Annotated in this window: 50 protein-coding genes and 1 pseudogene; 28 read left to right on the top strand and 23 right to left on the bottom strand. The window is 36.5% G+C overall.

Annotated elements, in window-relative coordinates; all coding sequences use genetic code 11:
* Positions 1-415: 415 nt before the first annotated feature.
* The 5 genes from FJR08_RS02910 to FJR08_RS02890 all read left to right on the top strand — a co-directional run bounded on the left by FJR08_RS02910 (position 416) and on the right by FJR08_RS02890 (position 4,707).
* On the top strand, positions 416-691 hold the full coding sequence (locus tag FJR08_RS02910; protein WP_168632094.1) for a hypothetical protein: 276 nt from the start codon (positions 416-418) through the stop codon (positions 689-691).
* Positions 688-1,113 (top strand): PIN domain-containing protein, encoded by a 426-nt coding sequence (locus FJR08_RS02905; protein ID WP_168632093.1) that lies wholly within the window; start codon positions 688-690, stop codon positions 1,111-1,113. The genes FJR08_RS02910 and FJR08_RS02905 overlap by 4 nt, the downstream gene beginning before the upstream one ends.
* Before the next feature lie 35 nt (positions 1,114-1,148).
* Positions 1,149-1,817, top strand: a complete 669-nt coding sequence (locus tag FJR08_RS02900; protein WP_015080251.1) for an N-acetylmannosamine-6-phosphate 2-epimerase — start codon at positions 1,149-1,151, stop codon at positions 1,815-1,817.
* A gap of 375 nt (positions 1,818-2,192) precedes the next feature.
* A complete protein-coding gene (locus FJR08_RS02895; RefSeq protein ID WP_015080250.1) occupies positions 2,193-3,308 on the top strand; it encodes a cysteine synthase family protein in 1,116 nt (371 codons plus the stop codon).
* 97 nt (positions 3,309-3,405) lie between these two features.
* Positions 3,406-4,707 carry a hypothetical protein gene (locus tag FJR08_RS02890; RefSeq protein ID WP_168632092.1) on the top strand — a complete coding sequence of 434 codons (1,302 nt, stop codon included), beginning with the start codon at positions 3,406-3,408 and terminating at the stop codon, positions 4,705-4,707.
* On the opposite strand, the gene rppB is transcribed toward FJR08_RS02890, so the two are convergent.
* From rppB to FJR08_RS02870, 4 genes are all read right to left on the bottom strand, one after another.
* A complete protein-coding gene (rppB, locus tag FJR08_RS02885) occupies positions 4,667-5,986 on the bottom strand; it encodes a two-component system sensor histidine kinase RppB (RefSeq protein WP_168632091.1) in 1,320 nt (439 codons plus the stop codon). The genes FJR08_RS02890 and rppB overlap by 41 nt on opposite strands.
* 112 nt (positions 5,987-6,098) lie before the next feature.
* On the bottom strand, positions 6,099-6,785 hold the full coding sequence (rppA, locus tag FJR08_RS02880) for a two-component system response regulator RppA (protein WP_015080247.1): 687 nt from the start codon (positions 6,783-6,785) through the stop codon (positions 6,099-6,101).
* Between the two features lie 124 nt (positions 6,786-6,909).
* Complete coding sequence (locus FJR08_RS02875; RefSeq protein ID WP_015080246.1) at positions 6,910-7,602, bottom strand: DUF305 domain-containing protein; 693 nt, start codon at positions 7,600-7,602, stop codon at positions 6,910-6,912.
* A 332-nt stretch (positions 7,603-7,934) separates the two neighbouring features.
* A complete protein-coding gene (locus FJR08_RS02870) occupies positions 7,935-8,744 on the bottom strand; it encodes a hypothetical protein (RefSeq protein WP_168632090.1) in 810 nt (269 codons plus the stop codon).
* 187 nt (positions 8,745-8,931) lie between these two features.
* Between FJR08_RS02870 and FJR08_RS02865 the strand changes: the two genes are divergently transcribed.
* The gene (locus FJR08_RS02865; RefSeq protein ID WP_168632089.1) at positions 8,932-9,831 is read left to right on the top strand and encodes a metallophosphoesterase; all 900 of its coding nucleotides are present in this window, start codon (positions 8,932-8,934) and stop codon (positions 9,829-9,831) included.
* Positions 9,832-9,944: 113 nt separating this feature from the next.
* On the opposite strand, the gene rpmB is transcribed toward FJR08_RS02865, so the two are convergent.
* Complete coding sequence (gene rpmB, locus FJR08_RS02860; RefSeq protein ID WP_015080243.1) at positions 9,945-10,181, bottom strand: 50S ribosomal protein L28; 237 nt, start codon at positions 10,179-10,181, stop codon at positions 9,945-9,947.
* 157 nt (positions 10,182-10,338) lie between these two features.
* A complete protein-coding gene (gene htpG / locus FJR08_RS02855; protein WP_168632088.1) occupies positions 10,339-12,306 on the bottom strand; it encodes a molecular chaperone HtpG in 1,968 nt (655 codons plus the stop codon).
* 251 nt (positions 12,307-12,557) lie between these two features.
* Here htpG and FJR08_RS02850 point away from each other — a divergent pair, with 251 nt between their 5' ends.
* The 4 genes from FJR08_RS02850 to FJR08_RS02835 all read left to right on the top strand — a co-directional run bounded on the left by FJR08_RS02850 (position 12,558) and on the right by FJR08_RS02835 (position 17,060).
* Positions 12,558-12,992 (top strand): hypothetical protein, encoded by a 435-nt coding sequence (locus FJR08_RS02850; RefSeq protein ID WP_168632087.1) that lies wholly within the window; start codon positions 12,558-12,560, stop codon positions 12,990-12,992.
* A gap of 123 nt (positions 12,993-13,115) precedes the next feature.
* Positions 13,116-15,431, top strand: a complete 2,316-nt coding sequence (locus FJR08_RS02845) for a tetratricopeptide repeat protein (protein WP_168632086.1) — start codon at positions 13,116-13,118, stop codon at positions 15,429-15,431.
* Between the two features lie 742 nt (positions 15,432-16,173).
* Entirely contained in the window at positions 16,174-16,404 is a 231-nt protein-coding gene (locus FJR08_RS02840; RefSeq protein ID WP_168632085.1) for a DUF4351 domain-containing protein, read from the top strand.
* Positions 16,405-16,697: 293 nt separating this feature from the next.
* Positions 16,698-17,060 carry a hypothetical protein gene (locus tag FJR08_RS02835; RefSeq protein WP_168632084.1) on the top strand — a complete coding sequence of 121 codons (363 nt, stop codon included), beginning with the start codon at positions 16,698-16,700 and terminating at the stop codon, positions 17,058-17,060.
* Positions 17,061-17,216: 156 nt separating this feature from the next.
* Here FJR08_RS02835 and FJR08_RS02830 read toward each other — a convergent pair whose 3' ends face one another.
* The 3 genes from FJR08_RS02830 to gloA all read right to left on the bottom strand — a co-directional run bounded on the left by FJR08_RS02830 (position 17,217) and on the right by gloA (position 20,980).
* A complete protein-coding gene (locus FJR08_RS02830; RefSeq protein ID WP_168632083.1) occupies positions 17,217-17,846 on the bottom strand; it encodes a methyltransferase domain-containing protein in 630 nt (209 codons plus the stop codon).
* Positions 17,847-17,876: 30 nt separating this feature from the next.
* Positions 17,877-20,495 carry an ATP-dependent chaperone ClpB gene (gene clpB / locus FJR08_RS02825; RefSeq protein WP_168632082.1) on the bottom strand — a complete coding sequence of 873 codons (2,619 nt, stop codon included), beginning with the start codon at positions 20,493-20,495 and terminating at the stop codon, positions 17,877-17,879.
* A 92-nt stretch (positions 20,496-20,587) separates the two neighbouring features.
* A complete protein-coding gene (gene gloA / locus FJR08_RS02820; protein WP_168632081.1) occupies positions 20,588-20,980 on the bottom strand; it encodes a lactoylglutathione lyase in 393 nt (130 codons plus the stop codon).
* Between the two features lie 166 nt (positions 20,981-21,146).
* Between gloA and FJR08_RS02815 the strand changes: the two genes are divergently transcribed.
* Together FJR08_RS02815 and FJR08_RS02810 are read left to right on the top strand one after the other, a co-directional pair.
* Complete coding sequence (locus FJR08_RS02815; protein WP_168632080.1) at positions 21,147-21,731, top strand: Uma2 family endonuclease; 585 nt, start codon at positions 21,147-21,149, stop codon at positions 21,729-21,731.
* A 376-nt stretch (positions 21,732-22,107) separates the two neighbouring features.
* On the top strand, positions 22,108-22,287 hold the full coding sequence (locus FJR08_RS02810) for a hypothetical protein (RefSeq protein ID WP_041458002.1): 180 nt from the start codon (positions 22,108-22,110) through the stop codon (positions 22,285-22,287).
* Positions 22,288-22,320: 33 nt separating this feature from the next.
* On the opposite strand, the gene FJR08_RS02805 is transcribed toward FJR08_RS02810, so the two are convergent.
* Entirely contained in the window at positions 22,321-22,605 is a 285-nt protein-coding gene (locus tag FJR08_RS02805) for a type II toxin-antitoxin system RelE/ParE family toxin (RefSeq protein WP_168632079.1), read from the bottom strand.
* The gene (locus FJR08_RS02800) at positions 22,580-22,810 is read right to left on the bottom strand and encodes a hypothetical protein (RefSeq protein ID WP_168632078.1); all 231 of its coding nucleotides are present in this window, start codon (positions 22,808-22,810) and stop codon (positions 22,580-22,582) included. Before FJR08_RS02800 ends, FJR08_RS02805 begins: the two co-directional genes overlap by 26 nt.
* Before the next feature lie 210 nt (positions 22,811-23,020).
* On the opposite strand from FJR08_RS02800, the pseudogene eno (FJR08_RS02795) reads away from it, so the two are divergent.
* The 3 genes and pseudogenes from eno (FJR08_RS02795) to FJR08_RS02785 form a co-directional block, all read left to right on the top strand.
* Positions 23,021-23,463: pseudogene (gene eno / locus FJR08_RS02795) on the top strand (phosphopyruvate hydratase); the annotation flags it as partial.
* Between the two features lie 33 nt (positions 23,464-23,496).
* Positions 23,497-23,916 carry an element excision factor XisH family protein gene (locus tag FJR08_RS02790; RefSeq protein WP_027400758.1) on the top strand — a complete coding sequence of 140 codons (420 nt, stop codon included), beginning with the start codon at positions 23,497-23,499 and terminating at the stop codon, positions 23,914-23,916.
* Positions 23,904-24,239: a XisI protein gene (locus tag FJR08_RS02785; protein ID WP_039201781.1), complete on the top strand. Its 336-nt coding sequence runs from the start codon at positions 23,904-23,906 to the stop codon at positions 24,237-24,239. The genes FJR08_RS02790 and FJR08_RS02785 overlap by 13 nt, the downstream gene beginning before the upstream one ends.
* 61 nt (positions 24,240-24,300) lie before the next feature.
* Here the strand turns inward: FJR08_RS02785 and FJR08_RS02780 are convergent, their stop codons facing one another.
* Together FJR08_RS02780 and FJR08_RS02775 are read right to left on the bottom strand one after the other, a co-directional pair.
* Entirely contained in the window at positions 24,301-26,838 is a 2,538-nt protein-coding gene (locus FJR08_RS02780; protein ID WP_168632077.1) for a nuclease domain-containing protein, read from the bottom strand.
* A gap of 14 nt (positions 26,839-26,852) precedes the next feature.
* Complete coding sequence (locus FJR08_RS02775; protein ID WP_168632076.1) at positions 26,853-28,871, bottom strand: AAA family ATPase; 2,019 nt, start codon at positions 28,869-28,871, stop codon at positions 26,853-26,855.
* Between the two features lie 426 nt (positions 28,872-29,297).
* On the opposite strand from FJR08_RS02775, the gene eno (FJR08_RS02770) reads away from it, so the two are divergent.
* Positions 29,298-30,587, top strand: coding sequence for a phosphopyruvate hydratase (gene eno / locus FJR08_RS02770; protein WP_168632075.1), 1,290 nt, complete (start codon positions 29,298-29,300; stop codon positions 30,585-30,587).
* A gap of 80 nt (positions 30,588-30,667) precedes the next feature.
* Here the strand turns inward: eno (FJR08_RS02770) and argC are convergent, their stop codons facing one another.
* Positions 30,668-31,726, bottom strand: a complete 1,059-nt coding sequence (gene argC, locus FJR08_RS02765) for an N-acetyl-gamma-glutamyl-phosphate reductase (RefSeq protein WP_168632074.1) — start codon at positions 31,724-31,726, stop codon at positions 30,668-30,670.
* A 331-nt stretch (positions 31,727-32,057) separates the two neighbouring features.
* Between argC and ribBA the strand changes: the two genes are divergently transcribed.
* The 3 genes from ribBA (at position 32,058) to FJR08_RS02750 (ending at position 35,876) form a co-directional block, all read left to right on the top strand.
* Complete coding sequence (gene ribBA / locus FJR08_RS02760; RefSeq protein ID WP_168632073.1) at positions 32,058-33,731, top strand: bifunctional 3,4-dihydroxy-2-butanone-4-phosphate synthase/GTP cyclohydrolase II; 1,674 nt, start codon at positions 32,058-32,060, stop codon at positions 33,729-33,731.
* A 197-nt stretch (positions 33,732-33,928) separates the two neighbouring features.
* The gene (locus FJR08_RS02755) at positions 33,929-35,230 is read left to right on the top strand and encodes an ATP/GTP-binding protein (protein ID WP_168632072.1); all 1,302 of its coding nucleotides are present in this window, start codon (positions 33,929-33,931) and stop codon (positions 35,228-35,230) included.
* A 4-nt stretch (positions 35,231-35,234) separates the two neighbouring features.
* On the top strand, positions 35,235-35,876 hold the full coding sequence (locus FJR08_RS02750) for an RloB family protein (protein ID WP_168632071.1): 642 nt from the start codon (positions 35,235-35,237) through the stop codon (positions 35,874-35,876).
* A 136-nt stretch (positions 35,877-36,012) separates the two neighbouring features.
* On the opposite strand, the gene FJR08_RS02745 is transcribed toward FJR08_RS02750, so the two are convergent.
* Together FJR08_RS02745 and FJR08_RS02740 are read right to left on the bottom strand one after the other, a co-directional pair.
* Positions 36,013-36,879: an Rpn family recombination-promoting nuclease/putative transposase gene (locus FJR08_RS02745; RefSeq protein ID WP_168632070.1), complete on the bottom strand. Its 867-nt coding sequence runs from the start codon at positions 36,877-36,879 to the stop codon at positions 36,013-36,015.
* A 105-nt stretch (positions 36,880-36,984) separates the two neighbouring features.
* Complete coding sequence (locus tag FJR08_RS02740; protein ID WP_168632069.1) at positions 36,985-37,842, bottom strand: peptidoglycan recognition family protein; 858 nt, start codon at positions 37,840-37,842, stop codon at positions 36,985-36,987.
* A gap of 453 nt (positions 37,843-38,295) precedes the next feature.
* On the opposite strand from FJR08_RS02740, the gene FJR08_RS02735 reads away from it, so the two are divergent.
* The 5 genes from FJR08_RS02735 (at position 38,296) to FJR08_RS02715 (ending at position 43,325) form a co-directional block, all read left to right on the top strand.
* A complete protein-coding gene (locus FJR08_RS02735; protein ID WP_015080214.1) occupies positions 38,296-38,505 on the top strand; it encodes a DUF2997 domain-containing protein in 210 nt (69 codons plus the stop codon).
* A gap of 38 nt (positions 38,506-38,543) precedes the next feature.
* Complete coding sequence (locus FJR08_RS02730; RefSeq protein ID WP_168632068.1) at positions 38,544-38,930, top strand: DUF1257 domain-containing protein; 387 nt, start codon at positions 38,544-38,546, stop codon at positions 38,928-38,930.
* A complete protein-coding gene (locus FJR08_RS02725) occupies positions 38,930-39,385 on the top strand; it encodes a ferredoxin (protein ID WP_015080212.1) in 456 nt (151 codons plus the stop codon). The genes FJR08_RS02730 and FJR08_RS02725 overlap by 1 nt, the downstream gene beginning before the upstream one ends.
* Before the next feature lie 398 nt (positions 39,386-39,783).
* Entirely contained in the window at positions 39,784-41,511 is a 1,728-nt protein-coding gene (locus FJR08_RS02720) for a DnaJ domain-containing protein (RefSeq protein WP_168632067.1), read from the top strand.
* A gap of 365 nt (positions 41,512-41,876) precedes the next feature.
* Positions 41,877-43,325 carry a glycoside hydrolase 100 family protein gene (locus FJR08_RS02715; RefSeq protein WP_148760207.1) on the top strand — a complete coding sequence of 483 codons (1,449 nt, stop codon included), beginning with the start codon at positions 41,877-41,879 and terminating at the stop codon, positions 43,323-43,325.
* Positions 43,326-43,481: 156 nt separating this feature from the next.
* On the opposite strand, the gene FJR08_RS02710 is transcribed toward FJR08_RS02715, so the two are convergent.
* Positions 43,482-44,240 (bottom strand): TIGR00297 family protein, encoded by a 759-nt coding sequence (locus FJR08_RS02710; protein ID WP_015080210.1) that lies wholly within the window; start codon positions 44,238-44,240, stop codon positions 43,482-43,484.
* A 57-nt stretch (positions 44,241-44,297) separates the two neighbouring features.
* On the opposite strand from FJR08_RS02710, the gene FJR08_RS02705 reads away from it, so the two are divergent.
* Entirely contained in the window at positions 44,298-44,729 is a 432-nt protein-coding gene (locus tag FJR08_RS02705) for a VOC family protein (protein ID WP_015080209.1), read from the top strand.
* Positions 44,730-44,943: 214 nt separating this feature from the next.
* Here the strand turns inward: FJR08_RS02705 and FJR08_RS02700 are convergent, their stop codons facing one another.
* Positions 44,944-45,546 carry a triacylglycerol lipase gene (locus FJR08_RS02700; RefSeq protein WP_015080207.1) on the bottom strand — a complete coding sequence of 201 codons (603 nt, stop codon included), beginning with the start codon at positions 45,544-45,546 and terminating at the stop codon, positions 44,944-44,946.
* Between the two features lie 433 nt (positions 45,547-45,979).
* On the opposite strand from FJR08_RS02700, the gene FJR08_RS02695 reads away from it, so the two are divergent.
* Entirely contained in the window at positions 45,980-46,312 is a 333-nt protein-coding gene (locus FJR08_RS02695; protein WP_015080206.1) for a hypothetical protein, read from the top strand.
* A 90-nt stretch (positions 46,313-46,402) separates the two neighbouring features.
* On the opposite strand, the gene FJR08_RS02690 is transcribed toward FJR08_RS02695, so the two are convergent.
* The 5 genes from FJR08_RS02690 to pcrA all read right to left on the bottom strand — a co-directional run bounded on the left by FJR08_RS02690 (position 46,403) and on the right by pcrA (position 55,300).
* Entirely contained in the window at positions 46,403-46,918 is a 516-nt protein-coding gene (locus FJR08_RS02690; RefSeq protein ID WP_168632066.1) for a Tfp pilus assembly protein FimT/FimU, read from the bottom strand.
* Between the two features lie 159 nt (positions 46,919-47,077).
* The gene (hpsC, locus tag FJR08_RS02685) at positions 47,078-48,073 is read right to left on the bottom strand and encodes a hormogonium polysaccharide secretion pseudopilin HpsC (RefSeq protein ID WP_371415535.1); all 996 of its coding nucleotides are present in this window, start codon (positions 48,071-48,073) and stop codon (positions 47,078-47,080) included.
* 162 nt (positions 48,074-48,235) lie between these two features.
* Entirely contained in the window at positions 48,236-48,859 is a 624-nt protein-coding gene (locus tag FJR08_RS02680; RefSeq protein WP_168632065.1) for a type II secretion system GspH family protein, read from the bottom strand.
* A gap of 24 nt (positions 48,860-48,883) precedes the next feature.
* Entirely contained in the window at positions 48,884-52,321 is a 3,438-nt protein-coding gene (gene hpsA / locus FJR08_RS02675; RefSeq protein WP_168632064.1) for a hormogonium polysaccharide biosynthesis protein HpsA, read from the bottom strand.
* Positions 52,322-52,972: 651 nt separating this feature from the next.
* On the bottom strand, positions 52,973-55,300 hold the full coding sequence (gene pcrA, locus FJR08_RS02670) for a DNA helicase PcrA (RefSeq protein WP_168632063.1): 2,328 nt from the start codon (positions 55,298-55,300) through the stop codon (positions 52,973-52,975).
* A gap of 475 nt (positions 55,301-55,775) precedes the next feature.
* Between pcrA and FJR08_RS02665 the strand changes: the two genes are divergently transcribed.
* Positions 55,776-56,213, top strand: a complete 438-nt coding sequence (locus FJR08_RS02665; RefSeq protein WP_148766741.1) for a CAAD domain-containing protein — start codon at positions 55,776-55,778, stop codon at positions 56,211-56,213.
* Between the two features lie 582 nt (positions 56,214-56,795).
* On the top strand, positions 56,796-57,671 hold an 876-nt coding region (locus FJR08_RS02660; RefSeq protein ID WP_168632062.1), incomplete at its 3' end, for a DUF4347 domain-containing protein.

The following is a 57,671-nucleotide window of genomic DNA, read 5'->3' as shown; positions in this document are numbered from 1 at the left end:
TTTTTCTTCTTTTTCAACATCTCTGGGACTAGCAATGAGAACTCGATAAACTTTAGCTTCTACTGGCATATACAAGAGAGGATGAGATTATTATATAAATAATACACAAAATAGGTATTTACAATGAAATAAAATTTAAATAGTAGGTTTAGAGCTTATGTTCATGTACGACAATACAATTGACATACCACTATGCCAGCATATTTGTACTTTGGTGAAGACTAATTCTTTCTGAGTCGCGCCATTAAAAGAATGCGATCGCACAGTCTAGATCAACAATGGGTAAACTTTAACTATACAGAATACCCCCATAACCTAAAGAAGCCATTGAACAAGAAAGTCAGGTCACAGATGCTATAATTGGATTATTCTGTGAAGAATTAGGAATTAAACCGCCGTTTTAATGGAGGATTTTATGCAAGTTAAAATTGAGTTGCCTGATGAGTTGGGAAAACAACTTTTGGAAATGCCTGATATGCAGCTATTAGTACAGAAAGCTGTGGAAAAAATATTATTAGAAGAGCAAAGCAGACGAGCCACCCATGATTTATTAGTTGAACAGAGAGAATTGTTACACCAAACTAGCAATGATGAAATTTTGCCAATTACGCGATCGCTAGTTGGTATATTGAAAGGTTATCATGTTGATGTAGCAGACTATAAAAAACATTTAGAGGAGAAGTATCTTTGAAAATTGTATTTGATACCAATATTGTTCTTGATATTTTGCTAGAGCGTGAGCCTTTCGTTAGCTTCTCTATTAATTTATTTAATGCTGTTGAGCAGCAAATTATTCAAGGTTATCTTTGTGCGACAACGATAACTACGATTGATTATTTGTTAACTAAATCAATAGGAAAGCAGTCAGCCAAGGTTTCTATTAATCAATTGCTTAATTTATTTGCGATATCGGAGGTTAATGATGTGATATTGAAAGCGGCGATAAATTCAGATTTTCCTGATTTTGAGGATGCTGTTTTATATCATTCAGGCATTTATGCGGGTGTTGATGGTTTTGTAACTCGAAATAGCAAGGATTTTAAAACTGCTAGTTTGCCTATTTATAGTCCAACTGAATTACTCAGCATTATTCAAGAAATAAAGCATTACTGACAGTATTTTATTACAACTTTTAGACAATATCAAACATGACTAATTTACCAAAAGGATTAATCGTTTCCTGTCAAGCGCCTGTAAACTCCCCATTACATGATCCTTATGTAATTTCCGCAATGGCACAAGCAGCAGTGAATAATGGGGCTGTAGCAGTGAGAATTGACACACCTATTCATATCGAAGCGGTGCGGAAAAAAGTCCAAGTTCCCATTATCGGACTTTGGAAACAAATAATCACAGGTTCTGATGTTTATATTACACCACAGTTTCATCATGCTGTGGCCGTAGCTGAAGCAGGTGCTGATATTATTGCCATAGATGCTACTACTAGAAATCGTCCTGGTGATGAAAAGTTAGCAGATATTATTAATTTGATTCATCAGCAATTAAATCAGCCAGTTATGGCAGATGTAGATACCTATGAAGCTGCACAATTAGCTGTGAATGCAGGTGCAGATCTTGTGGGAACTACTCTATTTGGCTATACTGCCCAAACTAAAAATTTCTCTCCTCCTGGTTGGGAATTACTCACCCAAATCATCGAAAATCTTGATACTTTTGTGATTTGTGAAGGAGGTGTTTCTTCACCAGAAATGGCGAGAAAAGCCTTAGATTTGGGGGCTAATGCTGTGGTTGTGGGTGGGGCAATTACCGGAATTGATTTGTTAGTTAAAGCTTATATTTCTACATTAGAAAATTAAACTTACAGCACTTCCCGGTGTTATGAGGTACATATCTAGCGGGCAAGATGCCCGCACTACAAGAGTTTCATGATTCAACTTTGTACCTCATAAGAGCGGAAACTGCTGTATCTGTAAGAGTTTAGCAATGTTCATTGGTGTCAATTTAAGCTCAAATCTTTACCATATCTCGTTCCTAGACTCTGACTAGGAATGCAGTTGATGAGGCTCTGTCTCTAATCTTATTGAAGGCAGAGCCTTCTAGCCCACATTCCCAGCCAGAGACTGGGAACGAGATAACCCTCATTTCTCCGTGACCTCTGTGCCTCTGTGGTTCGTTATTCCCTGGCGTGTCTGATTTCATCTCTATTTCATCTAAGGTTGGCATCCTTAGAGATGAACAGTATTTGGTTATTAATGATGGTTACTTGCTCCCCAGAACTAACCCTGAAAACTAGCTTACCAGCATCACCGCTATTTGCCACGGTGACAGAAGCATTAGGTAAAGTTCCCATTGTCCGATTAAATCGAATTCACCCAAGTTGTGAAGATCATCATTTATATCTCAAACTAGAATCTTGTAATCCTGGTGGGAGTATTAAGGAAAAAAATGCGGCTTATCTGGTGAATGAAGCCGAAAAACAAGGTTTATTGCGCTCAGGTGGGACAATTGTTGAATCTAGTTCTGGTAACTTTGGGATTGGGTTAGCAATTGTAGGCGCAACTAAGGGATACAGGGTGATGATTGTGATTGATGCCAAAACCCCTGTAACAATGCGAAGAATGCTTACTGCTTATGGTGCAGAATTGGTAGAAGTGCCTTTGAGTGAGGCTGATAGTCAGGGTTCAATGCAGGTAGCAAGAATGGCAAAAGCCCAGGAATTAGCTGCAAATATTGCTGGTGCTTGGTATCCCTGTCAACATAAAAATCCTAGTAATACTGATGCCCATGCAATTTGGACAGCGCGGGAAATTGAAGCTGCTTTTGGCGGTGCGCCGGATGCTATAGTGATTGGAGTCAGTACAGCCGGACAGTTAGGCGGTATCAGTCGCTATTTTAAACGGTATTATCCCCAAACAAGAATTATCGGTGTAGATGTGGCAGGATCGGCAATTTTTGGGACTCCCAGACACCCCTATAAGATGACTGGACTGGGTTTATCTTTCGTTCCCCCCAATTTTGACCCGCAAATGTTAGACGCGGCTTATAGCGTGGATGATGGTTTGGCGTTTTCTGTTTGTCATGGTTTGGCTAAACAGGAAGGTATGCTTTTAGGTGCTTCCACTGGTGCAATTGTGGCTGCTGCTTTAGCAGATGCCCGAAGATTTACTAAACCCCAAACTATGTTACTACTTAATCCTGACCGGGGCGATAGGTATTTAGAAACAGTTTACAATGCCGATTGGTTAACAGCACAAAATATCAACATCCTTCAACATTCCCATCTCACCGCAGCAATTACTAATCTTCTACCTGTACCATTGGATATTGTCGGTAGGAGTCAAGAGTGATCAAGATAATTTTCTCACGCAAAGGCGCAAAGGCGCAAAGGGTAAGAGTTTAAAAGTTAGATTTTTGCGCTTTTTGCACACATAGCTTCGTGATGATATGAAATTACAAGAATCTCAATCTAAATCAGTTAGTTTAGGGACGTTATGGCGGGAATTTTTGCCTTTATCCCTCAGTGATGTAACTATGGCCTGTGGTGATCCGATGATGACTACTACATTGGCTCATCTTCCTGATGCTCAAATTAACTTAGCGGCTGTAGGTATTGCTAAATCTTTGGCGATATTTTTTGAAAGTCCAATTATTATGATTTTGCACGCTGCTAATGCTTTAGCGGGTTCTCAAGATTCACGCAAGGCATTGTGGCGATTTACATTATTGGTAGGTGGAGGATTAACTTTTTTATTAAGTTTGTTGGGACTACCGATCATATTTAATTTTGTCGGTGTGAGTCTGTTGGGCATACCCTCGGCAATGTTAGCTACAGTTAGTCAAGTATTATTACTAATGGGCGGTTGGCCATTTGCGATCGCTTGGCGGCGTTATTTTCAAGGACTATTAATTTATCATGGTCAGTCCGGTGCTGTGGCTAAAGCTAGTATTTGCAGGTTATTGACTTTAGCCGTAATCCTCACATTCGGGTTTTTCTACCAAATATCTGGGGGCGTAATTGCTGGCTTAGGGCTTATGGGCGGGGTGATAGTCGAGGCTATCGTTGTGACAATTTTTGCCCGTCGCAGTGGGGCAATTTTACCACCACAAATAGAACAACCTAATTTACCCCGCAATTTAGCACAGGTATGGAAATTCTATCTCCCCCTAGCTAATTCGATGATGGTGGTTTGGGGCGGAAGGGCGATATTAATTAGCATTCTTGCCCGCGCTGAAGATTCGACAATTGCTATTGCTGCTTGGTCTGCGGCTTGGGGACTGGTTCTAGTAATTGCCAATTCTACCCGGATGGTACAGCAAATGGTGATTAAATATCGCCATCAAGTGAGCGATAAGCAATTACTGACTTTTGCTATGAGTGTGGGTGCTGCTTGTTCCAGCCTACTATTATTAATGAGTGTAACACCTATCGGCGATCGCATCGTTCAAAGTTTTATCGGTAATGATCTTACCTTAGCTAAAAGTATTAAACCAGTTCTGTTGATTTGTGCAATTGTGCCATTATTTGTGGCTTTACAAAATGCAATTCAAGGTTTTTTAGTCAGTGAAAATCGGACAGGTCATGTGAATCTATCTACATGGTTGGGAACAGGAACTTTATTAATAATTTCCACTTTTGCTATTAACAAAGGTATGAATGGCGCAATGGCCGCTGCTATTGCCATGATTACATCTATGTTAGTTGAAATTAGCTGTTTACTTTGGAAAAGAGTGGCAAAATTACAGTAAATGTACTGCCATTATTTACATCACTTTGTACTTCTAATTTGCCTTTGTGAGTTTGGACAATTGCTAAAGCGATCGCTAAACCTAATCCAGATCCTCCTGTATGACGAGAACGATCTGCATTAACTCGATAAAAGCGATTAAAAATGTGGGGAATATCTGAAGTAGGAATACCAATACCTGTATCTTTGATAGTAATTAAACCTTGATGATCATTAGTTGTCAGATTAATTTTTACTTCCCCAGATTCAGGAGTGTATTTAATAGCATTACTAACTAAATTCAACAACATTCGATAAATTTGACCTTCATTACCTTGAATATAGAAATAAGATTCAATCGGAATATTACTAGATAATAAAACTTGGGCATTCATGGCTACTGGCATTAATTCTTCTTCCACATCTGCCACTAAATCATTTAAACAAATTTCCTGCCATTTTGCTTCTTGTAAACCACTTTCTACCCTAGACAATAATAACAAATCCTGGGTTAAAGTTACTAATCTTTTGATTTGTCTCTCCAAAGCTTTTTGAGCTTCTTGATTAATTGAATTTGTTTCGACAATTGTTTGTAAAGATGTAATCGGAGTTCTTAATTCATGGGCTGCGTCAGCCGTAAATTTTTGTAATTGTTGATAGGATTTTTCAATTGGTCGCATAGCTAAACCTGCTAACCACCAACCAGCACCACCAATTAAGATCATAGAAAAGGGAACACCCAATCCTAATAACCAATGTAGACTATTCATATAGTCATTTAATCGTTGTATAGATCGCCCTACTTGTAAGTATCCCCACAATTGATTCCCTTTGATTTTTAAGGGCATTAAATGTAAATGATATAGTTCACCATTGCGATTTTGAATATCGTAAGAATGATGAATTTGTAGATTAGGAGGAAACTCATCGGGATTATTACCAATAGCTGCAATTACTTCTCCTGATAGTGTTAAAAACCGGAGATAATATCCTTCTGATAATAAACCCAGTAACTCTGATTCTGATTTAATTGGTAAACAAGATTTTTGTTTAAAACAAATTCCTGGCAAAGATTTCTGAGTTGTAATAGATAATTCTCCAGGAACTTTTAACTCTGTCTTTAATTTATCCTCAAATACCTTGCCAAAAACTTCTAACTCTCGATCAACAGTGCGAGTAAAAGCTTGAATCATCACAATATGAGCAACATAACCACATATTAATAAAGTTGCACCCATCACACCAGCATAGGTAAAGGCTAATTTTAACCGAGAATTATTAAAGATTGAATTATTATTCATCTAATTTGATATTTTGTAAATATAAGATCCCCGACTTCTTTTTTTATCTTGTTAATAAATTATCAATTAATGTCAGAAGTCGGGGATCTCAACCCTGGTAACACACCATCTATTATCCACAAAAACGATAACCAAAACCTCGCATAGTTTCAATGGCTTTAGGAAAACCACATTCTAATAATTTGCGTCTTAGTAATCTCACTTGTGCAGCCACAACATTACTCACTGTATCACTTTCAAAATCCCACAATCTAGCGCGAATTTGTTCATGAGTTAGGATTTGTTGAGGATGCTGCATTAAATATTCTAGTAGTTGAAATTCTTTGGCTGTAAGGATAATTGGTAAAGAAGGTTCTAATCCTAAATTCACAACTGAAAAATTACTATAATCTAACATTAATGAACCTATTTGTAATTGCGGTGGTTGGAAATTTGGTAATCTTCTTTGTAATGCCCTTACCCGTGCCAATAATTCTGCCATCCCAAAAGGTTTAACAAGATAATCATCAGCACCCGCATCTAAACCCGTAACCCGATCATTCATGCTATCTCTAGCTGTTAATAGCATAATTGGTAATTGATTTTTTTGCCCTCTTAATCTTTGACATAATTCCAATCCTGATAACTTGGGTAACATCCAATCTAAAATTGCAATTTCATACCTTTGTGGTACTGTATTCAGATAATCCCAAGCCGTTTGTCCATCTTCAACCCAATCTACTATATAATCACGCTGGGTAAGAGCATGATGAATACTAGTTCCTAAATCATGTTCATCTTCAACTAATAATAACCGCATATATAAAAGTTATATTTAATAATACTAATTATTAGGGTGAATCAGACATGAAACTTTATCAAATTTACCTCAATTATCGAGTCGAAAACACCCTAAAATTTTCGAGTCCGGTTTTCACAATGTTTTACAGAGGCTGGGACTTATACCAATTTTGATACCATTGTTCCATCTGCCTAATTTCCGCTGTTTGACTTTTAATGATAGACTTGGCTAAATTACGGATTTGTGGTTTGGTAGTTTTTTTAGCAATCATCTGCGACATTTGTACAGCCATCCGATGATGAGGAATCATTTGACGGATAAATTCTTGGTCAAAATCTGGTGCATTTTTTAATGTTTCTAAATCCATATTCATGCACTGCATTTTGCAATTCATCGGCATTTTCATCATGTCTGGGTTCATCTGTTGTCCCATATTTCCATGATTTGCCATCATTCCTTGATCAGTCATAGCCATTACAGGTACTTCTTTACCGTACCATTTCTTATACCAGGTTCGCAGTTGTTCAATTTCGCTGGTTTGATCTTTTTTAATAGCAACCGCGAGGTTCTTAATTTCTGGATGTTGTGCGCGAGTGAATGCGATATCAGCCATTTCTACTGCTTGCTGATGGTGTGGAATCATCATTTCGATAAAATGCTGATCTGTTTGCATCATCATCCCTTTTTTGGGGGGATTAGCTTGTTTAGATGAATGATGAGAACTGTGTTCAGAATTGGGACTTTGTGCTTGTGTGTTACTGACGAGTAATAATCCACTCACAGCACTACTACTTACTAACCCAATCAAACCATAAATTAAATTTTTGCTTTTCATAACTTGTTTTTCTTTGAGAATATGAAGATTTAATAGTAAAAGTCATCAAACCTAACTATTGCAAATACTTTCACCCAGTTATGTGTTTAACTGTAATTATAGCTTTTCATGGCAGTATGAAATCAAGATGAAATGTTTTGTGATATTAACATTTCTTAATACAGCAGTTTCCGCTCTTATGAGGTACAAAGTTGAATCATGAAACTCTTGTAGTGCGGGCATACTATGGCTAACGCCACGCTGCGCTATCGACAAGCTCAGTACAAGTCTTGCCCGCTAGATATGTACCTCATAACACCGGGAAGTGCTGTAAAACAAACATCTATCAAATTTCAGCGGTTAAAAATTATCATTTCATTACCCACCACTGGACTCCGGGCAATTATTTTCTTTTGAGAATCAACAATTTCTAAATGGATAAAATTCAGTTCTTGAGAACGTTGTAATATTTCCGCAGCTAGTTTATTCTGTTGGGATTTTTCCAGATCATACCAAATATCACTAATTTCCACAGTTAAATCGCTGGTACGGAAATTAGCTTGAAGAGGTTTTATGAGTTGAGAAATAATATTTTTGTCTTTGGTATTCTTCACGGAAATGCTAATTTCTGAAAACTGATTTTCAATTGCTGCTAGTAAAGCTTGTTCAGGTGTTAATTCAATAACTGGAATTGGAGTTGGTTCAGTTTCTATAACTGGGGTTGGTATTACTTCCGGTTCTATAACTGGGGTTGGTATTACTTCCGGTTCTATAACTGATTTTGGGGGGATAACTTCCTCTACTGGGGGAACAGTTGCAACTTCAGCAGATTTAGGAATAAATGTAAATGTACTTATCCCTATTGTCACCACAAAAATTACAGCAAAAATTCCTGTCAGCACCGTATCTGACACATTGTTAGATATATTTGATGGTAAAAATAAGCGGAATGTCCTTAAAAATCCATCCCAACGCGATAAAAAATTAGTTTTTTTCTGAGTATCAGCGGGTGTTTCTGTCTCCAGTTTCACTACTGTAGTTTCTAAAACACCAATTGTTCCCCGCAAAACTTGGATAATTGTCGTTTTCCAAATTGGTTGATTTTTTTGATAAAGTATAGCTGCGGGTTCATTTCTTGATTTTCTACGTTTTTCTCCTGACATGGAACTTTTACCCAAATTAGCGAATCAAAAACAGAGAAAACATACAGCAAATTTCGCTCTAATGAGGTACAAACTTGAATTATGAAACTCTTGTAGTGCGGGCATCTTGCCCGCTACATAAGTACCTCATAACACCGGAAAGTGCTGTATTTTGACTATAATCAATTATTGTGCCATTTAATGAATTATGAATATTAACCGCCGTCAATTTTTGTTTTTAAGTGGAATCAGCACCATAGGATCTGGATTTTTGGGTGGGAAATTATTAAATACAAATTCTCTCATAGAATCAGCAATAGCCGCTAAACCAGTCAAAAAAGACTTATTATTGCGTTTTGTCTCCGTTGCTGATACGGGAACTGGCACAAAAGGACAATATGCTGTAGCTAATGCTATGAATTTTTATCATCAGCAAAATCCTTATAATTTGGTGATTTTAGCTGGTGATAATATCTATAATAATGGGGAAATTGAGAAAATAAATGAAGTTTTTGAACGTCCCTATCAAGCTTTACTAAAAAATGGTGTCAAGTTTCATGCTTGTTTAGGTAATCATGATATTCGCACTGATAATGGTGTTCCCCAAGTTAAATATCCTGGTTTTAATATGCAGGGACGTTATTACACATTTAGTCAAAATAAAGTTCAGTTTTTTGCTTTAGACACTAATGGTAATGCTGATTGGAAAAATCAATTAATTTGGTTAGATCAAGAATTAAGTCTGAGTAAAGCCCCTTGGAAAGTTGTTTTTGGTCATCATCCTATTTATTCATCTGGTCATTATGGGAATAATAAAAGTTTTATTAAAACCTTTACTCCTTTGTTTAAAAAATACAATGTTCAGCTTTATATCAATGGTCATGAACATAATTATGAACGAACTCGCGCTATTAATGGAACTACCTATTTAATCTGTGGCGCTGGTGCAGGTAATCGTCCGGTTGGCCGTTCTCAATGGACAGAATATTCAACCAGTGATTTGAGTTTTGCAGCCTATGATGTGTACGCAGATAGAATGGAAGTGAGTGCTATTGATACTAAAAATAGAATTTTTGATCGAGGTATAATTAACTTAAAAAGTGTTTAATGAAAGGAGTCAGGAGTCAGGAGTCAGGAGTTAGAAAGAAGAAAGAAAAGAAGTATAATCAAAAAACTTTTCCTTCCCCTGTTTCCTGTTCCCTGTTCCCTATTCCCTGCTATTTAGTAATGGTTGAGGTTGATTCCTGCTTCTTTTGCCATTGCGTCTAAACCTTTGAATTCTAAGGTTTTGATAGCTTTGGTGGAAAGTTTCAATTTCACCCAACGGTTACCAGCAGCCCACCAAACCCGCTTGTTTTGCAGATTAACGTGTTGTAGACGGTTGGTGTGACGGTTGGAGTGGGAAACGGAACAAGCGTTATTGGCTTTTTTACCAGTTAGTTGACAACGACGGGACATAATAAATATCTCCTAGAGTGTTATTTAAAGACAACCTTCCTATTATATCTGCAAACCAGGCTAGATGACTGGAAATCATTGAAAAAGGTAATGAGCAAAATATGTAGTAGAGACGTTTCATGAAACGTCTCTACATTGAAATAATCGAGAGTAATTTCTATTTGCTGGCTTGTTCTGTTAGCTTGGTGAGTACGTCATTAGAACGTTCGACAAAGGATTTCATCCCATCTGCATCAAAGCCTTTTTGCGATATAAGTGCCAAATCGTAAACGTGCTGACACATCATATTAACTAATTGACTGGATGGGGATTCACCATCACCTTGAATAATACTGCCTTGACTGAGATTAACCAAGTTTTGAATTAACGGGTGAGCAGTATTTACTAGTAAAATATGTTCTTCGGGAAATTCAGCGTTTTGTTGCTGCATCATAGCACTCATTTCTCGCATCCGCCGGAGAAATTCGGGTAATAATACCATTGCTGGTGGTGTTCCCTGTGGGTCATCTGATTTTAAGGACTCGGTGCGGATGTTGAGTTTTGGCTTGTTGAGGGCTTTCTCAAATAGTTCTTTAATGACTTCTCCTTTGGTCTTGTTGGTGGTGGGGTCAACAATTTCGCCAGTTTTGTCATCGAGGAGGGTATTATCGAGGTCAGAGTCTACCCGTGTAAATTTAACATCTCGATATTCTTGTTCGAGGAAGTTAATGAAGTGGGTATCAATGAAGGAGTCCATAAAGAGGACTTCTAAACCTTGATTTTTGTGCAGTTCTATGTATGTGGATTGAGTAGCTGCATCGGTGCTGTAGAATACCTTGTTTTCGTGACGTTCTTTGTTCCGTTCTAGGTATTCTTTGAGGGTGGTGTAGGGGATGCTAGTCGCGTTTGCTGGGGTAACATCTTGCCAAACATCACCGTCAGCAGATTGAACTTCAACGGCTGCGGTGTCGGCTACAGGGGCTTCTAATTTGGCTGTACTGCGGAAGATGATGATGTCTTCAACTTGTTTTTTGAATTTATCATCGTTGAGAACGCCAAATTTCACGAATGTTCCCAAGTCTTTCCAGGCTGTTACGTATTGTTCGCGGTTATCGCGGTATAATTCTTTGAGTCTATCGCCGACTTTTTTGGCGATATAATCTCCTATTCTCTTAATAGTGCGATCGCCTTGTAATGCACTCCGAGAAACGTTCAAAGGTATATCAGTGCTATCAATCACGCCCCGCATGGGCATCAAAAACTGGGGAATAATTTCCTCACAGTTATCACTAACAAACACCTGATTGCAGAATAATTTAATTTGTCCTTTGGTAACATCTACATCAGGACGCATTTTCGGAAAGTACAAAATCCCGTTAATCACAAAGGGATAATCTGTATTCAAATGTACCCACAGCAAGGGTTCTTCTTGGAAAGGATACAAATAGCGGTAAAACTCTAAATAATCTTCCTCTTTAAGATTACTGGGAGATTCACGCCATGCAGCTTTTTGTTTATTTAAAACTTCCCCATCCATTTTAATGGGAACTGACATGAAATCGCAGTAAGTCTTGACAAGATTCCTAATTCGTGCTGGTTCGAGAAACTCCTCTTCTTCTCCTTCTAATGTGAGAATAATTGTAGTTCCACGAGTGGTGCGAGGAGATTCATCTAAAACAAATTTAGGTGAACCATCACAAGTCCAACGCACAGCTTGTGCGCCTTCTTGATAGGAAAGAGTATCAATCTCTACTTGCTTCGCTACCATGAAGGAAGAGTAGAAACCTAAACCGAAATGACCGATAATAGGTTGATCTGCCTTACCTTCATACTTGTGAATAAATTCTTCAGCACTAGAGAAAGCAACTTGGTTAATATATTTTTTGACTTCCTCTGCTGTCATTCCAATGCCATTATCAGTAATGGAGAGGATTTTGTTGTCTTTATCAATGCTAATGGTAATTTCTGGTTCACCAATTTCCCCATTGTATTCCCCAGCGCGGGATACCATGTTTAACTTTTGGATAGCGTCTACCCCGTTGGATACCAGTTCCCGCAAGAAGATTTGATGGTCTGAGTAGAGAGACTTCTTGATAATCGGGAAAATATTATCGGTATGAATACTGATATTGCCTTGTTCTAGCATAGTTATCCGTCGGTTTTACTTGCAGATATATTTTATGAAAATCATTTTTCCGTGATTTTATCCTTTTTGGGGTCAGGAATACCTCTTCATTATGATTCGGATTACACTACCATGTTGGGGATTGGGGACTGGGGAATGGGGACTGGGAAGAGAATTTTAGGTAAAAAGTTGTAGCAAACTTATTTGCTAAATTTAAGTAATTATGATGCAATGGGTATATTCGACCATTTAAAACTCATAGTGAAAAAACAATGACAGATCCATTTACAGTTATAACGGCAAGCACTATCGCAAACCTAGCTTTCCAAGAATTTATTAAATCAGGATCTGGGGAACTTGCCAAGAAATTTACCACAGAAGCGATCGCTAAAATGGACGAACTGCGGAAAACTATTTTAAATAAGTTGCGGGGTACATCTCCAAACGTTGATGAAGCATTGACTAAAGTTGAGAAAGGAGATAGCGCAGCTTTACCAACTATTACTAAATATCTGGATGTCGTTATGGAAGAGGACAGCGATTTTGCAGAACAGATAAAAAATATTGCACATCAAATCAATATTGGCAAAATCCAGGATAACAGCAGTATGACACAAAACATTTCTGACAATGCTAGAGGCTGGCAAACTAAAGTAGAAGGAGGCACAGCTTACATTGGGGAAATTCATATCAATGATCCAAAATAAGATCAAAGACATCTCCAACAAAGAATGTAGAGACGTTCCATGGAACGTCTCTACAAGGGTTCTGAATCAAACATATTTAATTTTTGGAAATATTTAAAAGACTCCTAACAGGAATAATTTGAAATGAAAATAGTAATAGAACAACTATGTCAGATGGCTGTTAAGTTAATTCAGAGTCATCCTCAAGCAAGTCCTGAACAGTTAGCAAAAGATTTGCAGCAAGCTTTCAAAGATGATTCAGAATTAGCAGCAAGTTTTCGTCAAAGCAATTATGGCAATGCTAAAGGCTTTCAAACGTTAGTTGAAGGTGGTATAGCCAATATTGGTGATCATTTTCATTTCAATCAAGAAAGGTTACAAGCTGTTTTAGAAATTTTCCTACAAAAATACTTTCCTCAACCTCCCTCACAACTAAAAGGAAACCCTTTCACACCACCTCAACCCCGTGAGGGTGGATTGTTTGGACGAGAAGAGGAATTAGAAAAACTCCATCAATTATTGCAAAGTGGTAAAAACGTTTGTGTTGTTTCTGGAATGGGAGGAATTGGTAAAACTGGACTGGTGCGAGAATATGCAAATTTACCAGAATGTACATCATTATTTACTGGTGGAGTCTATTATATTGATGTCAGAGATAGGGAAAATATGGCTGGGGAAATTATCGCTTTGACTAAATGGAGATTTAAAGCAGATTTACCAGCAAATTTATCTACTCAACAAATGGTAAATAATTGTTGGCAACAATGGAAATACCAAACAGAAAATGTATTATTGATTTTTGATGATATATCTAGTTTAAATAAAGATATCGAATCCTATTTACCACCAAAGGATTTAGTTTCTCTGCGAGTATTAATGACTTCGCGGGAAACACCAGATAAACGCATTGCGGAAAAGTTAGAATTACAAGTTTTGTCAGAAGCAGCAGCAGTAGAATTATTAGCTGCAATTATTGGACAATCACGAATTGATGCAGAACCAGAACAGGCTAAACTACTTTGTTATGAGTTGGGATATTTGCCTTTAGCTTTAGAATTGGTAGGATATTATTTAGATGATGAAGATTATCAGGATTTATCATTGTTAGCAATGGGTGATAAATTGCGAGAGAAAGTCAAACATCCTTCACTGTCACCAGAACAAGTACCGGGAGGAATACAAGCAAAAAGAGGTTTACAAGCTGCATTTGATTTAAGTTGGGAGGAATTAAAACCAGAAGCACAATATCTCGCTTGTGTTTTAGCCGCTTTTGCACCTTCTCCTATTCGTTGGGATTTTGTGACAAGAATTTATCAACAGTTGCAAGGTGAATTATTTAATGAGGATAATTTAAAAGACCGTTGGTTAAAATATTTAATAAAACGGCATCTAGTGATAACTGTTGAAAAAAATATTTATAATTTACATTTGCTTATTCACGACTATTTTAGTGAACATCTGAAACAACATTCTGATTACAGCCAAATTAAACAAGCATATTGTGATATTTTTGCCATTGTTGCTAGTAATATCAATCAACCAATCAATTTAATAACATTCAATTTAATTGAACCACATTTAAAAAAGATAATTGGTTGGTGTGAAAACAAAGAAGATATTAAATTTGCTTACAGTTTAAATGGTTTAGCACGGTTATACCATTCTCAAGGAGAACACAATAAAGCAGAACCTCTCTATCGTCAGTCTTTAGAAATAAAAAAATGCCAACTAGGTACAGATCATCTTGATGTTGCAAAAATTTTAAATGAGTTAGGATTAATGTATAGTTGCCAAGGACTTTATATTAAAGCAGAATCTTTCTGTTGTCAGTCTTTAGAAATCAGAAAACACCAACTAGGTACAGATAATCTTGATGTAGCTCAAAGTCTTAATAATTTAGCATTATTGCACCATTGCCAAAGACGTTACATTAAAGCAGAATCTTTATATCGCCTATCTTTAAGAATTAGAAAACGCCAATTAGGTACAAGTCATATTGATGTTGCACAAAGTCTTCATAATTTAGCATTACTTTATAAAAATCAAGGACGATATAATAAAGCAGCACTTTACTATCTTCAGTCTTTAGAAATACGTAAATTTCAACTCGGTACAGAACATTCTGACGTAGCACAAAGCTATTACAATTTTGCATTTTTATATGAAGCACAAAATAAATATAAAGAAGCTGAAAAATTATTTAACAAAGCATTAGCAATATATCAAAAAGTATTAGGAAATCAACACCCCAATACGCAAAACGCAGCACTTATGGTAAAAACCTTATACGTAATGAGCTTTTTGCATTGCAAAAAAGATACATTATTTGCTGTTCTTGACGCACTTGCTCAACGAGCAAACCTTCCCGAACTAAATACAGAAATAGCATTAGCATTACTAGAACAGATAGAAAGTGATCCTGATTTATTGTTATCTATTCGAGAGTCTTTGCACCAATAACCAAAAGCATCGGATAGCAATACATAAAAACAGGTTTACAATGCAATCATAAAATTGTCTGAATCAGGATGTCCAGGATTAAAGGATTTACAGGATTATAAGTGTCAAAATGCTTGATAAATTACTAAAATCCTGAAGAAGATCATGCTTGAGTTAAATAAATATAGTGCTATTTTGTGGGAAACTCTCACAAAACCAATTTTGATTCGCGTAATTCATCATTAACTTACAAAAAATCATTGAAAACAACTACCAAAACCATAGACAGAAAACTGCTTAGATAGAAAATGACGCAATAATTAAAGTAAAACCCCTAAATTATCCACAATAATGACTCTTATACATATCATCTTGTAAATCCTATAATCCTGGACATCCTGATTCAGACAATTATTCCCAAAGCATCAGATAACAATCCAAAAAAATATTTTTATCATCCATTCATAACTCATCGCCAAAAAAAGATAATAAAGCTATTGACTTCCTATTTAAAATATGTTATCGTGAACTTGATAAGGAAGAACCATCTCGCAAATAGATAATTTAACTCTCCGTGCCTCTGCGTCTCTGCCTGAGAAAAAAATAATAACCCTATTTGCCAACCCAATAAAACATTAACCCTTAACATCTTAAAAGCATCGCCAAAAAAAGGTAATAAATCTATTGACATCTCATTTAAAATATGTTATCCTGAACTTGATAAGGAAGAACTATCTTAAATATAGAAAATAAGGAGTTAATTATGCGATTAGCACTATTTTATCAACGAGATAAACAACAAGCTAGACGAGATGGTGAAGAACATTTGATTTTACGTCTAATAAATCGCCGATTTCGTGAAATTAAATCCTCATTAATCGAGCAAATTCAATTATTGTCTATAGAACAACTAGAAAATTTAGCAGATGCTTTGTTAGATTTTTCACAAGTTGCTGATTTAGAAACCTGGTTACAGCAACAGAAACCGCAATAAACAGATACAGCCATATACTATAAAGCCCGTAGGGGCGGGGTTTCCCCGCCCTCAATTCCATTAAACCAAGCATAACAACTTAATATTAGTAATACTAAAAAGATTAAATTGCGATTTTAAACCATTGTCATTTATTCTTTAAGCATTGCATAAAAAACAAAAATATTAGATATCAATACATAAGCATTGTTTAGCAATCCAAATCTACTCAAATAAAAAATCTAAATAACGTATTGCCATAAATACACATTGTATAGTAAACTGATACAAATATTTTCAACAACAAAGTTATCATGCCAGCCCCAGATACTACCCGCCGCATCACCCCTAGCAACCTCCAGCAAGACATAGATTCTTACAACGGACTCAAAGCCGTAACTGGTTATACCACTGCTCGTGTAGCAGCCACACCAGAAGCATTACAAAAAGCTTATGCAGAAATGGTGACAAGACAACAAGAAGAAACCGAAAAACAAGCATTATTTAAAGCCTCCGCAGACGCAGCCAAACAAGCAGAATGGGAGTTCCATAATGCTGTTTTAGCCATGAAAGAAGCAGTAAAAGGTCAATTCGGGTCAGATAGTGATGCAGCCCAAGCAGTAGGTTTCAAGAAGAAATCAGAACGGAAACGTCCCACCAAAAAGAAAACCGAGTAGGATATTCTCATGATCTTATACCATTTCTTTATGAAGCTGCGTTGAATTTTGTAACCTTGTCTTTTCCTCCTCTGTGTTCTCTGTGCCTCTGTGGTTCGTTCCTTTCTAAATTTGGGGCATCTTTATACAGAATTGGCATTAGACAAGCGATCGCACTCATATTTTTTCTAAGATCAAAAAGTAGTGATATGGGAAAGTAGGATCAACATATTCTTCCCTCACTATCAAACCAGCTTTAGCAACAGATTCCAAAAACCGCTTTTTGGGATATCCTTTCAATCCCAATTCCCAATAATGTTCATCACAAAGTGGTGTTGTACTCCAAAATTGGGGAATTTCCCAGAGTAAATGTCTGGCTTTAAGCAAAAAAGAAGTTTTGATTTGCAATGACAGATATTCAGTAGCATTGGGAATCGAAATCACCAAATATTTCTTAGTAATTGCGGCGAGTTTTTGCAATGCTAATTCAGATTTTTCATAAGGAAAATGTTCTAATACCTGAAACAGAACAATTGCATCAAACTTATCTTTTGGTAGTGTAAAGTCCGCCGTCAAATCCAAGATTATATCTGGTTTGAGACTAGGATCAATATCCGCAGTAGTTACATTATAATTACTTTGTCGGAGTATTTCTGTAAGCAAAGAATTAAAAATACCAATTTCTAGAACATTTTTAACCTGACTACCCAAGGAAAACAATAACCGCGACTGATGATGATAACTAATAAATCTTTCCTTAGAAAGATATTGCGAACTTGTAATCCCTAAAGAAGAAATCAATTCCATAGAAAGCCCCCTATTTACTCATGAAAATGCTTAAAGTTTTTTACTAAAACTTAACCCAGTTTCAACCTTATCAATGATGATAGTATCACCAGAAACAAAAGTATTTTCCAGTAACTTCGTAGCCAGAGGATTTTCTACCTCGCGCTGAATTGAGCGTTTTAATGGACGTGCGCCATAAACTGGATCATAACCAGCTTCCACAAGATGATCACAAGCGGCTTGAGATATCTCGAAAGAGATTTTTTGTTCTTTGAGCAGATTTTCCACCCGTTTGAGTTGAATACGGATAATATGCCCCATTTCTGAACGATTAAGAGCGTGGAAAAGAATTAAGTCATCTATGCGGTTGAGAAATTCGGGACGGAAGTGACTTCGCAAACCTTCCATCACCTTATTACGCATTAAATCATACTTGGAATCATCCCCAGATACATCCAAAATATGTTCACTACCAATGTTGCTAGTCATAACTATGACAGTATTGCGAAAATCTACAGCCCTTCCTTGAGAATCAGTAACTCTACCATCATCCAATACCTGCAACAAAATATTAAATACATCGGGATGGGCTTTTTCCACTTCATCTAACAGCACTACTGAATAAGGATGTCTGCGAATCGCTTCGGAAAGTTGTCCCCCTTCTTCATAACCCACATATCCGGGAGGCGCACCCACAAGGCGGGAAACTGAATGTTTTTCCATGTACTCGGACATATCCAAACGCACCAAAGCATCATCCGAATCAAAGAGAAATTGAGCTAAGGCGCGGGCGAGTTCGGTTTTACCCACGCCAGTTGGTCCCATAAACAAGAATGAACCAATAGGACGTGAGGGGTCTTTCATCCCCGCACGGGCGCGACGGATAGCCGCAGAGACGGCGGAAACGGCTTCTTCTTGACCAATTACCCGTTCATGCAAATGACTTTCTAATTGCAGTAATTTTTGCCGTTCTGATTCCAAAAGGCGATTTACAGGGATTCCTGTCCATTTAGCGACAATTTCGGCAATATCGGCTTCGGTGACCTGTTCGCGCAACAAAGTCGAACCTTGGGTTTGCATTTCTAAAAGTTTCGCTTCTTTAACTTCTCGTTCTCGTTGCACACCTTCTAACTTACCGTACTTCAATTGAGCGGCTTTGTTTAAATCATAGTCTCGTTCTGCTTGTTCAATTTGCACCCGCATGGCATCTTCTTCTTTCTTTAACCCGCTGATAGATTCTAAAATCTGCTTTTCCCCTTGCCATTGTTCATTAAATATTTGCTGTTTAACTGTTAAACTGGCAATTTCTTGTTCAATTCGTTCTAATCGTTCTCTAGTTGGAGAAATACTCTGTTCTTCTCCAGATAATGACAGCTTTTCCATTTCTAGCTGCATTAAGCGCCGGTCAATGGTTTCTAATTCCGCAGGTTTGGATGTAATCTCCATTTTTAATTTCGCTGCGGCTTCATCAACTAGGTCAATAGCTTTGTCTGGTAGAAATCTATCAGCAATGTAACGCGCTGATAAAGTTGCGGCAGCCACTAAAGCGGAATCGGAAATTTTGACGTTATGATGCACTTCATAACGCCCTTTCAAACCTCGCAAAATCGAAATTGTATTTTCTACTGTTGGTTGATCTACATATACTTGTTGAAAACGTCTTTCTAATGCTGCATCTTTTTCAATAAATTTGCGATATTCATCTAAGGTAGTTGCCCCAATACAACGCAATTCACCCCGCGCCAACATAGGTTTAAGCAAATTTCCGGCATCCATTGACCCTTGTTGATTAGAACCAGCCCCGACTACGGTATGCAGTTCATCAATAAATAAAACTACTTGCCCGTTTGATTCCGTAACTTCACGGAGGACATTTTTTAAACGGTCTTCAAATTCACCTCTGTATTTTGCTCCTGCAATCAAACTACCGATATCCAAGGAAATCAATTGGCGATTCTTTAAAGACTCAGGAACGTCGCCATTTACCATTCTTTGGGCTAATGCTTCAGCGATCGCAGTTTTGCCAACTCCTGGCTCACCAATTAACACAGGGTTATTTTTACTACGTCGAGACAATACCTGAATTACCCGGCGAATTTCATCATCTCTCCCAATCACAGGATCTAATTTTCCTGCTTTGGCTTGTTCTGTCAAATCTCGTCCAAATCTTTTTAAAGCTTCCTCTTGCACATCCGCTTCTGCTTTTGGAGATGCTTTGATTTGGGGAGTAGCGCGAACCGATTTAACCCCAAGTTCTACTTGAGCAATATCTATATTTAAGCTTTTAAATAATCTTCTACCAACCCGTTCATCATTACCAAACGCTAAAATTATATGCCCTTCTGAGATTTCCTCCTCTCTCATTTTGGCTCTAATTTCATCGGCTTTATCTAAAAGTAAATCTAAATTTCGCCCCAGGTAAAGTTGATCACTTTTTCCAACCTTGGGTTGACGTTGGGTAAAAGCCTCTAGTTGTTGTTTGAATCGGACTGAATCAACTTCCGCACGGGTGAGAATGGCTGTAGCTAGGCTGGTAGGCTCTTCTAAAAGGGCGATAATTAAATGTTCAACTTCTAATTGTTGTTGTTTATAAGCACGAACCACGTCTTGGGATTTTGTTACCGCTTCCCAGGCTGTATCAGTAAATTTATCAGGATCTGTAGGCTGCATTTGTAAAATTTTAGATTTTAGACTTGTAATTTAAGTTTAGGGGGGATTTGGGTAATGGGTAAAGAAGTTCTCTTCCTACCCTCTACCCTAAATTATTCTGGAGTTTTTAATTGAATCAATTCAACTTTATAACCATCTGGATCTTCCACAAAAGCAATTACCGTTGAACCATGTTTCATTGGTCCTGGTTCTCGGACTACTTTACCACCCAGTTGTCCAATGGTCTCACAGGTAGCGTAAATATTATGCACACCCAAGGCGATATGACCATAGGCACTACCTAAATCATACTTTTCTACGCCCCAGTTGTGGGTGAGTTCTAAAACTGAATGATCACTTTCTTCTCCATAACCGACAAAAGCCAGGGTAAATTCTCCCGCTGGATAATCTTTCCGGCGGAGTAACTTCATTCCCAGTACATCACAGTAAAATTTTAAGGACTCTTCTAAATTACCGACGCGAAGCATTGTATGTAGTAATCGCATATTTAACCTTTGTTCAATGCTTATATTTTATAACTGATAGGGAATTTTCACGATATTTGCGTTTAATTCTGCTTTTAATTGCTCAGTCGTTGACAATTCTATCTTAACTAATTTCAGCAAGAGCTTGTGGTAAAATTGATTTTAATTTCAGATGGAGGAAATAATTATGATTTCATCACCTTTGATATTACATTTTCCCTCATCAATGCAAATGACAGATGAAGAGTTTTTTGATTTCTGTCAAGAAAACCGTGATTTACGCATTGAGAGGAATGAATTCGGAAATATATTAATTATGCCACCTGTTGATTCAGAAACGGGAAATCGAGAATTTCATATTATTGGACAGTTAGCAATTTGGTCAGATGAAAATGGTTCAGGAATTGGCTTTTCTTCCAGTGCGGGATTTACACTTTCCACAGGTGCAATACGTTCTCCTGATGCTTCCTGGATAAAATTAGCAAGATGGAATCAACTCACACCTACACAACAACAGAAATTTGCACCTATTTGTCCTGATTTTGTCATTGAATTAAGGTCAAATTCTGATAATTTGCAGCCTTTAAAAGAGAAAATGCAGGAATATATGCAAGAACCAGGAATCCAATTAGGGTTATTAATTGACCGCAAAAATCGCCGAGTTTATATTTATCGTCCTGGACAAATAGAAGAGTGTTTAGAAAATCCTGATACTGTGAGTTGTGAACCTGTTTTATCAGGATTTGTTTTGAATATGGGGAAAATTTGGTAGTAATTAAATTGATAACAATGCTTGGGATTGGCTTATATCATAGCATTTTTCAGAATTATATATCAACGCGATAGGGGTTTTTTCTGCATCTAATTTTCTAATCGGATTGAATAATTTGGCTACAGCTTCTTTACTGCTTTATCATCGGTTTTATAACTTAAAGAAGATGAAGAAGATGGAACTGAATTCTCAAAATTAGAACTTGGTACAGATGTTGTTTTTCCTCCTAGTCTCTGACGTACAGACCTGACAGTAATTACTTGTTCTGCTGTAATCGCACTTATACCTAATTGATAATCTGGAAAATATTTTTGCTAGTGGTCAATTTGCAGGAAGTTATCAAAATGAATATAAAAATTATCAAAATTTTTTCACAATGATAACAGAAGTTGAACATCAAAGTAGTTTAATTTTAATCACTCAAGAAAAATGTGCAGATATGGACTTTGAAGATGAAGAATTATCTCACATTCAATATTTACTGAAAACAGTTGTCCAAGAAAAAGTTTTATTTAATTTATCTGCTGTATTTAAAGAGTATTTACAAATGAGATAAGTTACGGTGGGAAGGGACGAATATTTATTGCAACTACTCATAAACTTTACTTCGATGTGCAATCAGCAAAATAGTTACCAGCTTTGAATTATCATCAATTTCATAAATCACTCGATAGTCACCCACTCGATAACGATAATAACCTGAGAATTCACCTTTCAGTGCTTTTATATTAGGATAATTACGCGGCTCAATCTTTAAAATTTCAAAACATCTGTCTAACTTCTTTTGTAAAGTAGCAGAAGCAGATTCAAAAAAATCTTGAGCATCAATGCCAATAACAACCGTATAGTTAATATTTTCGTTTAAGTTGCTCAACAGAAATTACCTTACCTTCTTTAACATTTTCTTTCGCTTTAGCAAAATCTTCTTTAAATCCTTGAATTTTCAATAACTCTTCAGTAGCATCATTATCTTGTTTATCTGCCAAATACGCCAAAAAATCAACAGCCACTAATAATCTTTCTGGTGACAGTTTATCAACATATTCTTGAATTTGTTGACGAATTTCTACTGTATTCATAAATAATCTTTGCTATTTTCTGAAAATTATAACATACAAAAATGTAGAAATATATGTCAGAATCAGGGATCATTGTCACCCGTCGTGATTGGAAATCTTCTTTAATGTCAGCCGATTTTCCCCCAGAAACACATAAACTAGCGATTGGGTTATTAGTAAACTGTAAAGGTTAACCCTGACGACATACTCAAAATCAAGGACAAACCACGAATGACTAAATTTCTAGACACCGCTATTGAAGCCATTATCTCCCGCGAAATCCTTGACTCACGGGGAAGACCTACCCTAGAAGCAGAAGTACATTTAGCTGGTGGTGCAGTGGGACTCGCACAAGTTCCTAGCGGGGCTTCTACAGGCACATTTGAGGTATTTCTTTAGCAGCAGCCAAAGCAGGTGCAGTAGCTTTGGATATTCCTCTCTATCGCTATTTGGGTGGACTTTTGGCGAATTTGCTTCCTGTACTCTTGATGAATGTGATCAATGGTGGAGCGCACGCATCTAATAACGTTGATTTTCAAGAGTTTATGATTGTTCCTATCGGTGCGCCTTCTTTTAAAGAAGCATTGCGTTGGGGTGCGGAAGTATTTGCGACTCTCAGCAAAGTGTTAGATGATAAGAGTTTGCTGACAGGTGTGGGTGATGAAGGTGGTTTTTGTTAGGCTAAAGTTAATATTCTTGATTTAGTAATGCCACAGTACGATTTATATCACAATCAAGTTAAAAATGCTCTAACCAAAGATGGATGGGTAATTACCGATGACCCCTTTATACTAGAATACAAAGGCTTGCGTTTATATGCTGATTTAGGAGCAGAAAAATTATTTGCTGCCCAGAAGATGCAGCAAAAGATTGTAATTGAAATAAAAGTTTTTAATAGCCCTTCTTTAATTACAGAATTAGAAAAAACATTAGGACAATATAATATTTATGTTAGTTTAATTAAAAGAATCAATCCAGAACGTAAATTATATTTAGCGATTCCTGAAGCTGCTTATCAAGACTTTTTTCTTAAACCAGCTATTCAAGATATTTTAAGTGATCAACAGCAGATTAATTACATTATTTTCGATCCAATTCAGGAGGTAATTGTACAATGGATAAGTTAGAAAAATACAGAAGAATTATAATTAGTATTGTTGGAAATCACGCTAAGTATAAACCTAGTCATGGAAAAATTGAGGCTTTATGTATTTGTGATCAAGAATCTGATAATTATTTGTTAATGGATACGGGTTGGGATAGAACAGGTAGAGTTCATGCAGTGGTGTTTCATCTGCGAATTATTGATGGTAAAATCTGCATTGAATGGGATGGTACGGAAAGGGGAATAACTGGGGAATTATTGGAATTAGGAGTAGGAAAGGATGATATTATTTTAGGGTTTATTCGTCCTGAATATCGGCAGTTTACAGATTTTTCTTTGGCTTAGGCTTAAAACACAGCCATTACTACGGTGCGTCAGATATCAAAAATCTATTTATCTGCCAATTTCACGGTTTATCTGCAAATGCCATACCGCAATTGGGACAATGAATATCAAAGCTACTCCAAACAGATGTTTTATGATAGTCCCAATAATAGCCATGTTTAAATAGTTTTGTATGACACTTCCAGCAATAGTCTAAGTGTATTTGGTGTCCACATTCTTTTGATTTACAAGTTGCCGTGTAATAAAATTTGTTTTCACCCCTTCTATGTGTGAGAATATCTATTTTTTTTCCGCCACAATTCAAACAAAATAAATCATTAGTAGGTTTTGGATCTATTGTATTTCCATCTTTTGCATTTTTATTACTTTCTAAAAGATACTCAAAAGCCATTCCAATTAATTTTTTTAGGTTATCTGTAAAATTTGGTTTGTGCATAATATATCCATATTTGTGAAATGGAAATGTAGGTTTTTGATCTTCTTCACCAAAATAAATTTTATCACCTCCATGATTTGTCATTTTTACTGGTTTCTTTTCACCAGTTAAATCATTACAGGGGTGTAAGATAAAAACATAATAATCCATGTCACTATATTTATCATTTAAATTTTTTATCTCATAATTCAAAGATTTTTTGTAATTATAATTTTTAAATTTAGCATCAAGTACAAGATAAATTTTTCTATCATTAATGGATATTTCCAGGATAAAATCAGGTCTTTTATTATTTGGGAGTGTTTTTTGATAATATAAAGTAATTGTTCTACCATTCAAATTTTCTTCAAAATTAATAGTTACCTGATTATTCAAGTTATTATTTTCAGGATTAATAACTTTTAGAAGTGTACGAGTATCCCGTGAGTTGTATTTAAACCCGTATGATTCTTTTAATGTCTTAATTATAGAAACTAAACACCACAATTCATAAATTTGAGGTATTTCTCTCATACCATAAGTTGTAGCTTTCTCATAAAGATCAAAAACTCCTAGATCTATTCCCTCAGATTCTAATATTTCTTTATATGAATTTAAAGCATTTCGATAACTTATATTTTGAATAAAAGTCATTGAAGGTGTAAAACCTTGAATATTTTGCCATTTAATAGTTTTAAAAAATGTCTTTCTTATTCTTTGTTCTATTAATGGTAATAATTTTTGTTGTTCTTTTACAAATTCATCTAAGTCTTTAATTTGCTTTTCAAGTTTTTTTATGTCATTTTCTAGAGTTCTGACTTGATTTTCTCTTTCTTTTATATCCTTTGATGTTAATATTTGAACCCAATTATTTGATTCTAATTTTTGTTTATTATTCAGTCGTTGATTTAATATATTTTTTTCAATTTCTGGTTCTATCCTTTTTATTCCTGTTATCGTAAACTGTGGGTAAATATTTCCTTTATCCACTCTAATATCACGATCTTTTATAAAAGAAAATTCAAATGTATATTTTTGTTCTTCTTCCAAATAATTTAAACACGCATAAGGAAAGTTGATTAGACAAAACGCTGTCTTATCGGTTTTGCACCAGAACCCACTATTGGATTTTTTATCTTTATATTTAATATATATACTTAGGGTATAAAATTTTTGTTGACTATCAAATGGCATATTACGACTAATGTTTTGCCATTCTTCCTCCATATTTTGCACTTTTTTTTCTTGCAATAAAATTTCTTCTATAATTTCTTCCCTGTTAACTGGAGGATTAGGATCATTTAAGACTTTAATTTTAGCCTTTTTATCGTTTATTTTATATTCCAAAGATTCTAACTGTTTCTTAGTATAATTAATATTATTTGAAACAATTTTATATATACTATTTAACATTAAACATAAATAGCGATTTTCATAAATATCGTAATTTTCAATAAATGTTTTTGAAGGTAAAACCCTAGCACTACCACCAATACTTACTAATTTTCTGTAAGTTTCAGCAATAGGTTTTACTTTCTCTATTTTCGCAATACCTTTTGATGTTAATAATTCAGATTTAGGTTTTTTTTCAATTGCATCATAAGCTTTTAGAAAATCAATAATTGATTTACTTTCTGAATAACAGAATATTTTATCATAGTATCTTAACTCTAATCTACTAGAAGTTATTTTTGATTTTTGGGAGGTGATTAAATTCCATAATTCACCCTCAAAATCATTTTTAAGTTGTTCAAAGTCAAAATCCAGAATGTTGCTATTTATATCAATTGAAATAAAATCTTTAATCTGCTTTAAATTGTCTAAAATGCCAATTTCAATTTTACCGATTGTATTTATAGAAGGACAATGATGATATCCAATTCCCCTTTGTCCTATCTCCCATTCTTCTCCTTTAATTATCCATAAATCATCTTTCAAATTAAAAAGAGGATCATGATATTTGCCATCACTACCTTTTAAAAATGGTGTGTGCGGTGTTTTTACACAAAATTGAAAATACTTACCATCCTCTTTGGTATAGAGAACAATATCATATTCATAAGTATTTATATTGCCAGCTTTTATTGTTGGTTTCAATGGCCTTGCGCTTTTGGTGATACTTAAATATTTATCGCATGACTCCCATTCAATAGAAATCATTAGAACTTCAAAATCTTTCATCATGTCTTTCCTTTATATTATGCAAAAAAGTTAATTTCAGAGTCAATTTGAGGGTTATTTTTGGCTTTTTTTATCATTTCCGACAGAAAATCATTTGAAACTTTACCTATTTCTTCACTACCGTCTGTTTTATGGTAATAATCTTTAAACAGAGTTTTGAGATGAGAAATGAGAAGTTCTAATATCTCTAATTTACTACTACCGTTTTGGGAAATTTGGCTACTATCAAAGGAAAAGCGAGGTAGGACTTTTTGAATAATGATAATATTTAGGGAAATTTTATCATTGTTACTGTAATTTTCATAAACCTCTTTGTTAAGTTCAGCATAGTTTAGAGACTGACGAATAGACCTAACACCAAAATCAATATTTAAAGGTAACAAAAATTTTTGATTTATTTCTTTTAAATTCATACTAATGTAGGAATTATCCATTTTAGGATATTCTTCCCTTTGGGAAAAAACAACTGGATTCACATAAACCGGTACTAACTCCAGATCATATTCTGAATTGTCAAAAAATCTTCTTACCTTCTCTTCATAAAGTAGTGGATTTTCAAACTTGACAATGTGTACACGATCCAAAATCTTAGGTGAAAAGTAATTTGTGGTTTCATCAACATTAATAGCACCAATAAACCTGACATTATTAGGTATCTTGATAGTAGATGGAAATTTCAAAATATCCATTAAACGTCTTTTTGTTTTGGTGTGTAATTGCAAAAGCGATTCTTTCTCATTATTACCAAAAATTTCTAAAAAGCGCGTTCTTGCCTCATCATTGTTTAAAAAGTCCTGCCAAGATTTTATTTCAATATTCTTAGCACTGTTTTCAAGCAGGTTTAATAAAGTCTTAAATTCTGATATGAATAGTTCTTCTTCATGTTTGGCATATAATTCAATTTCTGGTTGACTACTGCGTTCTTCTAATTTTGAAAGAAAATCTGCAAAGTAATATTCAACTCTTGCTAAATTCATCTCATCCAGGCAAATGAGATATAATTGATCTGGATTGTGAATAGCCTCTACTATTGCTTCTGTGAAAGGTGTAGGCAGAAAAGACATCTGAATAGGGTTATAATATCCCAACAAATCATCTGAACTTGTCCAATTAGGTTTAACAGGTATAATCTTGGCAACACCACCCAATGCTTCCGCAAATGCTTTGACAATTTGGGTTTTACCCGAACCTGACAAACCACTCAAAACAATTAAATCATTTGTTCTTAATAGGGTCAAAAAATTTCTGATCTGAAATCTTGTATAAATCAGATTTTTTTCGCAAAATAAATATTGATGTACATGATCTGCTAATTTCGCAAAACTACTTTCTAATTCATTTTCAAAACTTAAATAATTACTAGGAATAACGTATTTTTCTCTGGATAGTGAAATATACTGTCTTTCCTCATCCTCGCTCAAAAATTCTAATTTTCTGCAAATATTAATCTTTTGCTGAAGAATTTTTATAGTGTTTTCCATTTCCGTTTTTTGATTTATTATTTGGTCAAGTTGTATTTTATTGGACTCTATTTTTTCACTCAATTCCGATATGAAACTCTCATTTTTTGAAATTTCAGTAATTTTTTGAGCGATTGTTTCCTCGCAATATTTAATTGCCTCATTTAGTTCATTAATTTCATAATTCTTTTCCTCTATGGCTTTGACAAGACTATTTAATTTTTCTCCCTGTTGAACTCTATCAACAGTAGTTTTTAATAAATAAGGATTGTTCCTTTTTCTCTTTTCATTTAGGCTGGCTAATTCACACTCAAAATAATACCGTTCATCTTTTTCTAATTCATAAGGATCGTAAATAAATATATCATCAAGATCATTACCATTAGGATATTTTATTTTTCGTCCGTTATGATCAAGAACAGATTTAAAATATCCATAACGACTACCTGGGTTTACGGTTAGCACTCCAGATAATACAAGAGATGGAATTTGATTGTATACAAGAATATCCTTAATCAATTCACTATCAGGTTTTGCTAGTAGTTTATTGAATTCCTGTTCATCATTTTCAGTCATAGGCTATTTGATGGTAATTGCGTTTTTATGCTTACCAGTAACTAAGATTTGCTGTAACATTAACTTGACTATGGATATTGTCAGCGTTAGAGCATTGTTACTGAAAGTATTTATACTATTTTTTACATTCATATAATATACAACTGTCTGTCTTCTTGGGCAACTATACGGTTAAAGGCTTAAAAAAAATTAATCAAGTAGTCAGGTAAAGCAATTTATACATTCATTAGCATTCCCCAGGTTATGGATAATGCCACGTTGCGCTATCAGAAACTCATCAACTTTCCTGTGAGTTGACTCAAACTCGGAAATCTTCTTTAATGTCAGGCGATTTTCCCCCAGAAACACATAAACTAGCGATTGGGTTATTAGTAAACTGTAAAGGTTAACCCTGACGACATACTCAAAATCAAGGACAAACCACGAATGACTAAATTTCTAGACACCGCTATTGAAGCCATTGTCTCCCGCGAAATCCTCGACTCACGGGGAAGACCTACCCTAGAAGCAGAAGTACATTTAGCTGGTGGTGCAGTCGGACTCGCGCAAGTTCCTAGCGGTGCTTCCACAGGCACATTTGAAGCTCATGAACTGCGGGATGGGGATAAAAGCCGTTATGGTGGTAAAGGAGTCCTCACAGCGGTAAAAAACGCCAATGAGATATTAGCACCCAAATTATTAGGGTTGGATGTCCTCAACCAAGAATTGTTAGACCGGACAATGATTGCTACAGATGGTTCAGCTAACAAATCTAACTTAGGTGCAAATGCCATTTTAGGTATTTCCTTAGCAGCAGCTAAAGCAGGTGCAGCAGCTTTAGACATTCCTCTCTATCGCTATTTAGGTGGACCTTTGGCGAATTTATTGCCAGTCCCCTTAATGAATGTGATCAATGGTGGAGCGCACGCATCTAATAACGTAGACTTTCAAGAGTTTATGATTGTCCCTATTGGCGCTCCTTCTTTTAAAGAAGCTTTGCGTTGGGGTGCGGAAGTATTTGCGACTCTCAGCAAAGTGTTAGATGATAAAGGTTTGCTGACAGGTGTGGGTGATGAAGGTGGTTTTGCACCTAACCTAGAATCTAACCAAGTGGCTTTAGAATTGTTGGTAGCTGCAATTAAACAAGCTGGTTACAAACCCGGTGAAGAAGTAGCTTTAGCCTTAGACGTGGCTGCAAGTGAATTTTACAAAAATGGACAATATGTTTATGATGGTAAACCCCATAGTCCTGTTGAGTTTATTGATTATTTAGGTCAGTTGGTTGACCAATATCCCATTGTATCTATTGAAGATGGTTTACATGAGGAAGATTGGCAAAGTTGGCAATTACTAACTCAGAAAATTGGCTCAAAAGTACAATTAGTGGGTGATGATTTATTTGTCACCAATGCTACCCGCTTACAAAAAGGCATTGAACAAAAAGCCGCTAACTCGATTTTGATTAAGTTAAATCAAATCGGTTCACTAACTGAAACTTTGGAAACCATTGATTTAGCCACTCGCAACGGTTTCCGTTCAGTAATTAGCCATCGTTCCGGTGAAACTGAAGATACAACCATTGCTGATTTAGCCGTAGCTACTCGCGCCGGTCAAATTAAAACCGGTTCTCTGTGTCGCAGTGAACGGGTAGCAAAATACAATCGCTTACTCAGAATTGAAGATGAATTAGGCGATCACGCCGTCTATGCTGGTACTGTTGGTTTAGGACCAAAATAGGCAATTGGTGATTGGTAATTGGTGATTGGTGATTGTAAACAGCATTACCCATTACCCATTACCCATTACCCATTACCTAATTAAGGATAAAACCCAATTTTAGGTAATCCCAAGGTTTCATCCCAGCCTAGCATCAAGTTCATACATTGAATTGCTTGACCTGCTTGACCTTTAATGAGGTTGTCAATGGCTGACATGACGATAACGCGACCAGTGCGGGGGTCAACTTCTATGCCGATATAACAATTGTTACTGCCACACGCCCATTTAGTTTGGGGATAAGTGCCACTATTGCAGATTTTCACCCAAGGGGAATTACGATAAAAGGCACTGTAGATGGTAATGAGGTCATCACGGACTAAACCGGGATCGCGCATAGTGGCGTACACAGTGGCTAAAATCCCCCGCACCATGGGGATGAGGTGGGGTGTAAATTGGATTTTTACGTCATGACCTGCCAAGTCGCTACATATCTGCTCAATTTCTGGGGTGTGGCGGTGTCTACCAACGTTATAAGCACCCAGAGAGTTATCAGCTTCGGCTAACAACAGGTTAACTTTGGCTTGTCTGCCGCCCCCAGATGTGCCGGATTTGGCATCAATAATGGCTGTTTCGGGAACTATTAACCCTTGTTTTAAAAGTGGGGAAAGTGCCAGTAAACTGGCTGTAGGATAGCAACCGGGACAGCCAATTAGATTTGATTCGGCAATGCGATCGCGGTATAATTCTGGTAAACCATAAACTGCTGTTGCGGCTATGGTGCGATCGCTTCTTTCTGTACCATACCAATCTGTATAAGTTTTCAAATCACCAAAGCGATAATCAGCACTCAGATCCAGTACCTTGCAGCCTTTTTCTATAAGTTGGGGAGCAATTTGGCAAGCCAGTCCATTGGGTAAAGACAGAAATACCACTTCACAACGACTAGCAATAAGATCCGGTTGTACTGCTTCAATGGGCAAATCTACTATATTACCGAACTGTGGGTAAAGTTCAGCAAAGGATTTACCTGCACTACTTTCACCACCTAAATAAACAATTTCCACTTCAGGATGATCCATCAGCAGTCGCACTAGCTGTACTCCGCCATACCCTGACGCGCCAACAATTCCAACTGGTACGCGTCTTAAATTTCCCATGATCTTAAATCCTTATCCACTTTTAGTTATCTATTATCAATCATCAGCAGTCAAGCTACTAACTAATTACTGATGACTTCTGATTGAACTTTCGCAGCATTGTATAGCAAAGAGGATCTTTTAGCGTATCTATAATCAGAAATATCTTTGCTCACCAATCACACCCATATTGTGTAAAAAATCATTATCAGTAAATATCATGTGGTTTCGGTTACAGAAAATTTCTTGTCATTTAGTCAATTTCTCACAAAAGCTCTAATTCCGATAAACAAGCTACAATCTAAAATAAGAAATTGTTAAAAAACTTTACGTTGATAGCTGGAAATTTTCTGTGTCACAGCCTAATATTACCCAAACCTTTAAATTTGATCCTATTGATGCCGCTTTGGCCGATCTCAAAGCAGGTCGTGTCATTGTTGTCGTAGATGACGAAAATCGAGAAAATGAAGGTGATTTAATTTGCGCCGCCCAATTTGCCACCCCGGATATGATCAACTTCATGGCTGTAGAAGCCAGAGGACTGATTTGTTTGGCAATGACAGGCGATCGCCTCGATGAACTAGACTTACCATTAATGGTCAGCAAACTCACAGATACTAACCAAACCGCCTTTACCGTTAGTATTGATGCTGGTCCCCATTTGGGCGTTAGCACTGGTATTTCCGCCGAAGACCGCGCCCGCACCATCCAAGTCGCCCTCAACCCAGACACAAAACCGGAAGAATTACGCCGTCCAGGTCATATTTTTCCCCTGCGGGCTAGACCAGGAGGCGTACTCAAACGGGCTGGACATACAGAAGCCGCTGTAGACCTATCCAGACTAGCGGGACTGTATCCAGCCGGGGTAATTTGCGAAATTCAAAACTCTGATGGTTCAATGGCGCGGTTACATCAGTTAATGGAATATGCCAAAAATCATCACCTGAAAATTATTAGCATTGCTGATTTAATCAGTTATCGTCTCCAAAATGATCGCCTGATATATCGAGAAATCATTACCAAACTCCCCAGCCAGTTCGGTCAATTTGATATTTACGGCTACCGTCACACCCTAGATAATACAGAACACGTTGCCATTGTCAAGGGAGATCCGGCAAATTTTGGAGATGAAGCCGTGATGGTGCGAATGCACTCGGAATGTTTAACAGGAGATGCTTTAGGATCTTTGCGTTGCGACTGTCGGATGCAGTTACAAGCCGCATTAAAAATGATTGAAAATGCTGGTCAAGGTGTCGTTGTTTACCTACGTCAAGAGGGACGGGGCATAGGTTTAGTTAACAAGTTGAAAGCCTATTCTTTGCAGGATATGGGCTTGGATACAGTGGAAGCAAATGAGCGGTTAGGATTTCCCGCTGATTTGCGTGATTATGGCATGGGGGCGCAAATTCTCATGGATTTGGGCATTAAAAAAATTCGTTTGATCACTAATAATCCCCGTAAAATTGCTGGTGTCAAAGGTTATGGATTAGACGTGGTAGATCGTGTTCCCCTCTTAATTGAGTCTAATGATTTTAATTCCTATTACCTAGCTACTAAAGCTAAGAAATTGGGACATATGCTGTTACAAACTTATCTAGTTACAGTTGCCATACATTGGCAAGATGAACCGGAATCGGTGACTGAACGTTATGAACGACTAGAGAAAATACGGTATTTATCCAAAAATCAACATTTATTGTTACAGGAAGAAGCCCGTCCCTTGGGAATCGCTTTATTTGATCAACCCTCTTTAACTGTACATTTAGGTTTTGACCAAGCTAATATTGCTGAATCCAATTGGTATCAACAAAAAGGTCATCCTTACCTGCAAGCAATCTGCCAGATTTTAGATGAAATTGCAACTTTACCCTATATTCAGAAAATGGAATTTCTGATTGCGACAGGTAGCGATCCTTTGAGTAATTTGCAAGTACAGTTAGATAGGCAAACTTTCGCTGATGGTGTACTACCTTCGTCTTTAAAAGGTATTTTTCAAACACAGCACATTTACAGTTTTAGTAAGTAGGGTTTGCTGAATTTCCATAGATTAATCATAGCTTTAGTTTTATAACTAGAGCTATTTGTTGATTATTTATGTATGCTTGAATAACCCCACAAATAAAAGTTGCTATTAACTAGAAATTAGCAAGGACAAAAAGTATAATTTTTACTATTTATAATAATTTGTGGGTTATAGACGGATAACCAACTAAGAATAAAGTCATGCTTGTAGAATTTAGTGTAGAAAATTATCGTTCAATCCAAGAAAAGCAAACATTAAGCATGGTAGCTGCTGAAGATGAAACCATGCTGGATAGTAATACTTTTTCTGTACCTAATAATGATGATTTACGCTTAATTACAAGTGCTGCTATTTATGGTCCAAATGCTTCTGGTAAAAGTAATTTACTCAAAGCTATACAAGTGCTGAAAAATCTTGTCATTAACTCAGCTAGTAGAATGCAAATTGGGGATAAATTACCTGTTGAACCATTTAGATTAAATAGTGAATTAGCAAAAAAGCCTAGTAGTTTTGAAGTGATTTTTATTCATAATGATATTCGTTATGAATATGGAGTTTCTTTAAATCGAGAACGAGTATTTGAAGAGTGGTTAATTGCTTATCCAAATGAAGTTCAACAAAACTGGTTTTCTCGTGAATATATGCCAGATAATCCAGAATTAAAATTAGACGAAGGATATAAATGGTCTTTTGGTAAAGGATTAAAAGGGGAAAAAAAGCGTATTCAAAGATTTGTTCGTTCTAATTCTTTATTTATATCACACGCTGCACAAAATAATCATCCTCAGTTAACAGAGGTATTTGATTTTTTTCAAGATGAAATAAATATTCCTATTCACAATCATGCTAATATAGAATTTACTTTAAGCCGATTTGACGAAGATGATAATTTTCCCTTTTTAGTAGCTAAATTACTTAGTGAAGCAGATATTGATATTTCAGGTATCAAAATTGATAAAAAACCTATGCCTGAAGGAATAAATTCTTTTTATAAAGATTTTCTAAAACAGAAAATTGAACAACATGAAAGAGCAGATATAACTATTGATGAAATTAACAAATTAGATATAATAACTATTCATAAAATGAATGACTCTGATCAAGAAGTAGAATTTGATATAGATGATGAATCTGATGGTACACAACGTTTATTTGAAATAGCTGGACTTTGGCTATATGTATTAGAATATGGAGAAGTAATATTGATAGATGAATTAGATAGAAGTTTACACCCAGTTCTTTCTAAAGCATTAATAAAAATGTTTAATAATCCAGAAATTAACAAAAACAATGCTCAATTAATATTTACAACTCATGATACTACACTGCTAGATGGTGAAATATTCAGACCTGACCAAATATGGTTTACTGAGAAAGATAACAGCATGACAAAACTATATTCATTGTTCGACTTTCGACCTCGTGAAAATGAATCTTTACAAAAAGGTTATCTATTAGGTCGCTATGGTGCTATTCCTTTTATTAATGGGTTGAGTATTTAAAAATATGTCACGGGGAAAATCTACCAATAATTTAAAACGAAGTTCCGGGAATAAAAATCCTAGAGGAGACCTTTTAATTGTAGTTGAGGGTGAACAAACAGAATATAATTACTTTGATTCTTTAAAACGTGAATTGAAATTATCAACAATTAAGATTAAAATAGTTTCCGCTAATGGTGGAGATCCTTTAGAGATTGTAACTACAGCTTATGATCTATGTCAACAACAACAGCAAAAATATGATCAAGTATTTTGTATATTTGATGATGATAATAAACCAGAGAAATATAAAAAAGCTCTCAGCACAGCAAAAGAATATAATTTTGAATCTATAACATCAATACCCTGCTTTGAATTTTGGTTTTTACTACATTATTGTTATACTACCAGTCCCTTTAGTAGTTATAAAGAATTATCTCCAAAGCTAGAAGCAGAAATGAAAAAAGAGGGTATTCTCAAACAAGGAGAAGCTTATGATAAAAGTGATAAATTGCTATATAAAAAACTTAAACCCAATCAAGAAAAAGCTATTAATCATGCTATTAAACTAGAACAAAATCATCCTAATGAAGATGGATGTACAAAACCATCAACAAAAGTACATATTCTAATTGATAAACTACAAAAACAAAAAAATTTTGAATGAGCAGTTATTTATTAGCAGTATTAACGCTTCCTAACTGGCGAAAAAAATGTAATTTTGGAAATAGGTAAGTTTTTAATTTTTACCTATTCCCTTTTTTCTTAACTAGCAACTTACGCGAATATTCAGCCCAAATACTTTAATTTACCCGCCCTTTTAACCAAGTTTGGATATCAGCAAAGCTGGTAAAATCTAACAATGCTTCGCTCAAATCTTCGAGAACCGGCAAAGGTAAACTAGAAATCGAGGAACGCATTTCCTCAGAGATTTTTCCAAATCGCTTAGTCAACAGTCGAATAATCACATTAACAGTTGCTTCTTCTCGTCCTTCTTCTCGTCCTTCCTCTCGTCCTTCTTCCTTAATTTCTTGGTAAACTCTAGTTTCCTTGAGTGTTATTCCTAGCATAGACTCTACCTCCATTCGGCTAAGTTTTTCAAACTTGTACACCATGATAGTCGTGATCATCTCTATTATGGCGCGACTTGATGGTTGAGGATCTTCTTCACGGGTTCTTATTAACAAATCCCGTGCTGCTGCTGGTGCTTGTTCTTCCTCCACCGTAGTCAATACCATCAATGCTACCCATAGAGGTAATTGACGAATATCCCCCAATTCATTCAAATACACTCTATGTACTTGTTCACCTTTTAGTAAGGTTCTATGAGGGTAAATGTCCCTTTGTTCGGTATTGCGAGATGGATATATTATAACTGCTTGCCAGTCACTAAATCTAACGCGGTTGCGATAGAAATATAGTGAAGATTCTGCAAATACTCTTTCATAAAGTTGTTCATCTTTTTGAAACTGCACCTCACAGAAATACACAATCCCAGCACCTTCATTTTCTGGGGGGAGAAATACTCCATCTATTTCAAACTTGGGTTCTTTGACAGCTACCGAATCAAATCGGTAAGCATCTGCATTTATGGGTGGATTTGTCAACAGTTCAAATAGCAAAGTTGGAGACTGTTGAAATAGTTTATAGAAAATGGAGTCTCGACGCATGAAGCATTCTATCTATTTGTTAAATATCCTCTAAATTTAATCACATTATTTGAGATTCTGCATAAGTTTTAACTAAATTAAATCCTCAGAATTTTGTTTTGCTAACTAATTGAAAGTTTGTAATTGCCGAAAAGAATGCAATTTATTGAGAAACTTTTCACCATCAAAACTTAAAGGATCAACTTTCCCATTCCCCACATCTACCGCACGATGGGTTGTAATTCTATCATCTGGAACTTGACTTTGAGCAATTAACCAAGCTAAGGAATTATATTGAGCTTCTGTATATCCTGAATGTGCTTCTATATTACTTTTCCCCCAAGCATCGGTCGGGGTTTCTAGAGATACATGATAAGCAAAATTATTTACAGATGGGGATAAATTAGGATTAGTTTGCACAGTTTCCACACCATTAACACCTTTGAAAACTGAGTTACCAGCACCAAAAGCGCGTTTTTCTGGAGGAACTAAATAAATAACTTTTCCCTCTAAAGTAATTATGGCATGATAACTAGCTTGAACACTTTCATCATCATGAGGTGTTTGAAAAAAATTAATGGCGCTAGAAGTAGAATTAGTAGTTTCATGAAGGACAATAATGGCTTGATTATTACAAGGTACACCATTAACATCTGCGGTATAGCGATCGCCATAATTGCTAGGATCAACTGTAACCTGGGCAAAATTAGGTCTATAATTAGCGAAATCTCTAGTAGTTGTATACAGAGGATTAATTTTTTTAACCTTTGCGGGAGACGGGATTAAATTTCGCTTTTTTTCTGGTTTAGTTATTGTTGACTGTAATTGCGCTGGTGGATATTGATACTCAGTTGTCCCTTCCGAAGTTGATGCAATTGTCTGATTGTGTTGTTGTCTCGCACCCCCAATAAATACAGCCAAAGTTAGGGTAGCTAACATCAAAAAAATTAGTATTACTCTAGTCGCCCAGTCTCTAAATCTCATATTTTTATTTAAAATTGGTAATATAGTGTAATGTCTGTAAATATCCATGGCAGAGCCAGTAACAATTATACCTGATCACCACTGTCAAACCTATTACTTGGTTCAATTCAATGATAATGATAAGATCTTTCCATAAATTTTAGATTTTTTTCATATTCATTCCTGACTAGGGATTTTGCCTACAAGCTTTATTTAATCAGATTTTTGATAATTTTTGGTCTTTAGCAGTCCTCATCTTGACTAATTGATCAGGTTAAGAGAAACTTATAACTAACGAACGTAAATACTAATCTAAAATAATAACTTTTGTAAAAATTATGAAATATATGTGCTTAAATATGGAACATTATGAGACAAGTGGCAAATTTGTATCTAAGTTCCTATCCCTAAATTTTGAGTAGGTCTGGTAAACCAGCAAAGTTCAAATATACTATCTAGGTTGGCTTTCAAAGTATGGAAACATTAGAATTCATCATTTATCCAGATGGTCGAGTCCAAGAAAAAGTCACCGGTATTATCGGTGCATCTTGTACTGAGGTAACAGCAGCCATAGAAGCCCAGCTAGGACGAGTGTTGAGTAATGAACCAACCTCAGAGTTTTTTGCCACTAACCCGCAACAAAATAGTGTGGTGGATACACAAACCGCCCACAGCGAATGGTAAGTTTTCCAACTAGTTAATTTCATTGATTACAAACCACCATGTCACACTTTAGCCAAATTAAGACACAGATTCGTAATCTGGAATCCTTGAAAGATGCCCTTTCTGACTTGGGAATAGACTGGAAACCTGGACCTGGTGAGGTGCGGGGTTATCGTGGTCAAACTCATGCAGCCGAAGTCACAATTAAACAGCAAAATGGCTACGATATCGGTTTTAGATGGAATGGTCAAGAATACGAATTAGTTGCAGATTTACAATATTGGCAACAAAATCTATCTGTGGATGGGTTTGTTCGTGAAGTAACTCAACGTTATGCTTATCAAACAGTAGTTAAAGAAACTACTAAAGTTGGCTTCCAGGTAGCCGAACAACAACAACAGAAAGATGGTTCTATTCGCCTAGTAGTACAACGCTGGAGTGCGTAATGTCTAATTTGCCGCCGTCGTCACCAGAAGAGGAATATAACCGTTCCGGTTTAGAACCAGAATTAGGGAGTCTTTTGCGAGATGTCCCCGAACGTTCTGGTTTAGAACCGGAATTAGGCGGATTAGTGCGGCAAAAAGGTGTTTATGTTGATGAAATTACCTGTATTGGCTGTAAACATTGCGCCCATGTTGCCCGAAATACTTTTTTCATTGAAGAAGATTATGGGCGATCGCGTGTCCTCCGTCAAGATGGAGATATAGAAGAGGTAGTTCAAGAAGCCATAGATACCTGTCCTGTTGATTGTATTCACTGGGTTGATTACACAGAACTGAAAAATTTAGAAGCAGACAGAAAATATCAGGTAATTCCCGTAGCGGGTTATCCCGTAGAACATGGTGTAGCCATTACAGAAAAACGCCGGAAAAAACAAAAGTTAAAAAAATCTAGTTCTTAAATTACCAGCAACTTAGCTTAACCGACAGAAGCCCCACGTCTGACCCGATAGGGCAGCGGGGGATGAATGGCGCGTGAATTGACGACGGTTTTCCGACCAACGCGACAGCAAGGAAGGAAAACATGGAGACAATTCACAAAATTTGTGTTATGAATTGAATATCTCGGCAAGGCGAGAGAATAGCGATAACCAAGCTAGATACATGATCATTTTTGTTGATTAACCTTGATTTTGCCTTTGGAACGAGGGGTCAGCCTATCGCCTTAACATCAGTCTTGTTGTTCTCGAAGAGCAAAAAGCTGTTAACTGGGTAGGAAGCCTATACTTACCCGCAAGGGAAGTGTAGGTAGTTCACTGTTCAATCCTTAAATCCTATAAATCCTGATTCTGACGTAAGCATGAAACCAACATCTCAAACAGGTGCAGCATTCATCACCACCGGAACTTTAACAGGTGCGGGTATCTCCTCCACAGTCGGAGGTATGGGAATAGCTGGAGGCTTTGGTGGTGTGGGAATAGGTGCTGCTGCTGTAACTGTTGTCGGTGCGGTTGTTGGCGCTGCTGCTTATGGTGCTTTTAAAGGAATTACAGCAGGGGATAGCGCCGTTTTTGGTGCAATGGGTATTGGTGCTATTGGTGGTGTTGGCGTTTCTAATGTTATCGGTGGCATAGGATTTGTTGCACCTAAAATTGGTTTAGCTTTTGGTATTGGTACAGTATCAATGACAGGAATTGGTGCAGTTTTAGGACTTGCTGCTTATGGTGTGGCTAAATTATTAGATGATTCTGAATTTAGGGAAACTCCCATGCAAGTTTTTGAACGCATGGAAACAAAAGTTTTAAATAATGATGATGATTATTATTTGGAAGCATTACTAGAACTATCTGGTGATGATATAAATGCCAAATTTACAGCTTTAGAAATTGAGGAAGAATTAAAACAATTAAAATCCAAAATCAAAGGTAAATCTCCTCAATTTAAACCAGAAGTTGAACCCAAAATATTAAATATAACTCCTCAAATAACGGAAGTTTGGCAATGTGTGAAAACCCTCAAAGGACACACAGCCACCGTGAATAGTGTTGCTATTCATCCTGATAATAAAACCTTAGTTAGTGGTAGCAATGACAGACAAGTTAATTTATGGAATTTGCAAACGGGAAAATTGCTATATACTTTTTCTGGACAAGCTGAAGCTGTGTTATCTGTAGCTATTAGTCCCGACGGAAAACAGGTAATTAGTGGTAGTGTAGATCGGAAAATCAGCAGTTGGGAATTAGAAACAAAAAAATATAATCGCACATTCTCTTATTTAAGTTCTCCCTATAGTCATAATAGTTTTGTTAATGCACTTGCTTATAGTCCTAATGGTAATACTATTGTTAGTGGTAGTACGGATAAAACTATCAGAGTTTGGGGAAGTTATACAGGAACGATTAAACACACTTTAAATGGACATACAGATGCAGTTTTAGCTATTGCTATTAGTCCTGATTCTACAACTCTTGTTAGTGGCAGTGCTGATAAAACTATCAGAATCTGGAATTTACAAACTGGTGAACCACTTTATACCATTAATCAGCATTTAGCAGCAGTAAATACATTAGCAATTACTGCCGATAATCAAACCCTGATTAGTGGCAGCACCGATAGTACAATTAAATTCTGGAATCTCCATACAGGGGAATTACGCTACACTTGGTATCAACCCTCAACGGCTATTTCTGCGATCGCTATTCACCCTGATGGTAAAATTATTGCTAGTAGTAGTCAAGATGGAATTATCAAACTTTGGAATCTTGAAACTGGGGAATTGCTAGAAACTATTTCTGGGTTTAGTCCCCTAGCTTTCAGTCCAGATGGTAAAATATTGATTAGTGGTGGTAAAGGTGGCACTCTCAAGATTTGGCGGCAGGTTCACAGCAGTGATGATTTACCCTTAACTGGGGAATGGTGGGAAATTTTAGGCATAGAACCGAAAACTCACCCCAAAGATGTCAAACTTGCCTACTTGAGATTAGCCAGATTATATCATCCTGATATTAACACTTCTGTCAGTGCCAAAACTGCCATGCAAGCAGTCAATCAAGCATATCAAAAGTTTCAGCTTATGAATAGCTTGTAAAATATATATCGCTTCATCAGTATTAATACCTCAATTTTTTTTAATTGTTTATATTGCATATTCGGAAAAAACGTTATAAATTGTTAAGTTGTAGGGGAATAATATATTTTGTCATGTCCATGATCAATTCCTGATTAAGCAGATATACTCTATTGAAGTGATTTTACACGGAGAATAAAGTGCATTTTCAGAGATTGAAAAAACTGCTAAATATGATGCAGTTAGATTTTGACATTGACCGAGTTTTAGTATTTTGACTGGATTGATATTTGCTATTTCAAAGTTATCATGAAAAGGGCATAAAGAATAATTAAAGGTGCATCTACTCCCAACAAATCTACTATCCAAATGGAGTTAGTCTGGTAATGCAACTAAACAAATTAGAGACAAGTAAAAATATAGAAAATGAAGCTTGGCTTGCATTAGAGAATTCAATTCTCTACTACAAAGGTCAGCCAGTAGGAACTCTAGCGGCTTATGATTCATCCGTAGAAGCCCTAAATTACGACCAATGTTTTATCCGAGATTTTGTTTCTTCGGCTTTAATTTTTTTGATTAAAGGCAGAACAGATATTGTCAAAAATTTCCTAGAAGAAACATTAAAGTTGCAACCGAAAGAAAAGGCCTTAGATGCCTATAAACCCGGTAGAGGGCTAATTCCAGCCAGTTTCAAAGTTGTTTCTGCCAATGGGGAAGAATTTTTAGAAGCTGATTTTGGTGAACACGCTATTGCTAGAGTTACACCTGTAGATTCTTGTTTATGGTGGCTAATTTTATTACGGGCTTATGTCGTCGCTACAAATGATTCTTCCTTAGCTTATCAACCTGAATTCCAAACAGGAATTAGGTTAATTATGGATATCTGTTTGGCCAATCGTTTTGATATGTACCCCACGCTGTTAGTTCCTGACGGTGCTTGTATGATAGATAGACGCATGGGGATTTATGGGCATCCTTTAGAAATTCAAGTTCTATTTTTTGCGGCTTTACGGGCTGCGAGAGAATTACTAATTTGCACAGGGAATGGGGATATTATCGAAGCAATTGATAACCGCTTACCTTTATTATGTGGACATATTCGTCAGCATTATTGGATAGATATTAATCGTCTGAATGCAATTTATCGCTTTAAAGGTGAAGAATACGGAAAAACTGCGGTCAATCTTTTCAATATTTATGCAGATTCTTTACCTTATTATGAATTAGATAAATGGCTACGGAAAAAAGGTGGTTATTTTGCGGGAAATGTTGGACCATCACAAATGGATACTCGGTTCTTTACTCTGGGAAATTTGATGGCTGTGATTTCTGATCTTTCTACTGAAGAACAGTCCCAAGCCATTATGAATCTGATTGAAAAACGATGGGATGATTTAGTAGGAGATATGCCTATTAAAATCTGTTATCCTGCCTTACAAGGTGAAGAATATCGAGTAGTCACAGGATGTGATCCCAAAAACATTCCTTGGTCATATCATAATGCCGGAAGTTGGCCTGTTTTAATGTGGATGTTAGCAGCAGCAGCAGTGAAAACCAAAAAACCACAGTTAGCAGAAAAAGCCATTGAAATTGCTACAGCTAGACTGAGTGAAGATGAATGGCCAGAATATTACGATGGTAAAAAAGGGAGATTAATTGGTAAACAAGCGAGGAAATATCAAACTTGGACAATTGCTGGATTTTTATTAGCAAAGGAACTCATAGATAATCCTGATTATTTACCATTAATCAGTTTTGATAAATTACCTCCAGATGTGGTTTCTAGAGCCTGTGAATTTGAAGTTGGCAATATAGATCCTTATCTGTCTATGTAGTCAAATATCTGTTAACAATGAATATCTTTTCTTTAGCCTCTTTATAATTATATGGGGCTTTTTTTACATTGAAATTTTAGATCCTATAGAGGTTTAGCATTACTAAACCCTTACCTCAAAGAAACTTAACAATTAATCTTGGCGTTGAGTCAATAATTAAACAAAGATACTTTGGTAAATTAACGCCATGATAATTGCCGCAGTTGCACCAATCAAGGTATTAATAATATTGACAACTTCATTGGTAAGCCAAGTATATTTAGATTGCAAAGTTGCACCAATGACACTTTCTAAATTGGTAGCGATAAATGCAGCTAAGACAGTCCAAATTATCCCCAGAGGATTAATTAAATTTACTCCCCAACCAATGAGTGCGATCGCTATTGATGCTACCATACCAGCTAGAGTTCCTTCTAAACTTACCGCCCCTTCTGTCCCTCTAGGAACTGGTTGCAATGTCGTAATTAAAAAGGTGCTTCTACCATAAGCTTTACCAACTTCACTCGCGGTAGTATCAGATAGTTTAGTGCTAAAACTGGCGACATAACCCAAACATAGTAAATATTTAAAATCAGGGAAAACCAACAGTCCCAACGCACACAAAGCCGCTATTAATGCTGAACCCCATACGTTTTCTGGACCTCTTGCACCGGCACGCTTTTCGGCAATTCCTGCGGCTTCTTTTTCTGCCATACCAATCCGTGTTACCCCAGAACCAACAAGAAAATAAAACACTACCACTAGATATCCTGGCCAACCTAGTGTTCCCCAAATGATAATTCCCAATAACCCAGCATTAAGTATACCTGCGGGCGTGAGCAACTTTTTCGGAATAATGGCTACTATTCCCAGTAAAATCGTATTTAAGCCTAATCCCATTAACCAGGGATTTAAAGAATCAATCAAAGACAACATGGCTGCTAAATTATGAGTATTTTTGCCATAATATTATCAGATATAACTGCTCGATCTATGAACAAAATTTTATTTCATCTCGCTTTTCCCGTTGCTGATATTCCCCAAACCAAAGCCTTTTATGTGGACGGTTTAGGCTGCATACCCGGAAGAGAAAGCCCTCATGCTTTGATTCTCAATCTCTATGGACATCAATTAGTAGCTCATGTTACTAAGGATATTTTAACACCACAAAAAGCCATTTATCCGCGACATTTTGGCCTAATTTTTACCAAAGAAGAAGATTGGCAAGAATTACTAGCAAGGGCAAAAAACAAAGATCTAAAATTTCGAGAAGAACCAAAAAACCGCTTTACTGATTCTCTCCTAGAACATCGCACTTTCTTTTTAGAAGACCCTTTTTATAACTTAATGGAATTTAAGTATTATTGTCATCCAAAGGCAATTTTTGAAGGTACTGAATATACTGCAATTGGTGATAAAACTTAGAGGGCAGTAAATAAGCCACATATACTCATAGTATAAATACAGCGGTTTCCGCTCTTATGAGGTACAAAGTTGAATCATGAAACTCTTGTAGTGCGGGCATCTTGCCCGCTAGATATGTACCTCATAACACCGGGAAGTGCTGTAAAGATTTACTTTTACTGACTAAGAATCTTTCAGAAACACAAAAGAAGTGCATTTTTTGGTAAATCCAAATTCATGGTTTTAGTGGTGCTATTAAGGCTTTTGCTACTATTCTTAAAGCCCTAATATCTGTTAACATTAAAGGATGTAATATCACGGGTAAAATTACTTCTTTGTCTATACCAAGTTGCGAACTTTCCGCAGGTAAAATCATCAAATCATAAGGTGTCCAAATAGATGTAAAATTTAACTGCTTTAACATTTCGACATCAGAATTTAAATCATTGATAAAATCACTATTAGGACGCATTTGCACAGCACCAGCTAACCAAGTACCATAAGCAACTATAGTCCCTTTATGGGGTGAAGAAATGGTGATAAATCGCTGGACTCTATCTATTCCCCCCAACCGCTGAATATAATAACGGCTAACAAGACCACCCATGCTAAAACCAACTAAATCAAACGGTTGTTCTGCTTCAAAGGTAGTAGCTATATAATTAGCTACCTGCTGCGCTAATTTATCCAGAACCTCAGCACCATTATTAGGGACTAAATCCACCGTATGCACAGACAAACCTTGTTCTCTGAGATAAGATGCCATTTTATTGAAAACTGCCCCAGTATCGTTAATCCCATGCACTAATAAAACGGGATTTTGCTGTTTTGTTGCCATAATCTTGATTATTTATCTCAGTATTGTAATCGAAAATATACAAAATATACCAGATTGGTGACTGCCGAAAAATTATTAAGATTTATTAAATAAGTTCTCATAATCTTATAGTTATAATAAGATTTAATAATTAATTTGCGTTATTTACCGGATACCGTTGTTAAAATAAAAAACCTAAAAATAATTACTAGTACAGTACAGCGTAAGTAAGATAACCATTAAAAATCCCTAAAAAGCTTATACAATCTGCTTTTTAATTTTTAATTGTTAATTTTTAATTCCGCCCTGCGGTGCTAGTAGTAAATGTAGGTTTTGAATTAGCAAGCAGTATGTCTAATAATTGGCCGCAGATAACGCAATCAAATGTAATATTACCCGTGATTTTTCATAATTTCGGTCACATTCTAGACTATTCAAACCAGGAGCATTTTTTATGGGCTTTATCAAAAATATCATTGCGGGTATCGTGGGTTTTATTACCGGACTTTTTGGTAAAAAAGGTAATAACTACTACTTAGAGCTAAAAGAAGAAGCTGAAGAAGCTAATGTTACTCAAGCACCAGCAACAGTAGCACCAAAAGCTGAACCAAAAGTTACACCAGCAGCAGTAAAAGTTATTAAGCCTGAACCCGTGAAAATATCAGTCCCCACGGAAACCAATTTTGCCACCAAATATCTCATTCCTCTGAATAGTCCTCGTCGTCGTCCAGGGGTAAATATGAATAGCTTTTTAGACATGGCCCGTCAGGTGAAAACCCCAGGCTAAATACCCGGTTAGCTGTTACGCATCTAAATTTGATCATCCTAATAGCTAGATGTTGTGGTGCGGGCATCTTGCCCGCTACAATCATACAAATTAATTGCAAGAGTTATCCTTAGCGGTTCGCATTGCGCCTAATATAGTGGAAACAATAACACAACGCTTTGCTGTGCCACCAGGTTTACTAGATAGGGTGATTTTGCCGAGTGGAGGTGTCACACCACCAATATCATCAAACCGGACTCGTCTTACACCGTTATCCAATTCTAATGTTGAGTTGGGATCTAACTGCACACTGTCATCTAAATCATTCCACTTTATCATAGGATTATTTAGGTCAGATTCCTTTTCCTCGTGAACAGCCCATTGCAGAATATTATTCTGTGTGCGGAAACTAGCTTGATATTTCACTTTTTCTTTTTTTGCTTGACTTTGGGCTTGACGCTTGGCCTGATAAACTTGGTCTTGGGCAATATTTAAGTGCTGAGTCTTGATCAAAGCGAACCAGCTTGGTGCAGCTATTGCTGATAGTATACCAATCATTAATAGTGCTGTCATCATTTCTATAAACGTAAAACCGCTATTAGAGCGATTATTTTGTAAATAATTCATCCCTGATTATTTGCAAGCAAAACATATATATATTGCGATGTGGGATGATTTTTTATATGCCGTTTTTTTCTGAATTTTTGATTTTTTTATAGCTATTGTGAAATTATTACTTTATGAACCAGTGTCAAGAGTCGGACAACTAACTTTTTAAGTTAATGATTAATAGCCACTTTTTGCTCCTTGAACAATCGCATTAGCCGTGGGAAAATAACTTTTTTGCTCATCTCTATATTTTATTCTATCTGGATCGCTTTCTCTGCGAGCTAGGGCATTACCCCGAATAAATACCTTTGCTGTTATATTGGCTTTATCTACACAAGCATAAAACCCGGTCATACCATTACTTGGCGTTATTGTGCTTGGCGTTATTTTTGACCATGTAATTGGAGGTGTTATGGTATTATCTGGACAGGTGGCCGCTGGTGGTCTGGGTGGTATGGTTTGATTGGTTGGTGGTGTGGTTTGATCTACGTAGTCAATTAACACATCAGCCGTATTACCACTACTATAATCTCCAGATTTCTGCCAATTGATCATGGCATCTTCTACAGTGTTGGATTGAGCTATATTAAAGGGATTAAAACCTGGATTAGGACAGTTATCAGCATTAACATACTTCTTAGTATATCCTGAACAAGTTACACCTCCTGTAGAAACTTCCACACCGTCTTTAACTTCCCATTTAGCGATACGAGCAGATTGTGACCAATTTGTATTAGTATCTTTAATTAAATAATAAGCAACTAATGAATATACAAAAGTATCATCTTTTCCTGATGTAGTGGGAATCACCTGACTAACAAAATTCCGTTTCCAAAAAACTAATATAGGAGTTTTAGTATCATCATTTGGGTAACGCAATTGAGGTTTTATTGCGTTAATACCAGCAGCATCATAAATATAAATAGCTTGTTGTAAATCACGAGAAATATGATCCAGTGCTATTTGGATTTCTTGCTCAGAATTTATCTTAATTTGCTCATTGCTATCTGTGGTTATCACACTAATCATAAACTCTAGTAATAGTGTGATAATTATAGATGACATCGCTAAAGCTACTAACAATTCAACGAGAGTAAACCCACCAGATTTATCAAGAGATTTTGAGGCTTTGAATTGATTTTTGAATATAAATTGAAGTATCTTGATCATCATTGTATTGTCCTTTTTTAAATGCACCAAAGGCAGATTTTCAGATGTTTCTGTTTTAGATTAAATTATTGCACGGTGGGGATTTTACCCGCTTTTTATGGGAAAATTAATGGTGAATTTGATTGAATTAACCTCAGGGATAAACAAATTTATTGACAAGGTTGATTATTGAACGCAACCCAAGCGGGAACATAAACTGCCAAAAGTGGTACTACCGCTAATCTCAACTGTTGTTATCAAGATTGGCGCTTGTTTATTAACTAAAATACCACCTGTCCTAGACCCTAGAATAGTTTGATCAAAATCCAAGTCTTCTCTATATATTCTAATCGCTAGACGATAGCCATCACTTGTTTTCGTACCTGCGGGCTTTATTTGAGCCGCTTGAATGTAAAATTCATCAAATGGGGCATCTTGTGGTTGACAAGTTGAAATTGGATTACAAGCCGTGATGGTGCTATCCTTCTTAAAGAAATACAAATCTGTATCTGTTTGTTGAGGAACCGGCATTGCTGTTTCTAGATTTATAGGAGTATTTGGAGTTTCTGTAATTACTTTAGTGGGCGCTGAAATTGAATTATTGCTGACACCATTAATAAATGTCTTAGCAGCTTGAACAGCTTTTTCTGTAGTTTTCGACTGCACCCGGACAGCCGTGGACATGACCAGGACGGGTGATATAGTAACCAAGAGAATAGCAATGAAAACTACCCCTACTAGTACCTCAATAATTGTAAAACCAGAGTCATTGTAAGATAAATTTTTGGGCTGTGGTTTGGTTTTGATCATTAGTTTATCACCTCCTTATAAGTTTTATGATTGACAGATATCAGGACGTTGCTTTGGATCTTCTATGGCAAAGTTATTAGGATCAGAAGTTTCTTTAGCACATAACAAAGTTTGTAACCATGTATCACCTCTGCTAACTTCCCGTAAATATTCATCCGGTGGTTCAGGTGGTGTGACTGCGAGTTTACTGGCAAATAAGTCGGGTGACTGAAATAACAACCCTACATCGTAACTCCACTGTCTTGTCGGGGGATTATTAAGTGTCTGAGGTGGATTTGTCCCTGTAGCATAGGCACTCTTTTTTACCTGCATAAAAGCCCCATTGAGCTTGATTTTCCTACTAGTCCAATTCTCTATAACGCGAACCAAGTTATTTAGACCACCATTATCTACTGTAGGTTTAGCAGGATTGTCACCAGCAGCAATAATCAGATTAAAAGTAGTATCATTATTAGCTGTTTGTTGGCTACCTATTGTATAACCCAATTCCTTGAAGTCGAAGTCTCCAGAAAGCAAAGTAACAGCATCAGCTAAAATATTCGCAGGTCGCCATTCATCACCTGTGGTACAATTAGGAAATCTGGAGTCACCAGAACGACAGGCAAAGTTGGGATTAAATGTACTGCGAGTATAGAAGTTACTCCAATCATCTGCTAGTGTATTAGTAAATTCTTCCTGAGTGTGTAGATTAAAATTACCTTTAATATATGTTGGTAAGTTGGTAGTTAAAGTTAACCCCTTTTCCTCTTCCTTGTAGCTATTTGTTCGCCCCAGTTTCCCGCCATTAATGAGTATAATTGCACTGGGACGGCGTGTCGTGTCATCTACATAATCTACAGGACTTTCAAGTTTTCCATCGTCTGTATTACCCGCACTGATATCTGGTAAAGCATCATCACGAGTCGCGTAAACAATACCGCTATTGGGTAATAAATATTCTGAACCACCAATGGTTTTTGTCCGTAGTAGATTCAAGTCTAAAACTGTAGCGCGAACTTTTTTATTTTCTCTCTGGTCAGAAAAGAAGGTTTCAAAAATTGCACCATGGGGAATAACGGAATTATTAGGACTAAGACTACCATCTAGAATTTGTAGAGCGCAAATTTGAGCATCAATACCAGACTGCTCTGATATAGTTCTATTTGCTGGTGTTTTTGCTAATGCTCTAGCTAGTAATCCCTCATCTATGAAACGTCCATTACTATAATTTAATTGAGATAGATATGTCAAAGCTGTTGCATAATCACTAGCTGTTTTAGTGGGTGCAGGATAAACTATACCCCTATTAGATTTACCTTGAGAACCTTTTTCAATATTAAAAGCATCTGGTAGACTGTTCATATTTTTGTAGCTATTATTATCAGTAGGATCGTAATAACTACTCACACAAGCTATAGGTTTGGGCGTTTGGGCATTGTAGCCAGTAGACTTGTAGTGATAAACTGCTGTAGCCCGCATTTTTAGATAAGGTGTTGTTGTATCCGTAGAACTTATTGTTCCTACATTATCAGGCCATATTGTTTTTATGTTACTGTTAATACTACTAGGAGTATCATTTTTACTCAAATAAACACCTGCCCCCGTAACAACTCGTAAACCACCCACGGGTTCTGTGGTACTTGTTGGTACTTTAGCTGCTGCTAATTCCCAGTCTCCATCTCTTTCATTAGAACCAATATCTGCTAAATTCCGTACTAAAGAGGGTCGTGTGCGAGTTTGCGTAGTACCACTTGGTAAATCCCATTTAATGCCACTAATATCTTGGGTATCCTCAATATATGAACCAATAAACTGATTTTTACTTGTATCCCACCTCAGTTCGGGTAAATTGTTACTAACTAGAACTCTATCACCCAATAGTCCTTCTTTTCCGCTATTTTTCTTCAATTCTTTTGGGTCGCTGGCCTTGGGTTCTAAGGATGTTCCGCTAATGTTGAGTGATAGCTTAGTATAACTATCACCTGTTTTACCGTCTGTTGGGTCTGTAGGATAAACCCAGTTATCAATGGGACGCAGGGTATTAGCAGAACCTTGTAATAATGAGTTAGGATATGTTTCTGTAGCACCGAAAGCAACTTCTGTATAAGGTACACGACGAGTCCTTCTTTTAAAGTAAATTTCTAATTGTTGACGACGGTATTTAGTGGTCTCTGTATTATTAAAAGTTATTCCTAATGCTGTTTGTTTGAGTGCAAGTCCGTTTTTAACTTCTGTTGGATCATTAGCACCTGTAGAATCAGCAGCAATTTGAGCTTCAATTAATTTATTAATCCGCCTTACATAAGCTAGGTTATTATAGGCTGTATCTTGGGGACTATTTGTCACTGATTTTGTTAAAGTACCAGTAGTAACATTATCTATTTTACCGTTGTATAAATCAACAGTTGCTCCACCCGTATCACTTGCATCAGTAAACTTACCCAGAGCTAAATTACCACCAACAATAATTTTGGCATTTTTAGGTTTATAGAAACAAGACGCTTCACTACTAACTTGATATAATTTAAGATTACTAACACTTCCAGCAGCCAGTAAATTACTATTTGTAAAAACCCCACCATTCAAATTTGTAGAAGAATTTAATTCTAGATCATCGTCATAAACAACAGCATTGTTATTTGTTGGTGTTTGTACTCTGTCTTGTTGATACTCTACAGCCCCGCCCAGACTACCAGCGATCTTACCATTATATACTTCATGGTCAGTATCGGGAGGATCAGTAATTCTGGCTGTAGCGGTATAAACAAAAAAGGCTTTCTTGATTTCATTATCTTGTCTCACCCAACCAGTATTACCTACTAAACTGGTGTTGGTACTTCCACAATTAGCATTTAATGTCCCCTTGACTACTGGTGGATTTCTGGCTTCTAAAGCATTTCTGGCTCTGCTATACTGACCATTTAGCACTGGTGGAGTTTTAAAATAAATACCATAGAGGGTATAGCTATCAAATTTCCCGTTGCTGTCAGTATCAACAGGAAACCTCCAAGCTGTTTGTATTTGTAGTGATGGTTGTTCTTGTAAAGATAGTGTTAGTTTAGTTTCATCACCAAATGTATATTTATCTATGTTATTAACAAGAGCATTATACAGATCATCGTCTGTTGGTGTAGTTTTTGGCAGAGTTTTATCCTGCAATAATTTACTAATTTTTGCTTTACCTCTATCAATTGCTGGAGTAGCAGCAGTGATAACAGACTCATTGACACGGACATTACTAGCATTTTTCGCCCGCTCAAAGGAGCGGAACATGATAGCAGTGGTTAATAAAACTACTACTACCGATACCATTACCACTGTTGGCAATACGAAACCTGCATTTGCGGCCTGCTGTTGTTTTTGACTACTAAAAACAGTTCGCAATAACCAAATGAGTTGTTTTTTTATATTTGCTAAAAACTGCCGGATAAATCTTGTGGAGTTTTTTGTGATTATTTTCAATGGGTGACGTTTTTGAGACATGACTGCTTCCCTGATAAATAATTGAGCGGGTAGGGGTTTAGCATTGCTAAACCCCTACAAATCTAGGTTTTTCGTGATTTTACAAAAGTCCATGTCCCAACCCTTTTGAGTATATATTGGTGGGAGCAACTACTGGAGTTTTATGGGAATAGTTGCCTGTTTCTATTCATCGTAGTTCTTTTATAGCACTTCCCGGTGTTATGAGGTACATATCTAGCGGGCAAGACTTGTACTGAGCTTGTCGATAGCGCAGCGTGGCGTTAGCCATAGTATGCCCGCACTACAAGAGTTTCATGATTCAACTTTGTACCTCATAAGAGCGGAAACCGCTGTATAGCATTGATGATACGCAAGTTCTAAACTGGAAAATACTGAATTTTTCAACTGCAAATATTATATTTCTCCTGAATACTGATAGTATATCTACTTGCTTAGACAATTGCACCAATAATTATATAAATTTTTGATAAAGCAACAGCAACCCAACGCTCATGTTGGGTTATGGCTTCACCCCCCGTCAGGGATACTTACCTCAACCCAATCTACAAATCAAGACTTTTTTCGATTTGAACAAGGTATTGATCAAGCAAAATCGGCGGTTAGAAACCGCATCTACACAAGCAAAGTCCACCTGCTTGGACTAATGCAAAATTAAACTTTTTGTAATTGCGCTACTCTGGGGTCTACTATTTTTTGTCCTAAACTCAGGAATTTAATCGCTACAGAAACCTTATTCCCTTCTCCGAAAATGTGGGTAATTTCCCCAAGCCCAAAGGACTTATGCAATACTCTGTCACCGACTTGCCAAATTCCAGAAGTGCTTTGTTTACTAGAAGTTGCAGAGGTAGTTTTAGTAGAACTCCGGGTAACTTTATTTTGGGTAGTCAGTAATTCTGCTGGTATTTCATCGAGAAATTGCGATCGCATTGCCGGTTCTCTAGACCCATATAAACGCCGTTCTCTGGCATGGGATAAGAATAAACGTTCTTGAGCGCGAGTAATACCAACATAACACAAACGCCGTTCCTCTTCTAACAATGAAGGATCTTGTAAGGAACGATAACCCGGAAAAAGCCCCTGTTCTAAACCCACCAAAAAGACAACCGGAAACTCCAACCCTTTAGAAGCGTGTAAAGTCATTAACGAAACCGCTGTTTGTCCTTCTTTTAAATTATCTAAATCAGAACTCAAAGCCGCACTTTGCAAAAATGCCTGTAAAGAAATATCTTCACCTTCATTTTCTTCTTGAAATTGCAACATAGCATTATGCAATTCATTGACGTTACTGATTCTATTATCAGCTTCATCTGTCCCTTGATCTTGCAATTCTTTAATATAACCAGAATCTTCTAAAATCCCTTGTAATATCTCTGAACCGGGAACTACTTTGATTTGTTCTTGACGATTGTAAATCATGGCTGCAAAATTATTTACAGCTTTCGATGAACGTCCTGCTAAAGTATTTACAGATGTTTCATCACTTAATATTTCCCATAAAGTTGTTCCTAATTGCTGGGAAGCATTCACCAAAGCATCCACAGTAGCCTTACCAATGCCCCTGCGCGGTGTGTTAATCACCCGTAATAAACTTACAGTATCAGCAGGGTTATTAATTGCCCTTAAATATGCCACAGCATCTTTAATTTCTTTACGATCATAAAATTTCATTCCTCCCACAACTGTATAAGGAATTTGATATTTTACTAATAATTCTTCAAAAGGTCGAGATTGGGCATTAGTTCGATATAAAATTGCAAAGTTACCCCAATTTAATTCCGGGTGTTGATTTTCTAAATTTCTAATTTGGTTAATCACAAAAGCCGCTTCTGCCATTTCTTCATCAGCTTTATGACAATAAATTGCTTCCCCTGGTTCTCTTGTGGCTTTGAGAATTTTATCAATGCGTTGAGTGTTATTTTCAATTAATTCATTCGCAGCTTGGAGAATATTTTCACAAGAACGATAATTCTCTTCTAATTTCACCATAGAACGAGTATCATCATCTGCCAAACCATCGCCAAAATTCTCCTGAAATTCTAGCAAAATCGTAAAATCTGCCATTCTAAAACTGTAAATTGACTGGTCAGCATCACCAACCACAAACACAGACCGATTTTGCCATTTCCATTCACTTTTACGGCTTTCTCCATTTGTGACCAAAAGCTGAATTAAATCATATTGAGTCCTGTTGGTATCTTGATATTCATCAACTAGAATATGACAAAATTTCCGATACCAATAACTTAGAACTTTTTCATTTTGTTGAAATAATCGGGTAGGAATTAAAATTAAATCATCAAAATCTAAAGCGTTATTTTGGGAAAGTTTATCCTGATAGCGATTATAGACATCAGCTATGACTCTACCGCGATAATTGGGCTGTTCACTTTCAAATTGTTGGGGAGAAAATCCTTGATTTTTAGCATTACTAATAGCGTAGCGTACAGACTTGGGTTCAAATTTCTTACTATCTAAATTTAAATCTTTAGTAACTATTTCTTTAATTACACTTTGCACATCGGATTCATCAAAGATAGAAAAGTTTTTATCCCATTTTCTGCCTTTTTCATCTTGATATTTTTCGATATCAAATCGCAGAATCCGTGAAAATAAACTGTGAAAAGTTCCACACCACATATCTTTGATTTTAGTGCGGTAAACCTCTGATTTTAGTAAGCTTTGTTGATATTCTGTCAGCAAATCAAACTTTTTACCATGTTGCGATATGGCTAATTGTTCAGCAAATATCCTTTGAATTCTGTCCTTCATTTCCCTAGCGGCTTTGTTAGTAAACGTCACCGCGAGGATATTTTCGGGATTAACACCATGTTTGAGAATCAAATTAGCAATGCGGTAAGTAAGCGCCCGGGTTTTCCCTGAACCAGCGCCAGCAACCACCAACAATGGTCCGCAGTGGTGTTCTACGGCTTGACGTTGACTAGGGTTAAGATGACTCAGGAAATCAATATTTGTGGTCATAAACTATAAAAATGATGAAAAGGACAATTTGTTATCGGGTTAATCGGTAAGGGTAAAACTCAGTACAAAGAATAAAACGAAAGCAGCATAATGGGGCAAAAACAATAAAAATTTACTTAAATTGCTAAAGTTTGAGAAAATTTGATATAATGTTAAGCTATTTAGTTTTATTCTTGCTTCCTAACTAGCAACTTAATGTTACTAGACTTTGTGTAAAGTTTTGTCATACTGTGAAGAACTGTAGATGTAAGATAAACCATAATCCCTAATCTCTCACCCTGATTAATGAGAGAAAGTACCGATTAACAGCCTTTTGGTTGTAAATATCTAGTAGTCTGTTAAATTTATTTTGACGGGTTTTTGGTAGTGCGGGCATCTTGCCCGCGTGAGCGAGACGCTCACACTACAGTCCATCATTTTTATCTTGACAAACTATTAGGTAAGAAACTCAAATTTCAAAATCATGGAAACGAAAATGCAAGAACCAGAATTTAAAGAAACCCAGTCTAAAGAAACAACCATACCCGAAATTAACACCCAAACCGGGAATTTGACCAAACTTCAGCCTCCTATGCAGCCTCAAGAAGAGTGGCTGAAATACGGACAACAGATTTCCGGTTTTCTGGGGACATTACCAGACTATGTAGGTAAATTCTTTGGTCAATATCAGCAACCTATTGTCAGTATTGGTTTAGTAGTGACAGCAGTAGTCACAGTTAAGGTACTATTGGCTGTATTAGATGCTCTTAATGATGTTCCTTTAGTAGCACCTACCTTTGAATTAATTGGTATTGGTTATTCTGTGTGGTTTGTCTATCGCTATTTACTCAAAGCCTCCAGCAGACAAGAGTTATCTGGGGAAATTACCACCCTCAAATCCCAAGTTGTCGGTAAGCACACTTCTAAATCTTAACTCACAAATTTAGACAAATTTAGATCCCCGACTTCTTAAAGAAGTCGGGGATCTTTTTTCTTTTTTACAAAGCCAAGAGTTCGTTGTTTTTTTGTGAATTTAGAATATGTCACATACGTCAGTCCAAATATGTGTTACGAAAAGATTATTTATAACTGAAAGATCACGGTTGTGTTTATAAATAACACATCTTACCATCATATACATATTTAACCTGTTTGGATAAGAATTTGTAGAGGTTTAGCACTGCTCAACAGTGTCAAGTACCTTCAAGCCAGGGAATTAATTCCCTGTCTAATAGCTCAAGTCGGTTGAAACCGACTATTTTGGCGGTATTTATTCGAGAAATAGGATAATTTTTGATTTCGATGTCATCAGAGACTTGAGCCAGGGAATTAATTCCCTGTCTAATAGCTCAAGTCGGTTAAAACCGACTATTTTGGCGGTATTTATTCGGGAAATAGGATAATTTTTGATTTCGATGTTATTACAGTGCGTTTCAACGCACTTTAGCTATTAGACCGGAACTTCAGTTCCGGGGCGGGTGTGAAAGCTTATTTACCAAGTGAAAAGGAAAAAAATATGTTTAGCAACTCTTTTCTCCGTCAAACCGCGACAACAATTGTTTTTATTGATGCCTCCCTTTCCGACTATCAGACCCTCCAAGCAGGAATTATCGAGGGCGTAAAATCAGTTATTATTTCCCCAAATCAAGACGGGATTGAGCAAATTAGCCAAATTTTACAACAACATCCCCACATCACCACCATTCATATCCTTTCCCACGGTTCACCGGGATGCTTGTATTTAGGCAATAGTCAATTAAACTTAACCAATATTCACAATTACACCCAACAGTTACAACAGTGGCAACGTCAGAATATTTTACTATATGGCTGTAACGTCGCTGCGGGGGATGCTGGAGAAGAGTTTATTAGAAAGTTCCATGAGATTACTAACGCAACCATTAGCGCCTCTACCACAAAAACGGGAAATGCAGCATTAGGGGGAAATTGGGAATTAGAGGTTAATATTCCTGAAAATCATGGGACTTCTCTTGTTTTTCATGCAGATACCCTCAAAACCTATCAGGGAGTATTTGCACCCACATTAGTGGGAGTGTGGGATCGTTTAAGCCGTGCGTATGCTGTAACAGTCGTAGGTAACTACGCCTACGCTGTGGGGGATACACTGGAGATAATTGATATTAGTAACCCCAACAACCCTGTATTTAAGGGGAATTACGATATTTCTAATGGTCGTAGTATACAAATAGTCGGCAACTACGCTTATGTGGCTGATGAGTATTCAGGACTGCAAATCATCAACATCAGCAACCCATCAGCACCCACCCTTGTGGGTAATTATGATACTTCTGGCAATGCCTGGGATGTGCAAATAGTCGGCAATTACGCTTATGTGACTGATGGTAATTCAGGACTGCAAATCATCAACATT

The sequence above is a fragment of the Dolichospermum sp. UHCC 0260 genome (assembly GCF_009711985.1).
Taxonomy (GTDB): Bacteria; Cyanobacteriota; Cyanobacteriia; order Cyanobacteriales; family Nostocaceae; genus Dolichospermum; species Dolichospermum lemmermannii.
This window is presented reverse-complemented; position numbering and strand designations above follow the sequence as displayed.

Bases quoted from the DNA above. Each gene is read 5' to 3' on its own strand.
- FJR08_RS02910 (WP_168632094.1), top strand. From the start codon at position 416: ATGCAAGTTAAAATTGAGTTGCCTGATGAGTTGGGAAAACAACTTTTG.
- FJR08_RS02900 (WP_015080251.1), top strand. From the start codon at position 1,149: ATGACTAATTTACCAAAAGGATTAATCGTTTCCTGTCAAGCGCCTGTA.
- FJR08_RS02895 (WP_015080250.1), top strand. From the start codon at position 2,193: ATGAACAGTATTTGGTTATTAATGATGGTTACTTGCTCCCCAGAACTA.
- FJR08_RS02890 (WP_168632092.1), top strand. From the start codon at position 3,406: ATGAAATTACAAGAATCTCAATCTAAATCAGTTAGTTTAGGGACGTTA.
- rppB (WP_168632091.1), bottom strand. From the start codon at position 5,986: ATGAATAATAATTCAATCTTTAATAATTCTCGGTTAAAATTAGCCTTT.
- rppA (WP_015080247.1), bottom strand. From the start codon at position 6,785: ATGCGGTTATTATTAGTTGAAGATGAACATGATTTAGGAACTAGTATT.
- FJR08_RS02875 (WP_015080246.1), bottom strand. From the start codon at position 7,602: ATGAAAAGCAAAAATTTAATTTATGGTTTGATTGGGTTAGTAAGTAGT.
- FJR08_RS02870 (WP_168632090.1), bottom strand. From the start codon at position 8,744: ATGTCAGGAGAAAAACGTAGAAAATCAAGAAATGAACCCGCAGCTATA.
- FJR08_RS02865 (WP_168632089.1), top strand. From the start codon at position 8,932: ATGAATATTAACCGCCGTCAATTTTTGTTTTTAAGTGGAATCAGCACC.
- rpmB (WP_015080243.1), bottom strand. From the start codon at position 10,181: ATGTCCCGTCGTTGTCAACTAACTGGTAAAAAAGCCAATAACGCTTGT.
- htpG (WP_168632088.1), bottom strand. From the start codon at position 12,306: ATGCTAGAACAAGGCAATATCAGTATTCATACCGATAATATTTTCCCG.
- FJR08_RS02850 (WP_168632087.1), top strand. From the start codon at position 12,558: ATGACAGATCCATTTACAGTTATAACGGCAAGCACTATCGCAAACCTA.
- FJR08_RS02845 (WP_168632086.1), top strand. From the start codon at position 13,116: ATGAAAATAGTAATAGAACAACTATGTCAGATGGCTGTTAAGTTAATT.
- FJR08_RS02840 (WP_168632085.1), top strand. From the start codon at position 16,174: ATGCGATTAGCACTATTTTATCAACGAGATAAACAACAAGCTAGACGA.
- FJR08_RS02835 (WP_168632084.1), top strand. From the start codon at position 16,698: ATGCCAGCCCCAGATACTACCCGCCGCATCACCCCTAGCAACCTCCAG.
- FJR08_RS02830 (WP_168632083.1), bottom strand. From the start codon at position 17,846: ATGGAATTGATTTCTTCTTTAGGGATTACAAGTTCGCAATATCTTTCT.
- clpB (WP_168632082.1), bottom strand. From the start codon at position 20,495: ATGCAGCCTACAGATCCTGATAAATTTACTGATACAGCCTGGGAAGCG.
- gloA (WP_168632081.1), bottom strand. From the start codon at position 20,980: ATGCGATTACTACATACAATGCTTCGCGTCGGTAATTTAGAAGAGTCC.
- FJR08_RS02815 (WP_168632080.1), top strand. From the start codon at position 21,147: ATGATTTCATCACCTTTGATATTACATTTTCCCTCATCAATGCAAATG.
- FJR08_RS02810 (WP_041458002.1), top strand. From the start codon at position 22,108: ATGATAACAGAAGTTGAACATCAAAGTAGTTTAATTTTAATCACTCAA.
- FJR08_RS02800 (WP_168632078.1), bottom strand. From the start codon at position 22,810: ATGAATACAGTAGAAATTCGTCAACAAATTCAAGAATATGTTGATAAA.
- FJR08_RS02790 (WP_027400758.1), top strand. From the start codon at position 23,497: ATGCCACAGTACGATTTATATCACAATCAAGTTAAAAATGCTCTAACC.
- FJR08_RS02785 (WP_039201781.1), top strand. From the start codon at position 23,904: ATGGATAAGTTAGAAAAATACAGAAGAATTATAATTAGTATTGTTGGA.
- FJR08_RS02780 (WP_168632077.1), bottom strand. From the start codon at position 26,838: ATGATGAAAGATTTTGAAGTTCTAATGATTTCTATTGAATGGGAGTCA.
- FJR08_RS02775 (WP_168632076.1), bottom strand. From the start codon at position 28,871: ATGACTGAAAATGATGAACAGGAATTCAATAAACTACTAGCAAAACCT.
- eno (WP_168632075.1), top strand. From the start codon at position 29,298: ATGACTAAATTTCTAGACACCGCTATTGAAGCCATTGTCTCCCGCGAA.
- argC (WP_168632074.1), bottom strand. From the start codon at position 31,726: ATGGGAAATTTAAGACGCGTACCAGTTGGAATTGTTGGCGCGTCAGGG.
- FJR08_RS02755 (WP_168632072.1), top strand. From the start codon at position 33,929: ATGCTTGTAGAATTTAGTGTAGAAAATTATCGTTCAATCCAAGAAAAG.
- FJR08_RS02750 (WP_168632071.1), top strand. From the start codon at position 35,235: ATGTCACGGGGAAAATCTACCAATAATTTAAAACGAAGTTCCGGGAAT.
- FJR08_RS02745 (WP_168632070.1), bottom strand. From the start codon at position 36,879: ATGCGTCGAGACTCCATTTTCTATAAACTATTTCAACAGTCTCCAACT.
- FJR08_RS02740 (WP_168632069.1), bottom strand. From the start codon at position 37,842: ATGAGATTTAGAGACTGGGCGACTAGAGTAATACTAATTTTTTTGATG.
- FJR08_RS02735 (WP_015080214.1), top strand. From the start codon at position 38,296: ATGGAAACATTAGAATTCATCATTTATCCAGATGGTCGAGTCCAAGAA.
- FJR08_RS02730 (WP_168632068.1), top strand. From the start codon at position 38,544: ATGTCACACTTTAGCCAAATTAAGACACAGATTCGTAATCTGGAATCC.
- FJR08_RS02725 (WP_015080212.1), top strand. From the start codon at position 38,930: ATGTCTAATTTGCCGCCGTCGTCACCAGAAGAGGAATATAACCGTTCC.
- FJR08_RS02720 (WP_168632067.1), top strand. From the start codon at position 39,784: ATGAAACCAACATCTCAAACAGGTGCAGCATTCATCACCACCGGAACT.
- FJR08_RS02715 (WP_148760207.1), top strand. From the start codon at position 41,877: ATGCAACTAAACAAATTAGAGACAAGTAAAAATATAGAAAATGAAGCT.
- FJR08_RS02710 (WP_015080210.1), bottom strand. From the start codon at position 44,240: ATGTTGTCTTTGATTGATTCTTTAAATCCCTGGTTAATGGGATTAGGC.
- FJR08_RS02705 (WP_015080209.1), top strand. From the start codon at position 44,298: ATGAACAAAATTTTATTTCATCTCGCTTTTCCCGTTGCTGATATTCCC.
- FJR08_RS02700 (WP_015080207.1), bottom strand. From the start codon at position 45,546: ATGGCAACAAAACAGCAAAATCCCGTTTTATTAGTGCATGGGATTAAC.
- FJR08_RS02695 (WP_015080206.1), top strand. From the start codon at position 45,980: ATGGGCTTTATCAAAAATATCATTGCGGGTATCGTGGGTTTTATTACC.
- FJR08_RS02690 (WP_168632066.1), bottom strand. From the start codon at position 46,918: ATGAATTATTTACAAAATAATCGCTCTAATAGCGGTTTTACGTTTATA.
- hpsC (WP_371415535.1), bottom strand. From the start codon at position 48,073: ATGATGATCAAGATACTTCAATTTATATTCAAAAATCAATTCAAAGCC.
- FJR08_RS02680 (WP_168632065.1), bottom strand. From the start codon at position 48,859: ATGATCAAAACCAAACCACAGCCCAAAAATTTATCTTACAATGACTCT.
- hpsA (WP_168632064.1), bottom strand. From the start codon at position 52,321: ATGTCTCAAAAACGTCACCCATTGAAAATAATCACAAAAAACTCCACA.
- pcrA (WP_168632063.1), bottom strand. From the start codon at position 55,300: ATGACCACAAATATTGATTTCCTGAGTCATCTTAACCCTAGTCAACGT.
- FJR08_RS02665 (WP_148766741.1), top strand. From the start codon at position 55,776: ATGCAAGAACCAGAATTTAAAGAAACCCAGTCTAAAGAAACAACCATA.